This window comes from Herpetosiphon gulosus (assembly GCF_039545135.1).
Lineage (GTDB): Bacteria > Chloroflexota > Chloroflexia > Chloroflexales > Herpetosiphonaceae > Herpetosiphon > Herpetosiphon gulosus.
This window is the reverse complement of the sequence record NZ_BAABRU010000002.1, coordinates 1-57,671: the sequence shown is the minus strand read 5'-3', so window position 1 is coordinate 57,671 and position 57,671 is coordinate 1. Positions and strand designations below refer to the sequence as shown.

Below are 57,671 nucleotides of genomic sequence, written 5' to 3'. Positions count from 1 at the left end.
TGGGCGTAAACGAACTTGCTGCTAGTTGGAAACGGATTATTCAAATGATCATTCCAAGTTTGGCGCAGTAAGCATGCCCAGCCACCAATCCTGCTTCCTCTGCGGCGTTTAGTGGTGCAACTACGGTGGGCGCTGGCTGATATGCTTGGCATACGACCTTGGTTGGGATACGGATCTGAAGTAGCTCTATCCAGACACCAACCTGAGGTCGTTGGGTGAACCCTGTTTGGGCATCCCTGGCCTCACGCTTGAAAGGCCTGGGTTGAGGGAAGGCCAAAATAGCAAAACTATTAAAATCCATAGGCAAAGTGGGCTTGCTCGTGATAGCATATAGCCAAGTGGTTTTGTTGCTACGAGTAACCCTATGCTGCAATCGCAAGCCCAACGTTGGTCTGAACGCAAAGTTAGCCTCGTGCAAACCTATCTCCCGCTGATTACGCCAAGCCTCTCGCCACACCAACTCTTGGTGATTTTTGATGGCGAGGCTGGATCTGTGCGCTATGGCAGTGGGCGTTGGGCTACGGCTGGCGCAGCCATCCATTATCAACGACTTGCCAACCAAACTAAAGCAGCAATTCAAATCATCTTACGTACCACCAGCCCCGAACAACAGGCGGCATGGCAACAAGCCAGCGAGCAACAGTTCAAATTTTGGCCCCATGATCAGCTTAATTTCACCCAATTAACCAGCGAATTAGCCGCCAACCCAAGCCTAATTATCCTAGATGGTGCGTTTGGTTTAATTCCAATCAGCAATGGTTTGGATCAATTGGCACGCCGTTTGGCTCGCACTGATCTGATCTTACGCTTTGATCGCGCAGGTTTGACCAATTTGCTAGCGCAGCGTGAACAACAACCAACCCAAACCGAGCGTCAACTTGATCAGCTGTTTGCTAGCCGCAATTGGCGAACAATTGTGAACGAATCACCTAGCGAAACCATGCTAACAGCCTTGCAAACCTTCTATCTTCAGCAACTAACTGAGCTGGGCGGCTCGCGTTGGCGCTGGGCAGCAGCCTGTACAATCCATACCACATGGGGCCAAAAAGCCTACGATTTGCTGATCGCGACCAGCGATCGCTCGTTGGTTTTGCCGTTCAATCAGTGTTTGTATCAATTTGAAGGGGCATTGTTGGAAAACCCGGAAGCCCAGGCCTTGTTGCAAAATGCGGGCAATCCCCAGCAAATTGGCTTATTCGATCCTGCCTTGCCGAGCAAAAACCAACTGCGTCGCCAGCAGCATGCCCAGATTGTGGCCGCAATAACCGCTATCGCCAGCCAGCAACCACGTTTGTGGAGCTATGGCGATTTGCTCGATACGCTGTTGCGTCAAAGTTGGTTGGGCCAACTGACCGAGGCCCAATTTCAAAAAGCTTGTAACGAATTGCTGGGCAAGAAGTTGATAACGCGCTTGGGCACGAGCAGCGAGTGGCAATCAACCACGTTGTTGCGACTTGGCTCAACCCCAGCCGAGCCAGCTTCATAATCTAGCAGTAGAATAATGTGGATTGTGTTTTTCAGTCGGAAGGAGAACCAGCGTGAGTTTTATGCAATCCCTGTTGAACCCTTATCCGTGGTTTAAAACCATGCGTGAGCAACATCCGATCTATTTTGATCAAACGATTGGCTCGTGGGTGGTCTTTCGCTATGCTGATGTCAAGCAGGTTATGACCGATTACGAACACTTCTCCTCGGCTCCGCCCGATCGTGGCGATGGCATGAATATGTTTGCCAATAGCATGTTGATGACCGATCCGCCGCGCCATCGCCAGTTGCGCTCGTTGGTCAATTTGGCTTTTACTCCACGTATGATTGAGCAATTGCACGATCGCATCGATGGTTTGGTCAATCGTTTGCTCGATGATATGCTGGCCCAAACTGAGCCAGATTTCATTCGCGATTTTGCCACGCCCCTGCCCATGACCGTGATCGCCGAAATGTTGGGCGTACCCACCGAAGATCAAGATAAATTCAAATATTGGACTGAACGAATCATCACCTCGTCGAATAATCCCAATATCAGCGAAATTGTGCCGATTTACCAAGAGTTTGGAGCTTACCTATTTGGCATGATCGAGCAACGCCGCAACGCACCGCAAGCCGATTTGATTAGCGATTTGCTCAAAGCCCAAATCGACGGCGAATCACTTACGGATATGGATTTGATAGGCTTTTGTGCGTTGTTGTTGGTCGCGGGCAACGAAACCACCACCAATTTGTTGGGCAATGCGGTACGGGTATTTAGCGAACAACCAGCGATTTATGCCGAATTACGCGCCAACCCCAGCCTGATTCCGAATGTGTTGGATGAAACCTTGCGCTACTATTCGCCAGTTAAAGCCATGCCCCGTCACGCTCATACTGAGCAACAAATTGGCGATGTGACCATTCCAGCAGGCCAGCGGGTGATGGCGGTGATTGGCTCGGCCAACCGTGACGAAAGCCAATTCCCCGATGCTGATACATTTGATATTCATCGCAAAGGCAACCAGCATATTGCTTTTGGCCATGGCATTCACTACTGTTTGGGAGCGCCATTGGCACGGCTCGAAGGCAAATTGGCCTTAGAAGCCATGCTCAAACGCATCGAAACGATTACGATCAAACCTGACGCACAACTTGAGCCAATTCCTACCCCCATTACCTTTGGTGTGAAAAACCTGCCAGTGCTGATCACCACCAGCGAATAAAGGTTAAATAGTCGCATAATCGCCTAATAAATTAAAAATATTAATCAACAAGTTTAAATCATAGCCCAAATGATTTAAACTTGTTGAGATCAATACCAAAATCCTGCTATTTTTTTTGGCGTGCTCATCCTATAATTAGCTATATCCTAAAGCTCTAGATCATTTGATAACCGATTTGGGGTTCGTTCTTTTGCAAGGATGAGGCTATGGCTGTGTGTAGTCGAAACATTCTCGTTTTGCGTGCTCAGTTAACGGACTACTGGTGGCTCGCTGACCTGCAAATGATCGCAGGTGACCTATGATTATCAACTTAGAACTAGCCTTGTTGGTCAGTGGCGGCATTGTGCTTGAAGTTCCGCTGCCGCCACCACAGGCCGCTTGGAATTTCGATGCGCTGTTGGATTATCATGGGGATGGTCGGTTTTTATGTTGGTGGTGGCATACCCAATACAATCATCTGATTGCGCTAGCCAATGATGGTTGGCTGCGAGCAGAGGCTGGCTTATGGCACATGAATTTTGTGCAAGATTTACGTGATGCCTGTTTGTTGAACCCTCAATTGGCCTTTGGCAATGTGTTTGGCGAGCAACCAACTCATGCCTTATTGTATGATCGCGAGCAACATTGTTTGTTGGCGGTAGCCCTAAGCGCTGTTTTAGAGCTGCTTGATCATTCAATCCATGAATTAGAACCACAACTGATTAAACAAACTGATCTCAAACGCATGCTGCTGGCTCTAACAGCCACGCCAGATCTGCTTAGCTATGCCGTGAACCAGCTCCACATTTATGAGGCAAAAACTGGTGCTGGCGCATTTAATTTGCTATGCGAGCCGTGTAACGATTGGCGCATGTGTCAATTTAGCGCTTGGCTCAACGCTGCGATTCGCAACCAGATTGAGTCGAATTAAGCCGATCATGGTGTTGATCATGATCGGCTGGCAAATTAGGCGCGACTATCCCAAATGACATCGGGAATATTGCGCACAAAATTTTCATAGCGGGCCATTACAAACAAGGCATCGGAAAGCCGATTGAGATATTTGATCACAAAGCTGCCGATGGTTTCTTCGCGACTAAGTGCGACCACATCGCGCTCAGCGCGGCGGCAAACTGTGCGAGCAACGTGCAAATGGGCCGAGGTTTGCGAGCCACCAGGCAGAATAAAATTCTCCAGTGGGCCAACCGTATCCATTAATTCGTCCATGAGCTGCTCAAGTGCGTCGATATGCCGCGCCTCAATTTGAGGAATTGGCCATTTTTGTTTATCTTCTTCGAGCATACACAGGTCGGAGCCAAGGTGAAATAGCTCGTTTTGGATGGCTTGGAGCGGTGCTTGTAAGCGTTCGCTTACACCAACCGCCAAGGCTACGCCCAAGTTGGAATTAAGCTCATCGACTGTGCCAAATGCAGTAACCCGCAGCGATTCTTTGGGCACACGCTGGCCACCGCCAAGCGCGGTTGTCCCATTATCGCCAGTTCGCGTATAGACTTTGGTTATTCGGGGCATGCTCGTTCCTCACCATGTTTCAGGATTCAACATTGAAATATGCAATTCATGCTGGCCAAGAATTGGCTGGCTGATCAACGGGCTGCTGGCCCGTGGGTTATGAAAGATTGTAAGTGCGGGTTGGCCTGTGCGCAAACTAGCCAGTTCAATCCGAATCACGGCACTCAAGCGATGATGTGCACCCATGCGCAGCATATCGCCCAAGGGCGCAAGCCAAGCTGCAAGTGGCGGCGCGGGCTGCGCATGATCAACCACGATGATCACCGCTGGCTCACCTGCAGGCAATTGGGTATAGCCGCCGCGAATTGCCCGCCATAAACGGTCGCACCAAGCCCGATGCGCCCGCCGCGCCAAGCCTGGGTATTCCTCTTGATACAGCTCAATCTCTAAATGTTCGGCTTCGAGCAAGGGTTGGCAGGCAATAGGCCGCAGATAAATGCCCGAGCTATGGGTATAGGCGGCGGGGTGCGTCCAGCCACTCAGCATTTGCTCGGCGGCAACATGCAGATAGCGCCGCACCTCACGATGGCTAATGCCGCTATTGGGATGATGGGTGATTTCCAGCGTCAAACGGGCAGCCAGAGGAATCGTGCTCGCTAAATCGCGCAGACGAGCCAAGGTGGTTTGGGCTAAAACCACTGCCTCAGCTGGAAGCAACGACTTTACTTCGATGAACGAGCGCAGATCGCCACGCTCGATCAATAATTCACCAACGTGGCGGCCATCGCCAGGTGGATTGAACTGCAAACTATAGTTAGCGCGATCCAAAGCTTGGGCAATCAGCAATTCGTCGAGAATCGAAAGCACCACCGCATCGTCGCCAGCGCGTAAACGGCCAAAAACTTCAGGCGTGAGCCAACCACGGCTGCCTGCTTCACGCAGCGCCGCATCGAGAATTAGGCGATGTTGCTGATTTTCGGGAGTGGTATCGGTCAGTAAAGCATAAACAATGCTGCCAAACCGCAAGCGCCGTAAATCAGGATAAAGCTCACTCAACGTCTGAATCATCATAGCTGCCATCATATCATGGCCTAACAATTCGCAAGTTTAGCTTTGGTTAAGTGCGAAGGGTCAGGAATCAGATTTTAGGGATCAGAAGTTTTTGATCCACGAAGGGCCCGAATGTTAAGTTTTAGCCACAGATGAGCACAGATTTGTTTGATTATCTTCTGATGCTAATTGCCTGATCCCTAGCCCCTGACCGCTGGCCCCTACTCCTGATCCTCAACCCCTAACAACCGATCCCCATTTCTTACGTTCTTTGCTCTATATTCTTCAAGGTATACAATATTCCAAGGCGCTTGCAAGCATCGAGGATACTATGACAATTGTTGAGGGATTAATCAATCTTGGGGTGTTTTTGATCGGGCTGGTAATTGTGGCATTCACGTTGTTTAGCGCAATTCGCATGGTCGTACTGCCACGCGGCGATAATGTTTGGCTGACGCGAACCACCTTTCGGCTGGTCTATGGCTGTTTTTTGGTGCGTTTGCGTCGGATCAACAACTACGAACAAGCTGATCGGGTGCTGGCATTTTATGCTCCAGTGGCCTTGCTGATTATTCCAGTGGTTTGGATGGTGTTAGCGATTGCGGGTTTTACTTGCATGTTTTGGGCAGTTGGCGAGCATCCTTGGAGTAAAGCGTTTTTGCTGAGTGGCTCGTCGATGTTGACACTGGGATTTGCAGCAGTTGATTCAACGGTTGAAACAATTTTGGCCTTTTTGGCGGCAACGGTTGGCTTAGGCATTGTAGCTTTATTAATTGCTTATCTGCCAACGATGTACGGGGCGTTTTCCAAGCGCGAAGAAGCCGTGACCTTGCTGGAAGTGCGGGCGGGCACGCCGCCATCGGCAATTACCATGATCCAGCGCTATCAGCGAATTCATAATTTGGAGCGCATGCCTGAGCAGTGGGCAATTTGGGAGCAATGGTTTGCCGAATTAGAGGAGAGCCATACAACCTTTGCGGCCTTGGCATTTTTTCGTTCGCCCCAACCCTATCGCTCGTGGATCACCGCTTCGGCGGCAGTATTGGATGCCGCAGCGTTGGCAGTTTCGACCCTTGATATCCCGCGCCAACCAGATGCCGATTTGTGCATTCGGGCGGGCTATTTGGCGCTACGCCGCATCGCCGATTTGTATATGATTCCCTATAATGCCACGCCGCATGCCGATGATTCAATTAGCATTACACGAGCTGATTTTGATCAAGCTTGTGCTGAATTGATTGATAGTGGCGTGCCGCTAAAGCCAGATCGCGACCAAGCTTGGCGCGATTTTGCTGGCTGGCGGGTCAATTACGATCAAGTGTTGATTGAATTGGCCAAATTAGTAACCGCCCCGCCAGCCCCTTGGACAGGCGAACGTCCACTGCCATTGTGTTTCAATATGCCTCGCTTTGGCCACAAACGCCGCCAACTAGCTAAAGAACCAACTGGCTCGATTTAGTTCCCTCACCCCCTAGCCCGCTCTCCCGCACGCGAGGCGAGGGGACGCATTACGGGTAGAACCACGTATTCAAAGCCCCTCTCCCGCGCCACGGGAGAGGGGTTGGGGTGAGGGCATGCATTGATTAGCGCGTATATTTACCATTGCGATAATTATTTTGTCGCGCCGTCGGCCATGGCATACGATCCAAACGATAGCGGGCTGGCGTATCCCAAACATATAAAATGCCGCCCTTGCTATGGGCCAAGATCTCAGTATCGCCATCGCGATCAAGATCGGCCAAGGTTGGGCCAGCTGAAATACCTTTAAAATTGGTGCTATTTGGTTCGTAGGTGAATTTTAGTGGATAGGGAGCTTGGTTTACACCACTGGTGTTGAGTGCATACAAGCGCACATAAGTATTGGCGGTCGTATCAAAACTATAGGTTCCAAAGACAATATCAACTTTGCCATCGCCAGTTACATCGCCAATTGCCACCTCGCTGGCATACAATTTTTTGCCACTGGTGTAGTTGTACGACCATAACTGTGTGCCATCGTGTTTGTAGGCGCGAATCGTACCATCGTCGTAGGTCACAACAATTTCCAATTTGCCATCATTGTCGAAATCGGCCAAGGCCACCGGGTTGTTGGGCGTGAAATAATTGGCTTTGAGCGGTTTGCCAACCGTTTTGCCAACCGACCAGCCAGCTTTGCGTTTACCATCGGCTCCAACCACCAACAAGGCGCTGGTAGTTTGTTGGTGGCTACTCAACGGATCACGTACTTTGCCCGCAAACACAATCTCCTGTTTGCCATCGTTATCTAAATCGCCGATCGCTGGTGCAACCCGCGTATATTCAATATATTTATCTTTGCCCCAAGTGCGTTTGCTTTCATCAAGATAGGTTTGCAAGGGCCAGCCACTGAGCAATTGGCCTTTGCCATTGTAGGCATAAAAATATAATTCATCGCGGCCCATCAAAATTTCGGCATAGCCATCGTTATCAATATCGGCGGCGCTGACTTGACCAAATGCACCAGAGCCTTTGTGCGATGAAGTTGGAAAACCGCTCACAGTTGCACCATTGTGCGACCATGCATAGACATTCGGCGCATAATTAGTATCGCTGCCTGCCTCGTTGGTGGTAATCCCAATCACTTCCATGCGCGAATCGCCGATAATATTGGCGATCGTCACGCTCATAAATTCTGGCTCGTTGCCGTTGGTGATATTGGCCCAAGCCATTTCACGGGGCCAACCGCTACGCACCCGACCCTGATTATCAAACACAAAGACCTTGCCACGTTTGCCAGAGGTTGCAGCGCTGCCACGGGTTCCGGCCACAACTTCAAGTTTGCCATCATTATCAATATCGCCAATCGCTAATGAGCTATTGATGCGTGGATCATCATCGCAGACTGTGCCTGTTTTCCAAGGAAAGCCCGCCAATTCCTTGCCATCTTGATCCCAGCCCCAAATACAGCCAGTGCTATCGGCGGTTAATACTTCTAATTTGCCATCATTATTAAGATCAACCACGCTGGGCGAGGCAAAAAAACTGCCATATGGTTCAGAATCAGGAAAACCTGCTTGGTAGGGCACTGTCGATTGAGCCTGCACAGGCTGAATCAATAAACCAATTAACAACACACAAAACAACATCCCTAATCGTCGATACAACAACACTCCTTACCTCCTAATGCTGAGATGATGCAGGAACAATGGGAAACAACACTGTCTCTTCTAAATTGAGTTGCTGGATGTACTATGGAGTGTAGCATAAAACAAAGCCAAACTTGTGAATTTTGATTAACATAAGATTGGAATTTTTAATAATTAATGGCCAAAATCGCGGCATTGCTTCTGCTATAACGACGATTGAGCACAATCAAGGAGGCTTTATGCACTGCCCAAAATGCACAAACGATATGACGACCTCGGCTTTAGTTACGCCTGATGGAGTAGAAATTATGGTGCTGGGAACCATGGCGACCGGCCATCGACCGCTTTCAGCCCAAGTTTGTAGCGCTTGTGGCTTTACTGAGCTTTATGCCGCCCAATGGACGGAAGAAATTCAACATGCCCGTGAAACCGCAGTCTTGGAAGCCGAGCCAATTGCTGTAGCCAGCGCCGAACCAGCGCTTTAGATCGCCAGCGCCTGCTGGGGTTAGCAGAGCCGCCAAGAACTAGGCAGTTTTAGGATTAAATGGCTAGCCCGAAAGATTAATTGAGATTTGACATTCGCTGCTAACCTACGTATAATTGCAGGCGCGTAAAAACCATTAAATTTCGTTGATCGTAGCCTTACGTCTCTGTGAGTCGTGGTTGTGCTGATAGCCAGCGAAGGAGAACACAGCGTTTCGTGTTTCCCCAAAATCACCGTCAAACAAAGATGCATTTCGCGCAAAGCACGATCACGTGATGCGCTTTTTTAACGCCATTTTTTTAGCTGAACAGTCAGCGGGCGACCTCGCTGTTTGGCGTTGACTATAGATGCAACTTTGGAGCGGTAGCACGTAAATCCCCACTTCTACGCAGCGCCTCCCGAATGAAGCTCTCCGAATATTTAAATTGGTCGCATTGGCCTAACCCTGCGGGCTCGCTCGCAGACCCATCAACACTATTGGAGACCCGATGACAGTGGACACCGAAAGCATGGATGCCGTTCAAGATTGGACGACACTGCTTGCTGAGTACGATTATCAACGCCCAGAACGCGGTCAATTGCGTGAAGGTATCGTCATGCGCGTCGAAGACAGCCAAATCTTGGTTGACATTGGCGCAAAACACGAGGGCGTTATCCCTAACCAAGATCTGCGCCGTTTGCCGCCAGAATTGGTCAGTGGGATCAAAAACGGTGACACACTGCAAGTGTACGTGATGGAGCCAGAATCAAAAGAAGGCGAACTGGTTCTTTCATTGAACATGGTGCAGGTCGAGCGCGATTGGCAAGAAGCCCAAACGATGCTCGAAAATGGTCAAATCATCGAAGCTGGCGTGGTCGGCTACAACAAGGGCGGTTTGTTGGTTCAAGTTGGGCGTGTGCGCGGTTTCGTACCAGCCTCACAAGTGGTCAACTTGCACAGCCGCACCGGCACTGAAGGCCAACAAAGCGCCATGACCAAGATGGTCGGCCAAAATATTCCTTTGAAAGTTATCGAAGTCGATCGCGATCGCAATCGTTTGGTGCTTTCAGAGCGTGCCGCTATGCAACGCTGGCGACAATCGCAAAAGGAACGCTTGCTCGAAACTCTTGAGCCAGGCGCAATTGTCACTGGTCGGGTCAACCAACTTACCCCATTCGGTGCTTTCATCGATTTGGGCGGTGCTGATGGTTTGGCTCACATCTCAGAGCTTTCATGGCAACGCGTCAACCACCCACGCGAAGTCTTGCAACCAGGCCAAGAAGTCCAAGTTTATGTCTTGGAAGTCGATCGCGATCGCGAACGAATTGGCTTGAGCTTGCGCCGTTTGCAGCCAGATCCATGGGCAACCATCGATCAACGCTACGACCTCGGCCAATTGATCGTTGGTGAAGTAACCAACATCGCTCCTTTCGGCGTGTTTGTGCGCGTTGAAGAAGGCGTTGAAGGTTTGATCCACGCTTCAGAATTGACCGAAAACGGCCAATCGCCCGATTCGTTGCAACAAGGCCAACAAGTGCAAGTGAAGGTGATCAGCCTTGATCGCCAACGCCAACGCCTTGGCTTGAGCTTGCGCCGCGTCGATGGCGAAGGTGAAGCCGCCGAAGCACCAGCAGCTCCTGTAGCTGAAGTGGTCGCTGAAGCCGCTACCGAAGCCACCACCGAAGAAGAAGTTGGCGCATAAGATCGTCTGACGATTTTTGGCAACGAGCTGTGTCGTTTCGGCACGGCTCGTTGTTTTTTAGTGGTCAGGGGCTAGAGATCAGGGGTCAGGAACACCTAGAACATCATAATCAGGTAAATTTGTGAAAATCTGTGGCTAAAAACAACTTCGTGCTCTTTGTGTTCTTCGTGGTTTAAACCTGACCCCTAGCCCCTGACCCCTAACCCCTACTCAAAACCTATGCTAAAAACACTCTACATTACCTATGATGGTTTACTCGATCCGCTGGGTCAAACCCAGATTTTACCCTATTTAGAGGGCTTGGCTGCTCAGCACGGCCATCAATTTGTGATTCTTTCGTTTGAAAAGGCTACACGTTGGGCCGATGTCGCGCGGCGGCAAGCCTTGATTGAGAGTTTACAAGGCTATGGCTTGGTTTGGTTGCCATTGCGTTATCATCAACGCCCAACCCTACCCGCAACTTTGTATGATCTGGCACTTGGGTTGTGGACGGCCAGCGTGGCAGTCCAGCGCTATCGAATTCAAGCTTTGCACATTCGCTCGACTGTGCCAATGACGATTGCCTTGTTGCTCAAACGCTGGTTCAAACTCCCCTTGCTGTTCGATCTGCGCGGTTTTTGGGCTGATGAACGCGCCGATTTGGGCATGCCGCGCACAGGCTTGGTGTATCGTTTGCTCAAAAAACTTGAGCGTGCCAGCCTACAACACGCCGAGCAGATTGTGACCCTAACCCAGCAAAGTTTGCCCTATTTGGCCGAACATAGCCAAACACCGCACATCGCCAATAAAACCACAATTATTCCATGCTCGGCCAATTTGCAAGTTTGGCAGCGCGATTTAGCCGCTCGAACCCAAATTCGCCAAGCACTCGGTTGGCACACCAACCCAATTTTGGTGTATAGTGGCTCGTTGGGTGGTGGTTATCGGAGCGGCGACATGGCCGAATGTTTTGCTACATGGCTGCACGCTGAGCCACATTTGCGCTGGCTTGTGCTCTCCAACCAAGATCCGCAACCCTTGATCACGGCCTTGCAGCATTTGAATGTCCCCGCAGAATCTTATACAATCCGTGGTGTGGCCAGTAATGAGGTGGCTCAATGGCTCAGCGTGGCCGATGCAGCACTTTCCTTGATCACGCCCAGCTATGCCAAAATTGCCTCATCGCCAACCAAATTTGGCGAATATTTGGCCTGTGGCCTGCCAATTTTTAGCAACGCAGGTATTGGCGATAGCGATCAATTATTTGCCCAAGGGGTGGCAATCAAGATTGATGATTTTACCGTAACAGCCTATCAAGCGGCGTGGCAAGCCTATCAAGCCTTGCGCGAACAGCCCGACTTGGCGCAACGCTGTCGGGATTTGGCCGAACGTGAGTTTGATTTGCAGCTGGCGATTGAACGCTACGCCGCCTGTTATCGTGAGCTAGAAGCATGAACCAACCGCGCACTGTGCTGTGTTTGACAGCCTATCAACCAATGCTAACAGCCAGTGTGCGCTATCGAATTATGCCCTATGCTCCGGCTTTGGCCGCAGCGGGGATTCAACTGCGTTATTTGCCCTTTGCTACGCCGCAACTTCAGCGTTTGCTCTACCAACCCAAACGTTACCCGCAAAAAATTGTGGCGATGCTGGGCGCTTTGACCCAATGGTTGGTTAAGTTGCCGCGTCAGCCAGCCGCCGTGATTGTGCAACGCGAGGCGGCGTTAATTGGTGCACCAGTGATCGAGCGTTGGTTTAGTCGGCGCGTACCAGTGATTTTCGATTTTGATGATGCGATTTTCCTGCCAACCGATCCCAAGCGCAGTATCAATGGTTGGCTGAGCCGTTTGGCCCGACCTGCCAATAAAACCGATCAATTATTGAGTTTGAGCAGCATGGTTTGGGCTGGCAATGCCTATTTGGCGGATTATGCACAACGCTTCAATGCCAATGTGCAGATTATTCCGACCGTGGTTGATTGTGAACAGTGCCAGCCGCGATCTGTGCCAAGCACTCACATTTGTACGCTCGGCTGGGTTGGCAGCCATTCGACCGCCCGCTATTTGGAGCAACTTGTGCCTGTGTTGCGCCAATTGGCGCAGCGCTATCGCTTTCGCTTATTGGTGGTTGGTGCAGCCAAGCCGCTTGAAATTGAGGGGATTGAATGTATCAATCACGATTGGCAGCAAGCCCGCGAATGGCATGATTTTCAGCAGATCGACATTGGTTTATACCCAATTGAAGCCGATTTATGGGCCGAAGGCAAATGTGGCCTCAAGGCAATTCAATATGGTGCAGCAGCAATTCCTAGCGTCTGTAGCGCTGTCGGAGTCAATCAACAAATTATCGGGCATGGTCAAACTGGATTTCTGGCCAATGATTCGACCGAATGGCTTGAATATTTGGCACGTTTGCTCGAAGATGGGCAATTGCGGCAAACGATCGGCCAAGCCGCCCGCCAAAAAATCGAGGCCGAATACAGCGTGCAACGCTATCAAACCAACATCGTAGCAGCACTCAAGGATTATGTATGTGTGGAATCTGCGGAATCGTCAGTACAAGCTTAATCGAGCCAAACGCCGTTCACGCCATGAACCACCAATTGATTCATCGCGGGCCTGATGGTGCTGGCATATGGCAAACTGCCCATGCCCAATTAGGCCATCGGCGTTTGGCGATTATCGATTTAGTTACTGGCGATCAGCCATTCAGCAGCCCCGATGGCGCGTGGCAATTAGTCTTTAATGGCGAGATCTACAATTTTCAGGCCTTGCGTCAGCAATTGCATGGGCTTGGGCATCAATTTCACACCAACAGCGATACCGAGGTGCTGCTGGCCGCCTTGATTGAATGGGGCGAGCACGCTTTTTCGCACTTAGCAGGTATGTTTGCCTTTGCAGCTTGGCATCAACCAAGCCAAAGTTTATGGTTGGTGCGTGATCGCTTGGGCAAAAAGCCGCTCTACTACAGCCAAACCAAGCATGGATTAATCTTTGGCTCGGAGATCAAAGCGCTGTTGCAATACCCTGAGCTTGATCGTAGTCTAAATCCACAAGCCCTGAGCGCCTATTTGACCTATGGCTATGTGCCAAATCCGGCTACCTGGTATGCCAACATTCAGCAACTTGCGCCAGGCCATGCTTTGGTTTGGCAAGCGGGTAGCATTCGCGCATGGCAATGGTGGCAAGCACGCCAGATTGCCCAACAACCACGGCTCAACATCTCGGAAAAAGCCGCCATCGAACAAACTCGTCAATTGGTGCGAGCCGGAGTTGAGCGGCGCTTGATCAGTGATGTGCCATTGGGGGCGTTTCTGAGTGGTGGCTTGGATTCAAGCATTGTGGTGGCTGAAGCCCAAGCCTTGTTGGGTCAGCAACTGCACACGTTTAGTATTGGCTTTGAGGGCGGCGGCTGGTACGATGAAAGTTCCTACGCCGAGTTGGTTGCCAAACAGCTTGGCACCAAACACCAGTGTTTTATGGTTGAGCCTGATGCGATTGCCAAATTACCACAGTTGCTAGCCCACTACGATGAACCGTTTCTTGATTCGTCGGCTTTGCCCATGGCCTTGCTCAGCCAAATGACCCGCGAACATTGCACTGTGGCCTTATCGGGCGATGGTGGCGACGAGGTGTTTGCTGGCTACGAGCGCTTTGGCGCAGGCTTATGGACGCAGCGTTATCAGCAATTGCCGCGCTTGCTCCGCCAAATGATCGAGCAAACCATCGCGATGTTGCCGCAAACCAACGCCAATAGTCGCTTGGCACGGCTTAAACGGGTGCTAGCAAAAATCCAATTGCCGCTTGAGCAGGGCTTTCCACGTTGGCTTATGGCCTTCACACCCGAAGAATTGGCCGATTGGGGCTTGCCTGCGCTGCAACCAAGCGCCGCCGAGCGCTTTCGCCAAGCAACTCAGGGCATTGCCGATCCGCTAGCTCAATTAATCTGTTATAACCTTGCTAGTTATTTGCCCGATGATCTGTTGGTAAAGGCCGATCGTATGAGCATGGCCTATGGTTTAGAAGTCCGTTCGCCATTTTTGGATCAACACTTGGTTGAGTGGGCTTTGCAATTGCCAGCCAATTTGCACTGGCGTGGTGGGCGTGGCAAGTGGCTTTTACGCCAAGCGTATGCCGAACGCTTACCCAAAACAATTATCGAACGCCCCAAACATGGCTTTGGTGTGCCGCTGGATCAATGGTTTCGCCAACAACTCAAGCCCATGCTGCACGATTATTTGCTCTCACCTACCAGCCACATTCAGCAATGGCTGACCAAAGCCAAACTTGAGCAGCTTTGCCAAGCGCATTGGGCTGGTACAATCAACGCTGGACATCAACTTTGGACATTGCTCACCTTAGAATTATGGCTACAAACTCATCACCAAATGAGGCCATATGCGCACAATTATGTGGATTAAGAATCATCGTTGGCTCAGTTCATTGTTGGTAGGCTTGGTTTGCCTTGGTTTAGGTGGGCTAGCGGGCTTGATGCCGCTGCGCTATTTGGCAGGCGTGGCATTTTGCCTTGGCCTAACGATAATCGCCTATGCTTGGGTTTGGCTGATTAGTAAGCCCGATGAATTACGGGGCATGTTGTTGCTGTGTTTGGCAGCAATGGGACTGCGTTGGGGAGCCAGCTTTGCACTCGAATTTCTCTGGCCAAGCTTCGAAAATCTCAGCGATGGTGCAGCTTATGGCCCACATGCCATGACGATTGCCCAAGCTTGGAATGCTAATTATTTTGCCAGCTACGAGGCGGTGGTTGCAACTCCGGTTGGTGCGCCAGGCTATGTTTATTTCTCGGCGGTGATTTTTTGGCTGTTTGGGCCGAATACCTTGCTCGTAAAATTGGCTAATGGCTTGTTTGCCGGTATGGCAGCGGTGTACACCGCCAAGTTAGGCAATCATTTTTTTGATCAACGGGTTGGGCGGTTTGCCGCGCTGTGGATGCTAATTATGCCATCGCTGATTTTGTGGACTTCGCAAAATCTCAAAGATAGCGCGGTGGTGTTGCTCTCAGTCTGGATTTTGTATGTTGCCAGCCAAGGTTTACGCTCATCATTATGGCAAATTCCATTGTTGGTACTGCTGATTGGGGCGTTGATGAGCGTGCGACGCGAAACCTCAATTGGCATTGCCTTGATGATTGCCCTGACGATTGGCTTTCAGCAAACTCGCCATTGGCTAACCCGTTTGAGTCTGAGCACCATCACGATTGTGGCTTTGGGCTTGGTGCTTTCGAGCAGTGGCTATGGTTTTTTGGGCAGCAATTATCTGCAAGAGCGGCTTTCGCTCAGCGCAATTAGCGAAAAACGCGAGGCTAACTCAACTGGCACAGGCACAATTGAAAATACAATTGATACGACCACCCCGCTGGGTTTTGCCCGCTATTTGCCAATTGCCTTGATTAATTTCTGGTTGCGACCATGGCCGTGGGAAGCCACCAAAAGCACCGCCCAATTGCTGACAATTCCCGAAGCGGCGCTGTTATGGTATCCGCTCTGGGTTTTGGCAATGCTTGGTATGTTGTTGGCATGGCGTAGTCGTTGGCGCGAAACCATGCTGCTATGGCTTTATTTGCTCGCTGGCAGCGCGGCGGCGGCTCCACAATATGGCAATTTTGGTACAGCCTATCGCCATCGGGTACAGCTCTGGCCAATTTTCTTCTTGTTTGCAGGCTATTGTTGGTATCGTTGGCGCGATGCGCGTGCTCAGCAACGCCAAGCTATGTTGACCCGCTATGTCCAGAGCATCGAGCAGCAGGCTGCCTCATTACAATAAAGGGATAGCGATCGATGATCAAAACAGCTGATTTTAACAGCGCTAGGGCTGGGGTTAGCCCTAGTATCATTTAAATGGTATTATTGCCAGAGGATTGGCGGCAGTGCATTGGGCATTGTGCAGCCTCGAATTCATGACAAGTTAGGGTGCTTTATATGTTTCGACGACTCTTCGGTGGTGAAGAACGCTCCGAACAAGAAATTAAACAAGAAGAAAAAAAGATTGAACAAAGTGTTCAAAAAACCCGTAGTGGCTTTTTTGGCCGAATTACGGCCATGTTTCGTAGCGAAGATCCCATCACCAATGAGCTTTGGGATGAGCTAGAGGAATTGTTGATTGCTGGCGATGTTGGGGCCGAAAATGCCCTGAAAATTGTCGAGCGGGTGCGCGAAAAGTGCGAGAAGAAGGGCTTTAAGTTTGCCAGTGAAGCCCGTTCGTTGCTCAAAAGCGAGCTCGTCAACCGCCTCGATGTGGACACGCCGCAATACTCTGAACGCTCAACCAAGCCGTATGTGATTTTGGTGGTGGGGGTCAATGGGGTTGGCAAAACCACCTTGATCGCCAAATTGGCCAATCGTTACAAAGCCATGGGCAAAAATGTAATCCTCGCTGCCGCTGATACCTTCCGTGCAGCGGCGATTGATCAGTTGCAACACTGGGCTGAGCGGGTTGGCGTGCCGATGATTAGCCAACAACCTGGCTCTGATCCTGGCGCGGTGGCTTATGATGCAACCCAAGCAACCTACAATCAACAAGCCGACGTGCTGATTATCGACACGGCTGGGCGCTTGCAAAGCAAGCACAACTTGATGAAGGAGCTTGAAAAAATTTCCAATGTGGTCAAGAAGCGCTGGCAATATGCTCCCCACGAGGTGTTGTTGGTGCTCGATGCCACGACTGGCCAAAATGGCTTAATTCAAGCGCGAGCCTTTACCCAAGCTGCCCAAGTGACCCACTTGGCCTTGACCAAACTTGATGGCACAGCCAAAGGTGGCATTGCCTTCGCGATTGTCCAAGAAATCGAGCGCCCGATTAAATATATCGGCACTGGCGAAACGATCAACGATTTAGCCTTGTTCGATGGTGAATCTTTCGTTAATGCGCTCTTCGAGGAGGAATAACATGGCAAAATTGCTTTGCCCAGCATGTAAAAAAGCCCTCAAACTCAGCCCTGTGATGCGGGTTGGGGCGCAAGTTGGCTGTGTCAACTGCGATAATGTGCTTAAGATCGTCAGCCGTGATCCCGATAAGGTTGAGGTGGTTTCCGAAACCGAAACCCTCAATTCTGATAGCAAACCAGAATCATATGCCTAATTGGTCGTTGACACAACTGCGTCAATTGTTGCTGATCGGCCTGTTAGCGCCATTGCTAACAGGCTGTTTGCTGATGGCTGGGCGCAACGAGCAAGCCACGATTACAGCCGATCTTGGTTCGCAGAATGTTGAGTTTGTCAGCAGCGATACCAACGGCGAGGCCGTGTTGCAAGCGCTGGATATTGGCACGTTGCCGATGTTGCTCGATGTAACCTTTAATGCCCAAGTTGCCAGCGGCGAATTGGTGATCGAGGTCTTGAGTGGTGAACAAGCCAACGTGGCGTTTACGGTGGTGGCTTCGGCCGAGGGTAGCAGCCAACGTGGCATCGTGATGAGCAATGATGTCGGTGATTTACAATACCGCGTGCGTTCAACCAACGCTCGCAATGGCATTTATCGCATCAGTTATCAGCCGCCGCCCACCCCAACCCCATCGCCATCGCCATCGCCAACTTGGACGCTTACGCCGAGCACAACCCCAACCGTTGAGCCACCAGCGGAGGTTACCGCCACGCCATGATGACAAACGCTCGGATTCGATTGATTGGGTTGGTTGGGTTGGGAGCATTGCTCGGGGCGATTGGGGCGTTTATGGCCTACCAATCACGGGCAATTGCACCTAGCCCTGAGCAACTCAAGCCCTATGTTTGGGCGGTTGTTGCCGTGCCATTGGGCAGTTTCATTGGCAGCTTGCTGGGCCAATGGCGCTTGTATCGGCCATTTGCTGGTTGGTTAGGCTTGACCTACTTGCTCAGTTTGTTTGCAGCGGCTCGTTTAGAGCGGATTTTTGTTGGTCAAGAGGCTGCTGTAGCCAATGGCCATGCCAGTTATTTAATTTTAGCGATTATCTTGCAAAGTTTTGGCGCATTGCTGGTAGCATGGCGATTAAGCGCAACTGCCACGCCAACTACCTAGCGCCCAAGGAGACGACACAGCTCATGAAAGGTTTAGTTCTGAGTGGTGGTAAAGGCACACGCCTGCGCCCAATTACCTATACCAGCGCCAAGCAATTAGTGCCTGTCGCCAACAAGCCAGTGCTTTTTCGGGTGATCGAAGCCCTGCGCGATGCCGATATCGATGAAATTGGGATTGTAATTGGCGATACTGGGGCCGAAGTGCGCAACGCCGTAGGCAATGGCTCACGCTGGGGCGTAAAGATCGAATATATCCCCCAAGAAGCGCCGCTTGGCTTGGCTCACGCGGTCAAAATTAGTCGCCCGTTTATTGGCGACGATAAATTTGCGCTCTTTTTGGGCGATAACTGCATTGAGGGTGGAGTTAGCTCGTTGGTGTCGGGCTTTGCTACATCCGATCACAATGCCCAAATTGTGCTCAAGCAAGTTGCCAACCCCCAGCAATATGGTGTAGCTGAATTGCGCCACGATGGCTCGATTGAACGTCTAACTGAAAAACCACGCCAACCCCGCTCAGACTTGGCTTTGGTCGGCATTTATATGTTCGATCAGCATATTTGGGAAGCGGTTGAGGCGATCAAGCCTTCTTGGCGGGGCGAGTTGGAAATTACCGATGCCATTCAATGGTTGATCGAGCACGATTACCATGTTCATGCCCATATTCACCAAGGCTGGTGGATTGATACTGGCAAACGCGCCGATATGCTCGATGCCAATCGTTTGGTGCTCGAAGAAATCACGCCGCACGTCTCAGGCTTTGTTGATCGCGATTCGCAATTGGTTGGCAAAGTCACGATCGAAAAAGGCGCTCAAGTGATCAATAGCGTGATTCGTGGACCAGCGATCATCGGCGAAGAAACCCGGATCGTTAACTCATACGTTGGACCGTTTACCTCAATCTATCATCATTGTACGATTGAAGAAAGCGAAATTGAGCACTCGATTGTGCTGGAAAATAGCGAAATTATTCGCCTACCCAACCGGATCGAAGATAGCTTGATTGGCCGCAATGTCAAATTGCATACCTCGCCGATGAAACCCAAAGCCTACCGCCTGATGCTCGGCGATAACTCCGACGTGGGGCTGTTGTAAAGGCAAAAGTCAAAGGGCAGAAGGCTGAATAAAGGCAAAAGTCAAAGGGCAGAAGGCAAAATACGCACAAATTTAAGTTTTCTGCCCTGGGCTGATTGTAGTTCGATTGAATAAACTAGCTTTTAACTTTAACTCTGGTAACTTTGACTTTTGATGTTCAACTGGTGATTTTGACTTTTGACTTCTTACTTTTGATGTTCAATTGGTAATTTTGACTTTTGACTTCTTACTTTTGACTTTAACTATGGCTGATAAATTCCGACAAGCAGAATTACATTATCGACGTGGATTATCACTTGAACATGCTGGGCGAATTGCTGAAGCTGTAGAAGAGTATCGGCAGGCATTACAAGAAAATCCGCAGCTTCGGGCTGCTCATGTGGCCTTGGCTAAATATTATTTACGCAACGGGCTATTGGCCAAAGCGGCTGATGCGTGGCATGCAGTCGTGGCGATCGAACCAGATTACGAAGCATTGACCAATTATGCCACCGTGTTGATCGAGTTAAAGCATTATCACGAAGCTCGCCAGATTTTGCGTTTATGTGTCGAGCTTTTTCCTTTAGATACCTTTGTAACCTATGAACTGGCCTATATTGATTTTGCTGAGGGCTTATATCAACAAGCACTCGATCAATTGCTCGATGTACGGCCAATTTATAATGATGAATGGGAATTTCACGAGCTAATCGGGCAATGTCAAATTAAGCTACAACTGTATGATGCTGCTTTAGCCAGTTTTGGCCGCGCGATTCTGTTGGTCGATGATGATGAGCAAATTGAGCAACTGCAAGATCTCGGCAGTATCGCCCGCCGTTACCAAGAATTTAGCCTCGTTAGCAACGAAAAAGATGCTTGGTATGCGACCCATGGCCTGATTTGCCTTGGCAGCAACCTTGACGATGGCCTGAATCTCAAGCCGCACGCTGAGTTTGCCTGGTCGTTTGAGGCGATTGCGACAACTTTGCAACGGGCTGCTGCCTTGGCTGAAGTTCATGTGTGGTGCTGCGACCAAGTTTTAGCCTTCGATACCCAGAGCAAGCCCCTCGCCCAAGCGCTTGCCCAGTTATTGCAGCGCCCCTACATCCAAAAAATTGGCGACCCTGAAAAAATAACCTTAGTGGTGATGGCTGAGTTTGAGCAAAGCGCTATGCTCGAAGCCATTGCCGAGCAGTTGGATGGGCTGCATTGCATTTTTGCCCTAAGTATGCGCAGCAGTCCCGATGTGCTCGATGATATTCCCGATTTGATTGGCCTGCCAATTCAAAAACCAAGTTTGCCTTGGACAAGCCAATCGATCGCGACTGCCACTAAGACGTTGCTGGCAACGCTGGCGCAACTCACGCCAGAGCCAAATCGTGAGCAACAGCTTGATTATTACCGCGAACAGCATCGTTTAATTAGACTAAACGACTAAAATAGTTCATCAGGTTGGCATCCAACTTCGTCCCCTCACCCCCAACCCCTCTCCCACTGCGGCGGGAGAGGGAAGCTTCAAACTTCATGATCGAGGGATTCCCCCTCGCCTCGCCTGCGGGAGAGGGGGCTAGGGGTGAGGGCATGAACATCGATGGGTATTCCACCCAACTATTGTTAAAAACCTACCTTGAAAGGGCGAGGGGTAAGGGAATGCCAACGGTTGTTAATGCTATGAACCATTACGACTAACCGTTAGCAAGGTAATATCATCGGCCTGTTCAGCTTCTCCAACAAAGCTCTCGATGGCCTGCCACACGCTGTCGAGCAATGATTGGGCATCATGGAAATCGCCATTCTTGAGCACATTGGTCAAGGCTGCATCATCAAACACCTCGCCTGCCAGATTAAAGGCCTCGGTCGCACCATCGGTAAAGCCTAAGAAATATTCATCGGCGGCGAGGATGGTGCTCTTGGCCTTGTATGGCAGATCTTCCATAATCCCCAAGGGCAAGCCCGTACCTTCTAAATAGCGCAAAGTGCGGCTGGTGCGATTGATGATAATCGGCGGGTTATGGCCAGCATTGACATAGGCCAACTCGCCAGTTTGTGGATCAAACGCGGCAAAAAACAGGGTCGTGAACATATTGCTTGCGCCATGTTCACGTGAAATGTAGTTATTGGTCATGGTAATTGCTGCGGTCAGCAGTGCCAACGGATCGGTCGCAATTTCAGGCCGCGCTGCCAGCGATTGCGCATTAGAATGCAACAATGAGCGCGTCAGGGCCACAAACAAGGCGGCTGGCACACCTTTGCCACAGGCATCGGCCACTACCAAGCCAATTTTGTCGCCACCAAGCTTAATCACATCGTAAAAGTCGCCGCCAACTTCTAACGCGCCTTGGTTGAAGGCCACAATTTGCCAGCCCTCAGGTTGAGGAATGCTCGGCGGCAAAAAGAAGCGCTGAATATCGCGGGCAATCGCCAATTCACGCTCAATCCGCTCAAGCCGCAACAGTTCTTGCTGCGCCGATTTGAGTTCTTCATAAGCACTGGCTAGCTCAAGATTTTTCTTTTCGAGGCCACCCAACATTTGGGCATTCGATTGGCGCAGGCGAGTTGTGCCGCCACGCAACAAAGCCATGGCAGTGGTTGGGTTGGCATGCATCAAGGTCACAAATTCGGCCTCAGTGATGCGCAACAGAGTGGCGGCGGTTCGCGCTCGCACGCTGGCCGCCCGAGGGCTGTTATCGATCAAGGCCATTTCGCCCAAAATTGCCCCAGGCCGACAGCGCTCCAGCAAAATTGTTTCGGTCGCCAGCGCTTTAATTACATCGACATCGCCAGCCATCACAATATAGCAATCGTCGCCGCTATCGCCTTCGCTGAATAAGGTTTCGCCTGGCGCGAGCCGCACATGCTCAGCACTTTGTACCAGATTTTGAATCGTCGCCTGATCAACTTCATGGAACAATGGCAATTGCTCTAAAAACTCGACCAATGGGGCAATGCTGGCCTCAGTCGAAGCCTTTTTGGTCACGATCAAGGTATTCCAGCCACTAGCAGCATCATGTTGGTAGGTGATCGAATCGGCCATTTCGCGCACCAAAAACACCCCCAAACCGCCAACTTGACGATCGTGGATGCTGGCGAAGAGATCGGGTGGATCAGCATCGTCGGGGTTGAATGGCTGGCCGCGATCGCGAATCCGAATTGCTAGCTCGCCATTTTCAAGCGTGCTGTGCAATTGCAGTGGGCCACCTTGCTCGGCATAGCTATATTTAATGATATTGGTGACAATTTCTTCGATCACTAAGCCCAGCACAAACGCTTGTTCGCTAGTTAGGGCAAAATCAGTTTCGATCTCGGTGGTGTAATCGGTGAGGGCGGCGAGGTTTTCCCAACGGGCATCAATCTCAATGCTGCGACCTTCAGATATAGCCATAGACGCACCTTGGATAGCTATCAGCAATAGGCTATCGGCTAAAAAACAGGCCCATACCTGCCGAGCAATATCAGCAGGTATGGCGATTATCGCCCGATGCTGGGCTTTTAGCAAGCAGTATTTTATCGCTGTCTATCTATCGGGTATTTGTAATGGTTCATTAAGTTGACAACCAGTTCTCGTTCCCTCACCCCCTCACCCCCTCTCCCGCACTGCGAGGCGAGGGGAACCATCCGATCATGAGCATTGGCATGCCCCTCGCCCGCCGCAGTGGGAGAGGGGTTGGGGGTGAGGGGTCTTAAAACCTACTCTTGTAAGTATGGGGCTAGTGGAGTGAGGGTATGGTATGTATTGACAACCTTATGAGCCGTTACAAGTATGCCTAAGGCGCTAAAATCAAACGTGGGTTGTGCGGCTGACTGCTCAAGGCTTGGCCGATTGGTTGCAATTGGCTGCTGCCCCGTTGCGCCTTGAACAATTGCCAGCCATTTGCTTGCGGCGCGAAAAAATATAACACTTGTTCGTTCCAGCCCGCCATCACGGCTTGTTGCGGCAAAATTTGGCTCTGGCCTTCAGGGTTGATGATCAAGCCATTGGATTGTTCAGTCCCGTTAATCGCCAACCAATCATCAGTTGCCCACACGCTCGGCTCGCAACTATTGGCTGACAGGGCACTTAATAGCCCATTGCGAACATAGCTCGGCTGATTGTCGTTGCATAGCAGCATGGCTTGACTGCTGGGGCTTAGCGAAACAGCACTTCCATGCAAATTTTCAAGCAACGCTACCTCGCCACTACCATCCCAGCGATAAATCGTGGGAATTCCATCGCGCGGCTGATTCACATAGATCAAGCTATTAGCCTTAATTTCAGCTTCGAAGGCCATGGCTTGAGCCAACGGTGTAATCGCGCCGGTGTTGGCATCAAACACGATAAAGCTAGCACGGCCATCGGGTTGGCTATTAAATTGGGTGATCAGTTGGTGATCAAGCCAACCAACCACCCGAGATCCCATTGCCAGCGGATCAGCAGTAATTGGCGTGAAACTGGCATCAGCAAAGCGATAAATTTGCACCATTGGATTGCCTGCACCGCCACCAGTGCCAAAACTGCTGGCCGAAGCAAAGGCTAAATGGCTGCCATCAGCAGATAATTCCAAATTTACTTCAAGATCTGGCGTGTTGGTCAAACGCTGGGCTGTGCCAGTTGCTACATCAACTGCATACAAATCAACTTGTTGTTCGTGGGCTGAGGCCAAGATAATGGTTTTGCCATCGTGCGACCACACTGGAGCTTGGTCAATTAAGGCACTTTTACGGCCTAAAGCAGGTGCTTGATCGGAAGCAGTTGCTGGCAGCAGATTGAGCAAGCGGCGTGGATTCTGCTCATCAACATCGACAACCCATAACTCAGCCAAATCGATTTGCTCGATTTTAGGATGATTATCGTTGAATACCACAATTGCCAGTTGCTTGCCATCGGGCGATGCCGACCACGGTAAGTAGGCATTTGGCTGAGTTTCATTGGCCAATTGATAGTGTTGGCCCGCTAAACTAATGGCGCGAATACTGCCATCAGCAGGAACAGCAAAAATAACTGAGCCAGTGTTAATTGTAGGCTCGGCGCTATAATCGGCCAAGGTTGCGGTTGGGCGCTCGGGCAATGAGCTAGCAGGTAGGGCTGGGCTGGGCTGGGCAGTGGGCTGGGTCGCAGGTTGGGTGGCACAAGCAGCCAAAAATAGCCCCAACCCGACGATTTGGGCAATCCGTCGCATGGTTCGTTCCTCCTCAATTGGTTGGGTGATACTGCTCATTGTAGCGAAGGTGGCCGAAATTACCCTGATGATCGATTGAAAATTAGCTGATACTTGGCCTACAATAGCAACAGGTGTTATCTAACGAGCAAGGAGTGTTTATGGCTTCACATCTGGTCAACGGCGTTCGTTACTACTACGAGGAGCGAGGAAGTGGCGATCAGGTGATTTTCTTCGGCCATGGTTTGATGTATCATTGGCGGATTTTCGAGCCACAAATGGAATATTTCGCTGCCAAAGGCTTTCGTTGTATTGCCATTGATTGGCGTGGTCAGGGCCAAACTGAGGGCGGCGGTACACTCGACGATTATTCAATGTATCGGCTTGGCGCAGATGCCTATCAATTATTGAGCGATCTGGGGATCAAGCAAGTGCACTGGGTTGGGGTTTCGATGGGTGGCATGATTGGCCTGCGGCTCTACCCCAAACACCCCGAACTGTTCCTCTCGTTCACCTTAATCGATTCGTCGGCAGGCGATGCCCCCGAATTGCTCGATGGCTATCGTCAAATGGCCGAGGGCTACTTGGCTTATGGTTTGATTCAGCCGTTGCAAGAAGGCTTGGATGCAGTTTTTTACACGCCCAAAATGGCCGAGCGCTACCCCCAAGTGCTGGCGTATTGGCATGCCTACTGGACTAACGCCGACCGCGAATCACTCTACAAAGCGATCATTCCGGTGATTGATCGCGACGATGTGACCGACACGATCAGCCAAATTAGCGTGCCAACCCTGATTGTGGTTGGGGTTGAAGATATGTCTACGCCGCCAGCCAAGAGCGAGGCGATGCAACAACTGATTGCCAACGCCCAATTGCACTATATCGCTGATGCCAGCCATATGTCGATTTTAGAACAACCTGAGGCGATCACCGCCGCAATGGCCGAATTTATTGGCTAAATTAGCTATAGGCCACAAGCTATTATAGTTTGTGGCCTATAGCTAATTTAGCTAGCGAGAATTGCCTGCATCCAAGGCAAGTGCTCGGCATAATGTTCAAAGGTATCACCAACAATCCAGCCAATAATTGGCGCATCGTTGGTTGAGCCAGCTTGGAACTCACGATGGGGGCGCAACAAATCCTGATCGCTAAACTGAACAATTCGAGCGACTAGGGCTTCATGGGTGGCTTCGAGAGTAGCATAAACGTCGTCAAGGGGTAGATCGTGGTAGCGTTGTTGTAGAATGCGGTTAACTGCCTCGAAGCCTTGTTGCCAAACTGCTTCGTCAATATCGATACTGGCCCAGCGCGATTCTGAATTCAATAAAGCCAGCATGGTTTTTTCCCATAGAGACAAGTGAATCACATGATCTTTGATCGTCCAGCCTGCGGCATCGCTTGGGCCAGTGAGTTGGGCGTGGCTCAAGCCTTGCAAAAACGTTTGTAGTTCTTGCCAACCAGCAGCAATCCGCGCTTGTAAATCGAGCGCAGTCATCGGAGTTTGAAGGTCAGATTGGCTCACAGTTCATTCCTTCTAAATAAAGTATAGCTGTGGTATGGCTAGCTTAGCTAGCGAGAATTGCCTGCATCCATGGTAAATGCTCAGCATAATGTTCGAAGCTGTTGCCAACAATCCAGCCAATAATCGGCTCATCGTTGGTTGAGCCAGCTTGAAACTCGCGATGAGGCCGCATTAAATCGCTATCGCTCAGTTGGCTAATATGCGCTAGCAGGGCTTGGTGGTTGGTTTCGAGGGTGGTAAACACTTGATCAAGGGGTAGATCGTGATAGCGTTGTTGTAGAATGCGGTTAACTTCCTCGTAGCCTTGTTGCCAAACTGCCTCATCAAGCCCAAAACTTGCAGCCCGTGATTCAGCCTTGAGCAACGCCAGCAAGCTGTTTTCCCACAGCGCCAAGTGAATCGCATGATCTTTGATCGTCCAGCCGGCGGCATCGGTTGGGTCAGTTAATTGTTCGTGGCTCAAGCCTTGCAAAAACGTTTGTAGTTCTTGCCAACCAGCAGCAATCCGTGCTTGTAAATTGACGACGGTGATAGCCTCTTGATCATCAAATTGGCTCACAGTTCATTCCTTCCAATAAATCACCACTCTATGGTCTTGCTAGCATAGCAGAATTTGGCCAAAATACCTCGTTCTTTAGCACGAATAGGCTAGATTGAGGGCTTAGCACTCATTTTAGCGAGCTATGTTCTCTGTGAACTGGTGCATATGCTTGAGCCCCATCATCAACAGCCATTTTGGGAGCGCCTAGGTCGTGCGATGGCCGATTATTTGGCACGTAAACAATGGTTGCAGATCTATGATGGTGGGCTGTAGGGGTTTTCAAGCAACAAAAAAACACCCCATTGCAATGGAGTGTTTTCGTAATGGAGCGGGAAACGGGGTTCGAACCCGCAACCTTCTGTTTGGGAAACAGATGCGCTGCCAATTGCGCCATTCCCGCATCGTTAAGCTCCCTGAGTATACTCAAAAGCCTTGTTGCTGTCAACTTGGCTAATTCTTAAAAATGGTTGCCTCACACCTGATGCTAGCGCAGCGAGCTAAATAAATATGGTAAACTAGCGCCATTAGCTTATTTTTGTTGAGAGTGCCTTCATGAAAATTCCCAAGGGAGTGATTCTTAACCAAAATTATGAAATCAAGCAGCAGGTTGGTGGTGGTGGCGGCGGTAACGTCTACGAAGCGTTTGACCAGAATTTGCAGAAACGAGTCGCAATTAAACACCTCTTACTTGATGGTTTGACCGCAATCAAGGCCTTCAAACGCGAAGCCCAACTGCTTGCCAACCTTGATCACCCTTGTTTGCCCCGGGTGCTCGACCATTTCGAACACGATCTCGGCCAGTTTTTGGTGATGGATTATATCGACGGTGACGATCTGAGCCAGCGTTTAGAGGCTCAAAACGGGCCACTTGACGTACAACAGGTCTTGGCTTGGGCTGATCAACTTTTAGATTTACTTGACTATCTGCAAACTGCCCATGCTACACCGATTATTCATCGCGACATTAAACCAGCCAATATTAAAATTACCCCCCGTGGTCAGCTCAAATTGATCGACTTTGGCTTAGCCAAAAGTGCGATGTCCACTCAAGTCAACAGTGTGCTCAAAAGTATTCATGGCTATACCCAAACCTACGCCCCGCCCGAGCAAATTTACCAAACTGGCACCGACGAACGCAGCGATCTCTTTGCTTTGGGCGCAACCCTCTATCATTTATTAACAGGCCGCCCGCCTAGCGATGGCAACAATAAAACCATCGATGCGCTGATCCGCGATGCGGCGGTGATTCAGAGCAAGCCCGACCCAATGGTTGCGCCAATGCTGCTCAATCCAGCAATTCCTGAGCCAATTAGTCAGGCAATTATGCGGGCAATGGCGCTTAAAAAAGAAGAACGCTTTGCCAGTGCCGCCGAATTTCGCCAAGCGCTCAAACAACCTAGCCAAAGCTCAACCAGCGGCTCGCTGAAAAGCTTGCTTGGTACGATGAGCAAAGCGATTACCACCCCAATTAAAGCGGTTACCACCAACCACGCTAATAGCCAGAGTGTCGGCATCAGTACAGCCGCGATCAGCCAACCCTTGGGATTGACCAAGCCAGCCCAAGCCACTCCTGCAACGACCCTCCTCAAACGCTGGAGTTCGCTGATGCTTGTGTTGTTAATTGGTTTAGTTGGTGGTAGCTGGTGGTGGGTTAAAGTCCAGCCCAATAGTGCTCAAGCAGATGATCCTCAAGCTAATTCCCAACCTGCTCTTATTGTTAATTCAGAATCTGCTGAACAGCCTAGTGCGACTGCTGGCCAGAGTGCCAACCAACCAACCATTACCCTCGGCCAAGCTACTCCGACCTTGGTCGAACCAAGTGTCACGCCAACTGCTGTGGTCGCGCAGCCAACGGAACGGCCTGCTACTGCGCGACCAGTGGCCCAACCGACCCAACGGCCAGCGGCTCAGCCGACCAATCCTCCTCCTCCCGACCGTGATGGCGATGGCGTGGCTGATGCCAATGATCCCTGTCCTGATGTGGCAGGGTCGAATAATGGCTGCCCTGCGCCTACCGCAGTGCCCGATCGCGATGGCGATGGCGTGGTTGATCCCAATGATCCCTGTCCTGATGTGGCAGGGTCGAATAATGGCTGCCCAGTGGTCGAGCCAACCGCACCACCAGTCATTGCCGATAGTGATGGCGATACAATTCCTGATGATCGTGATGCTTGCCCGAATGAGTCTGGTGACCCTTCGCGCAATGGCTGCCCGAAACCAGTTGCTTCACCAACTGAGCGACCAACCAATACGCCACAGCCAACAGCACAACCGACTGTAAAGCCTAATGATGAAGTGCCAACCAATACACCGCGTCCAATCACAGATCGATTTACGCCAACACCGAAGATCGACAAATAATTTAAACTCAATAGCAAGGCCCATTGCGCTAAGTCCATAGTAGCTAGGCTGTAATGGTTTATCGCGTTAACAACGGCCAACATGCCCTCACCCCCGGCCCCCCTCGCCCGCACGCGAGGCGAGGGGGAACTGCTCTAGGCGTGCTCCCCTCGCCCGCCGCCGTGGGAGAGGGGCTGGGGGTGAGGGAACGAGCACTGGTTGCCAACCCAATGAACCATTACAGCTAAGCAAATAGAGTATAATCGGGCGCGTAGTATCTAAATAGCTTCAACCAGATCAATGCTACCGCCTGAGCAACCATCATAACGATTGAATCCGACGAGGAAGGCTATGTTTCCAAATGGTATGATTCTCCATGATACCTATGAAATTCGTGAGCGGATTGGTCATGGTGGCGGGGGAGCCGTCTATGCTGCTTACGATATTAAGTTGCGCAAAATGGTGGCGCTCAAACATTTGCACCTTGAGGGCGAGCATGCGATTAAAGCCTTTGGGCATGAAGCCAGTCTTTTGGCAAACTTGCACCATCCAAGTTTGCCAAAAGTTTATTTGCATTTTACAACCAATGATAGCCAATTTTTGGTGATGGATTTGATCGATGGCTCGGATTTGAGCACCATCCTCGAACGGCAGGGTGGCCCGCTACCAGTTGAGCATGTGCTCGCTTGGGCTGATCAACTATTAAGTGTCTTGACCTACCTGCATACCTTCTATCGTCAGCCGATCATCCATCGTGATATTAAGCCTGCGAACATCAAAATTACCTCACGCGGTGAATTAAAGCTGCTGGATTTTGGCTTAGCCAAGGCTGAAATTTTTACCAATATGCGCAGTGCTATGCATAGTGTTCATGGCTATACCTTGACCTATGCGCCGCCTGAACAAATTAATCAAGCAGGCACTGATCCGCGCAGCGATTTATATTCGTTGGGCGCAACCTTATATCATTTATTAACTGGGCGCACCCCAGCTGATGGTGATGGCAAAACCGCTGATGCGTTGGCGCGAACGTTGGCGATGGCAAAACGCAAGCCCGACCCAATTATTGCCCCCCAAAGTTTCAACCCATCAATTCCTGATCATGTCAATCAGGCGATTATGCGTTCGTTGGAGATTGATGCCGACGAGCGGTTTGCTTCGGCTGAAGAATTTCGGCTCGCCTTAGCTCAACCCTATGCGCCAGTCAATAATGCCCAAACCAAGATTTTGCCAGCGACGATTAGTTCAAGGGCGATTACTGGGCCAGCGAAACAGCCAACCAGTCGCGAAGTTAGTCAACCCAGCCCAAGTATAATCAAGCCAAATAGCAGCTATCCAGCTCAAGCAAGCGCTGAGGCAATGCCCAAATCGCAGCCAATGCCCAACTATAAACGCTTTTGGCCGCTTTTGCTGATCGTGCTGCTTGGTGGTGCGGGTGGTGGTTGGTGGCTTAACCGCGATGGGCAATTGACTATCGCTTCAGATCGCATCACTGCCACGCTGATGGCTCAGCCTAGCCAAAGCGCCCCAACCAATACGGCGCTGGCGGTGGTGGCCGAGCCAACTTTCACCTTGAGCGCGGCAACGAGCGAGCCAACAACAGTTGCTGATGATCAAGCTACCGCGACCAGCGAACCAACCCTAGCAAGCACCGCAACCAGCGGCTCAGCTCAGCCAACCAATGCTAATCTACCAGCAACGGCTCGGCCAGCAGCGACCAATCGCCCAGCAACCGCCCGTCCAGCGGCGACTAATCGCCCTGTGCCGACCAATCCACCAGAAGTCCAACCAACTAATCCGCCTGTGGCGCAGCCAACCAATCCGCCTGTGGCGCAGCCAACCAATCCGCCTGTGGACCAACCAACTAATCCATCTGTCGTTGTTGATACTGATGGCGATACGATTCCCGACGATCGTGATGCTTGCCCACGTGAGCCAGGTGACCCATCACGCAATGGCTGCCCTAAGCCCAAAGAACAACCAACCAATTTACCACAACCAACTACTCCTCCGCCACCGTTACCAAGCAATACACCAGTGCCACCACCAAGCAATACACCAGTGCCACTACCAACCGATACACCAGTGCCACTACCAACAGCACCGCCAGTACCTAGACCATAATTAACGCTAAGCCCAGTGGTTGCGCTGGGCTTTTGAATCTCTTCAATCGACAGAATCAAGTATAATCGCTGCTATTTGCTCAACCATGTAGCCCGAGCGTTGCGAAGGAAGTGTTATGCAGTTGATTCTTGGTTTGCTTTTAGCCCCAGTATTGCTTTATGGGCCTGGCCTCGTTTGGGGGCGTTTTGGTCATCGCAGCAGCGATTGGCTTGATCGTCAGTTTGAGCGCATGACGGTGAGTGCGCTTTGGACAGGCTGGTGGGGCTTGGTGTTAGCAAGCCTTGGCTGGTTTAGTTTGCTGCATTTGATGCTTGGCACTGCGCTTTTTTGTGGCCTAGGCTGGTGGCTGGGCCACAAATTTGGCTTGGCTCCACTCGAAACAACCGAAGCTCGCCCAGCTTGGGAGCGTTGGCTGTTTATCATTGGCTTGGTCATTTTTGCGGCAATCGTAGCTCGTCCGTTCGAAACCGTCTTGGGCGGGCGTGATGCTGGGGTGTATACGATCACTGGTTTTGCGATTGAGCGCACTGGCAGCATTGTGCAGGATGAAGTTTTGGTTGCCGAGATTGTGCGAGCAATGAACGACAGCGACCGCAATCTCTCCGAGCCAGCCAAACAAGCCTATAGTAATCTGCTTGGCAAACAAGATCCTGAGCGTTTTTTGAGCACCCGTTTTCATCAGCCTAGCTTTTTTATGACCGAGGAATCGGCGGCTGCGGGCAATTCCTACCCCAATAACTTTCACCTCTATCCGACCTGGATCGCGATCTGGACGAGTTTATTTGGTTTGTATGGCGGCTTGCTGGCGACGGGCTATTTGGGCTGGCTGGGGGCTTGGAGTGTGGCCATGGTTGGGCGGCGAGTCGTGCAGGGCAAGGCCAGCGCTTGGATGGGGGTGTTGGCCTTGGCCCTAATCAGTCTCAACAGCTTGCAAATTTGGTTTAGCCGCTACTCGACTGCTGAAGCTGGAGCGCAGTGGACAGTTTGGGGTGGCTTGGCCATGTGGGCAGCCTACAGCCAAATCGCGCCAGCGCAGCGCAGCACCCGCCGTAGTGTATGGTATGGCGCGTTATGTGGCTTGGCAATTGGTCAACTGGCGCTGATGCGGCTCGAATTTTACTTTGGGGTTTTTCCAATTGTCTTGTATTTGGTAGCCGCCCTGATTCGCCGTCGCTGGCGCATGGGCGAAACCGCCATGGTGCTCGGCTTTGGCACGATGATGATTCATGCTGCCATTCATATCAGCACGATTGGCTGGCTCTATTTCATGAACAATACTTGGGGGAAGTTCCAAGATTTTGCAATTATCTCGCGTTTGGTGCACCCCTTCTACCCACCATTGTTGCAAGACATTCGCGGCAACAACTCTAAAGCTTGGATTTTAGAGAGCAACAGTCGTTTAGTGCTTGAATTGGGCATCGTTCTGCTTGGTTTATTAGCGCTTTGGGCTTTATGGCGCTTTCCGCGTTTGCTGAATTGGGTTGAAGCGCAAACCCAACGTTGGCAACACTGGTTGCTTGGTAGTGTGGCCGTGGGCTTGGTATTGCTGGCGGGCTACGCCTATTTTATTCGGCCACAGCATCTTTCAAGTGCGGCACTCCTGCATCCGATTGAGAATGCCAGCACTTGGAATAGCTATATCGGTGGGATTTTGCCGATTCCCGAAATCAAGCCGCGCCAAACGGCAATCGCCTATGGCAACATGGTGCGGCTGGGTTGGTATTTTTCGCCCTTGGGCATTGGCTTGGGGATCGTGGGCTTGGCGCTTTGGATTTGGCGCGACATGAATCGCAGTTCGTGGCTGATTTTGCTTTTGGGCATTTTGTATGGCGCGTTTAGCGTCAATGATTCGTATGGCACTGCTGATCAAACCTACATTTATATTGCGCGGCGCTTTATTCCAGGTGCAGTGCCAATGCTCACATTGGGGATGGCGTGGCTCTTATCCAAGGGTTTGATTCAATCGCGCTGGCTTTGGCGGGCGACAAGTGGCTTGGCGGCAACTGCGATGCTGCTATTTTTCGCGGCAACTGGCTGGCGCACGATTGCCCATGTTGAATATAAAGGTGCGTTAGCTGCGCTGACCGAGCTTGCCAACCAAACTGAGCCAAATGCAATTGTGCTCATGCGTGGCGGCGACCGTGATTCCTCGACCAATATTGCTACGCCAATGCACTATTTATTCGATCGTGATTATTTGGTGGCCTACAGCGATGATCCCACGCCCTATCGTGATTTGTTAGCCCAACAAGTGCGTAATTGGCAAGCCCAAGGTCGCCCAGTCTATTTGATGCTTGGCTCACGCGGTGGCATGCTCAACTTGCCAGGCTTTCGCTACGAGAATGTTGAGCTATTTGATTTACCATTAAAAGAATGGCAACAGCTGCAACTCCAAAAACCTTTTACTGCGGGTGATATCCGTTTCACCTATCGGATCTATCGGCTTGTGGCTGATAGTACGCCAATGACTGGCCAGCAAATCATTGCGATTGACGATTATCGTTGGCAGCATAGCGGAATCAACCCAGTCGAAACCAACCTCAAAACTGGTCAACGCTATGCATGGACGGCTGGTAATGCCAATTGGAGTATGCCTGCGGTTGCTACTAGCTCAAACTTAAGCTTTAGTGTAGGATTAGGGTTAGTACCACCATCACTCGTAAACCAATCAGTTGAGCTTTGTTTAAGTGCCAGCTATCTGATCAAGCAGCCAATCAGCCAACCATTAGGTTGCCAACACCTGAGCAGTAGCGAACCAACCGTCTTAACTTGGCAAATCCCCGCCTTGCCCGAGCACGATTGGTTGCTACAACTGAGCCTCAGTCGAACGTGGTCACCTAACGATTATGCCGCCGAATATCCCAGCCCGCCCAACGATGCCCGCAGCCTTGGCATTCAATGGAGTGGCATAGTCTGGCAGATTGATCAATAATAGCGTAGGCTAATTCTTAAACAAAAATTGGTACTATCGCACTATAGGCTAATCGACATTGACGTGTGTATACTGACCATAAGCTCCAAACGTGGAACGTATGCGCATAACCAACACGGGAGGTACGTATGAAACGAAAATCGCGAGGGCAAGCCCTTGTTGAGTTTGCCTTGGTTTTTCCCCTTATTATGACGTTCTTATTCGCATCAATTGAAATGGGCTTTTTTGTTTATTCCTGGTCGCAGGCCAACTATGCTGCCCGCCGTGGAGCTGAACAGGCTTCATCAGGGCCACCAGTGCGGGCACTTTCTGAAATTGGCTATGATACAGCAGACGACGATTGTGTACGCTTGATTCGGGCAGCCGCCTTACGCACCACTATTGGTATCCAACCATCTGATGTTAAGATGGGATATAAGCGTACAGCCAATGATACTGCCGAAGTTGTTGATTCGGCTAACCCAACAATCTATCGTAAAGCTGGCAATATTATGCAGGTGCAGGTTGAGTATGAATATCAACCACTTACCCCGGTTGGCGATTTGTTCCTAACTGGGCGGATCATTGACGCAACCTCGCGCCGCACGATTGTCCGCTACGATTTTTCGAGTATTGACCCACTCTCGGTTTGCCGCTAATCAATGAGGTATCTGACCATGCTCAAGCTTAAACACAAGCGCAAAAAGGCAGGCCAAGCCTTGGTTGAGTTTGCGCTAACCGTAACAGTTTTATTCTTTTTTCTTTCAGCAATTATTGATCTTGGTTTAGCCTTTTTTGCCCATCAGGGCTTGAAGGGTGCAGCTTACGAGGCCGTTTCGTATGGGGCATTGTTCCCACTGAGAAGTGATGGAACTATCAATACCCAAGAAATTCGCGACCGCCTCCGCTACGAAAGTGGTGCGCCATCGGATGGTACAGGCGCACGCTTTGTCAACCTATTTGATCTTGATAACAATGGGGCAGCCGATCCAGCCAGTGTTCAAGCAGATCGAATTACAATTGCCTTTGTCAAAAGTCCAGTTCCAAATAGTGTTCCGGTTGATTGTGCTAACCCCGCAACGATGATGCGCCAATTTTGCGATATTCGCGTTAGCGTTCGCTATCGCTATAAACCATTCTTCTCATTTGCATCGTTATTGGGTGCCCAATGGATTGAACTAACCGCAGTTCAACAACATACCTTACCCTAGTTAATATCTATCACGATGGTGGTATTGAGCTTTATTTTTACGGAGGATTGGCTATGAACTTAAGTCGCATGATGCGACGTGTAGCCCAACCAGTCGCAGGACAATCATTAGTATTCTCTGCTATTTTGTTCTTCGTCTTGATTGGTTTCGCTGCACTAGCCATTGATACAGGTGAGGCGTTTAGTCGCCAACGCCAACAACAAGCAGCTTCAACTGCTGCTACCATCAGTGGTTTGGAAACATTGGGTGTCGATGGCAACGATAACGCCGTTGTGGCTGCAATTGAGGCAGCTTTGGCTGCGAATGGTATCACCAATGCCCAACCAATCGTTGGTGATTGGCCAAACCTCGACCCAACCGTAAATTACTATCGAGCCTTCTATACCCAACGTGGCTCACGGGTTGAATATCCAGTTGGAACGTTCAGCGGTAGTGTTCCCAGTGAATTCAATGGGATTCGGGTGGAAGTTCGCTCGGCTCGCAACACAATTTTTGCCCAAGCTTTAGGCGTGGATACCCTCGAAGTTTCAGCCGATAATAAAGCAACTTGGTGTCAATGTGCGACCTATGTCTTCCCAATCGCGGTCTCAACCGATAAGATGCTGGGGACGTTGCCAGGTGAAAGCGTTACCCTGACTTGGACAAAAAACAAAATCACCAATGCTATCGATGAAAAGAACTACTTCGTTTGGGCTGAATGGACAGCTGGTAGCAATGCCGATAATCGCTTGAAGGAATCCTTGGGCGGTAGCGGTGATTTGATCAAAGGTTTGACCGAAACCACTCCTCCAGCTGGCTATAGCAATACCAGCAATAATGGAATCATCAACAATGAGGACTGGATCAAAGTTTCGGATAGTGTACTAACGCCAGGTTCGGCAACCTTAAGCTCGTTGATGACTGCGCTGAAGAGTGGTAAGCCAATTTTGTTGCCAACCTTTAGCAAACTTAGCTATACAGGTACAACCCCTAAATATGCTAGCTTCCGATCAGGTGGCTTTGTGCGGGTTATCTTGACACATGTCAGTGGAACGACCATTCAATTTCGCTATGTTGACTCGAATTCTAACTGTCCATGTGTTGACGTACCCCTACCACCAACACCACCTGAAGTTAAGGTAACCCTTGATCAAAAGTTGATTTGGTATCTGCCAAGTATTACCACAACTAGCTATGATATTTCGTTGGTGGTTGACGTTTCTGGTTCGATGCGCTGGTGCTGGAACAACCAGAACACTTGTGGCACCAATGCAAACGCTCGCTGGTATCTGGTCAAAGAGTTCTTGCGCAAGTTCTCGTATAAGATGCTCGATGTTTGGAATGCCCCAGAAGGCACACCCATGAACAATGCAGCCTTATTCCCTGGCGAAGAACTGTTTGGTAAAGGTGGCGATAACCGGATTGCAGTTGTGCGGTTCAGTGGCGGTGCTCGAACTGATAGCCCTTCATTTGGTTTTGTCAATTCACCATCTGGCAGTGATATAGGCAGTATCGGCACTCGTACTACAGCGATGAAAACCAAAATGACTACCTTTATCAACTGGATCAGCTCTGGCAACATGGATGGTAGTACGGCTGGCGCGGCTGGCTTGAATGAAGGTATTCGCTACTTCGACAATGTGGGTGCGGATTCACGTAAAGATCGTTTTGGTCGCCCAATCAAGCTGGTTATGATGATGTTGACCGACGGTTTGACCAACGTGTTGTACGAAGGCCCACAAATTGGTCAACAAAATAGCCAAACCAGAAAACATACGACGATTAGTGGCAGTTCGTATAAATATTGTAAAGCACCGAACGACCCAAGCCGAAATAACCCATTGACCCCTGGCGGAAGTGGTTACCCAATCACCGACTTGCCTGATGTGCAGGCCAACTGTCCATGGAATGGCGAAGGCAGCGGGAGTGGCTATGCCAAGGCACCAATTGCCTCGTTGATCGAAGTCTCTGATCGCGCACGTAATCGGGTTTCACCGAAGCGGCCAATTAGCATCGTGGCAATCTTAGTGGGCGACCAACAAACCTATGGTCTTTCAGACTTACGGATTGATCGGATTGCTTCATCTGGTGGCGCATTCTATGCCAAAGACCCAAATTCGCTCAACTATGCGCTTACCGCGATTCTTGAGAGTTTGGCCCAACCATGTTATGAGCGTGATGCACTGATTCCAGCAGCCTCGGCCAAGATTACTGTTCGCGATAGCACTGGCGCAGTCGTCGCTGGGATGGGCAATATGCAGGCTTCAACTACTGGTAGCTTAATCTTTAGAGTACCAGAGCCAGGCAACTATAGCTTTATTGCTGAGCGCAGGGTAACGGCTTGGAGTGAATTCCCCTTGGGTGCAGGCGAAACGCTTGATCCAAACATGTATAACTCTACCCGTGACCCACGCTTAGCAGGCACAACCTACTTGCCACAATTGTACAATCGCTTGCAAGCACCAGAGGATATTGTGTACCGCAATGCGATTCCATTCAGTATTCCTGAAGATGCTGAAGGCATGATTGACTTGGGCAAATATACCTTGATCATCGCTGAGAACGAAGCGTTCAAGGGACTCTGCCCAGAATAAGCTAAGTTCTAGTACAATTATCGAGAGGTCATGGAATACGCACAGCCAATGGCTGTGCGTATTCAATAGTAAGGAGTTTACTATGGTTCGCAATAGGCAGCGCAAACGAGTACTATCCTCATTTCTCATTATTGTTACCCTTGTGGTTACTTTAGTTTCTTCGGTTTCGGCAATCTCACTGAATGCCACCATTTCGCTGAATGCTGGTGATTTTGCGAGCGGCTATTTTGGCTTGACCGGTCTAACCCAACAGGATCAAGTAATTGGTGGGGTTTCCTATGGTGGGGTTCAGCTGATTCCCCAAGGCGCATTGGCACAATGGACTGATGCCAATAATACAATCTGCCGCCGCTTGGCTGATATGGGAACTGCCAGCTTTAAAAATCATCTCTATACCATTGGTGGCATTGCTTCTTCGGCAGGGGTGCTTGCCCCAGTTTCAGATGTTTGCCAAACATCGGTTTTGAGCCTTGGCGGTGAAACAACCCCTTGGACACAAAGCTCCCAAACCTTGCCGCTGGCTCTAGCCCGGATGAGTACCGTGGCCATCACCCACACCAGCGACCCAAATCGAGGGATTATTTATACCTTCGGTGGTCAAAACGCATCGGATCTGGATAGCCAATATGTTGATACGATTTACTCAAGCGTGATTGATGCTAACGGTAATTTAGGCGCATGGCAAACCCAAGCCCTGACCGTTGGCGAAAAATTGATTAATACAACAGCAACTGCCTATACCACTGATACTGGTCAGACCTATATTTACCTGATTGGTGGCCGAACCCGCGATACCTCAATTTTATTTGCTCCAGTTTTTGCTCGTCGCACGGTTCGCCGGACCTTGGTGGGGCCAAATGGGGTGCTTGGGCCATGGCAATCGATGCCCGACCTACCAATTACGCCCGATATGTTTACCCCTACCAGTGGCTGTGATGATAAAGTTGGCTTGCATACCATGGATGCCACCAACTTTGATGCAGTTACAACTGAAAGTATCACCCAAACCAATACTAGCACCTATCGCGCCTTGTTGGTTGTTGGTGGAACCTTCGAATTGGGCAGCGGTGACCAAGCCAACGGCTGTTCGATTACTCGTGAAGGCTCGGCCCAAGCATTCCTTGGTCGGCTCGATCGCAACACAGGTATGCTTACTTGGGAATCGCAGCGCTATGTTTTGCCCGAGCCGCTTTCAGGCCCACGGGTCATTGGGGTTAACCAAAAAATCTATGTGGTTGGCGGTCGCCAAGGCACGATTGGTAATCCAACCAATCGGATCTATACGTCCTACATTAATGTGAATGGCTTTAGCTTACCAGTCTTTGGTCAGAGCAATTTCCGAGTTTCGGAAAATGCCCTTGAAGCCGATGAAGCCAGAGCTTCGCATGGGCTTGAGTTGATTCGGATTGAAAATCGCCCAGTCGCCTATATGTATGGGGGCATTCGGCTTGGAACAACCTATCAGAATGACGTAATTTTTGGTAAGGTTGGGACTGCCGACGACTTCGATTTTAATTCTGGTGGCTATCCTTCGCCTGGGATCTACCGCTCACCGCCGGTTCAATTACGGGCACCTGCAATTATTGAGCAACTGATCTGGGATGCAACGATTGAATCAGTGCCGCCCGAAGACCCAATTAATACCGATATTCAAATGCAATATCGGCTGGCCACAACCCGCGCAGGTTTAGAGTCGGCCCAATGGCAAACTGCCGATGGTTCACCCAGTACTGATAAATACTCAGTTAATGGCCAAAATACGGCAGCTGGTTCCCCGGTCATTCAAGGCCAATGGTTCCAATATCAGGCGTTGATGACGACCCAAGACCCTTCTTTGCCAAAAGCCACCCCGATTTTGCGCCATGTGCGAATCAAATATAAAGTCGATGGTCACCCAAATTTGTATGTTGATAACGCTACAATGTCTACGGTTACCCCTGCAGGCATTAGTGCATTTAGCACAACCTTGAAAAATGGAATTAAGCCCGGCTCAGGTGATACCGAGAATGTGCTCGATGCTGATCTTGAGATGTCTGGTACTTTTTATGTGGATATGTACCTCTTGCCGCCTGGCTCGGCTGATGTGCCACCAAGCCGCAACGCTGAGGGGATTTATCCATACGGCGTGGTCTTCACTGAGGTTAATCGGGCAAACTTGCCACAGGACGGAACTTTTACGCTCGATGGCTTTGCTGATAATACGCTTTGGCGCAGAACCTGCCCTGCCGCAACCGTCGATTGTCCATTAGTCGTGTGGCAATCGCTGTTCAATCAAACTGGTACTTGGAAAGTCTACTTGGTGGTTGATTCTGGCAATAATGTAACCGAAGCTGAAACTCCTGCTGGAACCCGCGAGTTTGATAATATCTATTCCTTCAACGTTACCTCAACCGTTGCTGGCAGCACAATTCGCATGCCTGTGGTTGGGATTAACTTCTTGGCTACGCCGCAACCATAAGCGATCAACTGATTAACCAAAAAAGCAGGGCTTGGATTTATTGTCCAAGCCCTGCTTTTTTGTCGGTAACGATTAATGATTAGGCTTATTTTGTCCAGCGCACGCTATCAAACCAAATAGCTTTCATGCGGTCGTCGGCCAAATCACTGAGGCTAACTGAGCCAGTACCATCAAAGCGATAGCGGCCTAGCTCGACCCAATTGCCAGCATGTTCCGCTTGATTGACCACAACTTGGGTTTCGCCATCGGCATGCTGCACAACATAACGCGCCGAAGTTGTATCGCTCTTACCGTTGGGGCAGTAGGGCACAAACACCGTTACGCTATATTCGCCCGCTTCGAGCGGAGTCGTCCAACGAGCATTATTGACTGCTTCTTCAGGCTTGTTGGTCGAGAAAGTCCAGAACGAATGGCGATTTTTGCCACACGAGAATTCATACCACACCACATCTGAGCGGCTGAATTGCTCGCCTTGATTATCGACCTGAATCGTGCCCGCAGGCAATTCTTCAATCGGGGCTGGCTCAGGCGTAACACTGCCAACAGGCATTGGGTCGGGGTTATCGCCAGGGTCGCGGCCTAGCCACAAGAAGGTAATATCGAGTTCTTCTTGTTCATCGTTAAATGGAATGCCCAAGGCAACCCATGCGCCGTCGCCGACATCAGCAGCGGTGGGGAATCGCACTCGGCCTTTTTCGGCCCAGCCACCATTGTAGCCATCGAAATAGGCCGCATGATCTTGAGGCCAGCCGACAGGCAAATCGCCAAATTTCTCGCGCTCAACATTCCAATAATCATCGTGAATATTCCATGGCCCAACTTCCCAAACTGGCACAACAATCGATTTGCCACGATATGAAAGCCGTGCCATGTATTCGCCGCCGCCGCGCGATGAGAGTGAGCGAAACGATGGCAATGAAACAAACCAATCGTTTGGCTGAATGATATGGCCGTTGGCCGTGCGATCACCAACCAAGCCCATGCGGGTTGCTCGAATGTGGTAGGTTGGGGCAATCGGCTCATCTTCCATAATGCGAATGGCAGCGCTTTCAGCAAGCGTGTTGGGCGCAAGTTGCACAAAATCAACGACTGGCGCAGCCTCATTCGCCAATAATACCAAACGATATTGAATTTGGCGGGCAATCGTGGTAAAAGCTACAGTTTGGCCCGATTGCACATCGAGCGTCCAATCGCTCCAGCGTTGGCCATTGAAGCCACGCACATCGACCCGCACGCTGGCAGCAGCAGGCACAGTTGCGCCCCATGTGACAGTTACTTGATTGGCGGGAGCGATGCTTTGCGGAGCACTATCGAACATTCCAAAACGGGCGTATGAGCCATAAACCGCAGCCGCTTGGGCCGCATTTGGGGCGAGGGTCAGTTGACCAGAAGCAAGAACGAGGGTGTCAGTTGATGCAGCAGCAGCCCACAAGGTTGGGTTCGCCTGCGCTCGGATGGGGGTCATGCTCACGGCGAGCAGACAACCAAGCGCCAAGAAACGGGCAATGTGTCGCAACAGAAACCTCCGGAGGTACGCGGTGGATGCAAAACTGGGCATCTGGGAATGCAACTTGGTGGTAGCAACGCTGCTACGATTCAGGGAGAGATGCCACAACGGCGGCATCGGCATTCCACACCGACTCTCTTGATACAACCCGCCTTCGTGGCGTGAGGACTGTGCTAAAAGCTGATTTTCCAGCATTTAACACAGCGTGGGGATTATATCATAGCTTTTTCAGTTGTAAATCAGCAATTTATCAGGTTGGTATCAGCTTGGGCTTTCGGCTGAAAACCCCAACCGCAGATGGAGTGCTTTGTGGATTAGTGTGGTGTAAAGTGAAGGTCTGAACGTGTAAATTGGAATTTCAAGGAGCAGATGATGGGAATGGCTTATGAATATGATCCATGGTTTTTAGCTGAAACGAGCGAAGAAGGTGACAACATTCTACTTTGGCAGGTTGGACTTAATGCTGGTCAACTTTTCTTTGCGCAAATTCAAGCCTTTGAAAAAATGTTTCGTCAGCCCAGTGGCTTTTATACATATTCAGCAGGTGATGTTATTCTCAATCAACCAGCCCAATTAAAAGCCTTGATTGAGGCAATGCTCGGTTATTACAACTCAACCAACCACCCATTACGCCCACTCTTATTTGATACATCAATCCAGATTTTATTGGTGTTGTATCGACGGGCTATAGGCGAGTGGCTGCTAGCGCCAGCCGAGCTTATGGCTACTATTGAGCAAATTGAGATCGCGATGGGTCGGGGTTGTCTCAAGCGTGATGGTTAGAGGGAGGAAGCTGGATGGGCCAAGAACTTAAATGGGATGTGATTGATCTGATCGATGGTTTAGAAGTCTTGCCTGAGGAAGACGATTATCAAACCCACTATCGTTTTACCTTTAATCGCTTGGGCCTGACGGGAATACTCGATCTTTGGCCTTGGGAAGCAACAGCGTTGATCGAAGTGCAACAAACCGATTCGGCCAACCAAATTATTATGTTTGGCCTGTATATTCGCCAATCAATTCAATTAATTCGTCAAGGTAAAAACTCCTTGCTTTGCTTCCATGATTGCATTATTACCACTAGACGTTTTTGGATGTATGATAATGCTGGAGGTCTTTCAACCGCTAAATTATGGGAAGATCCGCTGAATTGTTATTTACAAGCGAAGCCAACGATTCATTGTTGGTTTGGCTTTGAACTATAAATCAACCTAGGGAGCAGATTGGTGATATCACAATGATAAATATTTGCTTAATTCCTCCAAGATATAATAAAAATACATTTATTGATGTGATTAAGAATATCTTTATTCATATGGAGAACATATCAATTGTATCATCGATATTAGATATATCAGTAGAGGAAACTAGTTCAACAGCAACACTTACGTCGATTATGGACTGTGATCGTTATGGGTGTGAAACAGGTCTAAGACAAGATACATTTGGCAAGATGTATTTCTATGATGACTGGGCATTTAATCATAAACAAGATCAATATGCATGCTATTATATTTCAAATGCGATTTGGAAGACAGAAGAACCATATTTAGATGAAATAATTGTAAGGCGGTTACAGATTTTATTTGAACTTATTAGGGCTAGAAATTATCAGGAAAATCTTGGTATTAATCGGATTATCATTCATATGGGAGTATTGTGTTTTTGGGATAGATATTCTGATGAAGAACAAATACATGGATTTCGTATTATACGTGATTTTCTGAAGGAAGCAAAGTTATCTCTATGAATATTGATGAATATATTACCGATAAGCTCGAAGAACATGGATTTTTATGGGTAAAGTCAGTAGCATTCGAAGAAAGAAAATACAGATATTCCTTTATGCGTAAACTTACTGCTGATGAAGAATCAAAAATTCTGTGTCCACCTAAATGGGGGATTAGAGGACAAAACTTTTCTATAACTACGGATCTCGAAATTGATCAAGAAGATGGGATATGGTTTATTACTAGAGCTTACAATATTCCATATTTTGGCCCAAATGATTTTCGTAGATCATTTGATTCACTGGATGAGGCGCTGCAATTTGGGATGGATTACCTGCAACGCTGGTTAGAATGGACATCTTTACAAAAAGTATGAGCCATTAAGCATAAACACTGTTTGGTTATGCTTCTGTGTTCAATATTAATCCACGAAGGATACGAAGGACACTAATGTGGCTATAGGCTATTGGCTTTTGGATTGCTCAATTGTGAAATTTCAATAATTGTTCCGCTAGCCTATAGCCATCAGCCTCTCTCTGCGCCTCTGAGTTAACATCAACCCCCGCTAGCCTACTTTTATTTTTTTGCCTTCTGCCTTTTGATTTTCATCCTAGCCCCTAATACCAATTGTTGGCGTTTGGTAATCCACCATGGCAGATATTGCGCTGCAAGCGTAGTACAATAGAGCAATTCATGGCTAGTAGTGAGGTAGGGCAATGGCAATTTTGGGCATTGATATTGGTGGTTCAGGCATCAAAGGGGCGCTGGTCGATGTCGTGCAAGGCACGATGATTGGCGAGCGCCTGCGAATTAGCACGCCCCAACCAGCAACCCCCGAGGCAGTTGCACAAACTGTTCAGCAATTAGTGCAGCAATTAAATTGGCATGGCCCAATTGGCTGTACCTTTCCGGCAATCGTCAAAAATGGCTATACCCTCAGCGCCGCCAATGTCGATCAAACCTGGATTGGCGCAAATGCTGATCAATTGTTTGAGCAAGCGACTGGCTGCCCGTTTCATATGCTCAACGATGCCGATGCGGCGGGCTTGGCCGAAATGAAATATGGCGCGGGCAAGGAACATAACGGTGTGGTGATGATGCTGACCTTTGGCACTGGCATTGGCAGCGCCTTATTCGTCCAAGGCTTGTTGGTGCCAAATACCGAGCTGGGCCACTTGGAAATTCGCGGCAAAGATGCTGAACATCGCGCTTCGGATCGGGTGCGCGAGGAAAAAGGCTGGGATTGGCCGAAATGGGCCGAGAAGGTCAACGAGGTTTTAGCTCGCATCGAAGCGCTCTTTTCGCCCGATTTGTTGATTATGGGCGGTGGTGTTAGCAAGCGCTTTGATAAATTTGGCCAGTATTTGCAAACCAAAGCACCCTTGGTTCCAGCCACACTGCAAAATAATGCTGGAATTATCGGCGCTGCCTTGGCCGCCAGCGAACTATTCGAGCAGGGTCACCAAATTCCGCACGCCCACTAAAATCTGAGTCAGATTACAGCCTTGAGGATTCTATGTCAACGCTTGCTTTATTTAGTAGCCTAGCCCAAACCTTGCTTGCAACCACACCTTTTGAACAGCGCATGCAGCATTGTTTTGGGCTGTTGGCGGATAGCTATCCTCAGCTTGATTTACGCTTAACCTTATTAAACGAGCCTGATGCTCGTCCGCAAGTGGTTTTGCCGTTGCATCGCACCAGCGCCGTTTGGGATAACACCCGTATGATGCAGGTGGTGCGGCGGCGACAACCAGTCGTGATCGATCAACACACTGCTCCAGCCTTGCCGCCAAGCCCATTTACTACCAGCGCGATTGTTGCCAGCGAATGGCAAGCCGATATACAGTGCTATTTGGGGTTGCCGATTCAGTGGGAAGGCCGCTTGTGGGGCGTGTTGGAAGCCCGTCGCAACGGCACATTTAGCGCTAGCGAACGCACCTTATTGAGCAATTTGTTGCCCTTGCTGGCCACCGCGATCGGCGAAGCCCACTGGGGGCGACCGATTCATCATACCAGCAGCGAGCAGCAGCTTGATGTACGGGCATTAACCCACGATTTAGAAATTGCCCCCGATGTTACAACGTTGTTGACCACGCTCTTGCAGCGGGCCATCCACAGCGTCAAAGCCAGTGCTGGAGCGATTAATTTGGTTGATCGTGAGCATGGCGAATATCGCTTGATTGCCTCGCAGGGCTATCCGCCAACCGCTGGAATTAGCGAACGAACGTCGTGGCCTTGGAATGTTGGGGTGGTGGGGCGGGTGGCGCGAACTGGCAAGGCTGCTTTGTTAACCGATATTGCTCATGATAGCGAATGGCAACTTTCTACGCCCGATGTGCGGGCCGAAATCGTTGTGCCGGTGCGGGTCGAGGGCGAGGCATGGGCGGTGCTGGTGCTTTCGACCAATCGTGAGCCAATCTTTAGCACTCGCGATCTTTATTTTATTCAGGCCTTGGCTGATGTGGCGGCGCGGCCATTGCAACGGGCAACCAGTTATAGCGAATTGCTCGAAGCCCGCATGCAATTGCAACAAACCTTGGCTAGCTTACCACTGGGCTTGGCCTTGACCGATGGCGAAGGCCGGATTTTGCGCACCAATCCAGCATGGTATCAGCTTTGGCAAATTGAGCAGCCTGCCGATGAAACTGCGCTGTATTTGCCATGGGATATTTTGCCCTTGCTACTCAAACGGCTGTCGCATCCCTTGGAATTGACCGATTTTTTTGCTGAATGCCAAGCCCAACCCGATGAAACCCTCGAATTAGCCCTGCGTTTGAGCGAACCATTGCAAGATCTAAAGTTGCGTTCAACCCCAGTTAAAGATGCCCAGCACCAAATTACTGGGCGCTTGGTGGTGATTGAAGATGTGACCCGCGAACGTGAAATCGACAAGATGAAGAATGAGTTTGTGTCGGTGGTATCGCATGAATTGCGCACCCCGCTAACCTCGATTTTGGGCTATACCGAGTTGCTGTTAGCGCGTGAATTCAAGCCGATTGAACGTCAAGAGTTTGTGCAAACCGTCTATGATCAAGCCAACCAACTCTCGAAGATGGTCGATGATCTGTTGAATCTTTCGCGTTTGGATGCAGGCCAGATCAAGCTGAATCGTTGGGTGGTGTCGCTGCACCAAATTATTCGTGAAATTACCAAGCAACTCAACGAAATGCTGTCTGAAAAGCATCGTTTGTTAATTGACATTCCCGAGGGCATTCCGCCAATCTTTGCTGATAAAGATAAAGTGCGTCAGATTTTGACCAACTTGCTCTCGAACGCGATCAAATATTCGCCCAATGGTGGCCAAGTGGCATTAATTGTGCGTGAATTGCGCAAAGTGCCGCCTGGTGCACCGCCCTTGCCCAACGAGCGCTCAGTGATTATTGCAGTGCGCGACCAAGGCATGGGCATTTCCGAAGAAGATTTGCCTAAGCTGTTCACGCGCTTTTTCCGTGTCGATAACTCAACCACCCGCAAAATTGGCGGTACAGGCTTAGGCTTGTCGATCACCAAAGCCTTAATCGAATTGCATGGCGGGCGAATTTGGGCCACTAGCACGCTTGGTCGTGGCACAACCTTTTGGGTAACCTTGCCAATTGCCACCGAGCTAGCCCGCCGAGGGTAACCATAGAACATAGGGCAAAGAGCATAGATATAATGGTTCATTGGATTGACAACCAGTGCTCGTTCCCTCACCCCCAGCCCCTCGCCCACTGCGGCGGGCGAGGGGAGCACTCCTGGAGCGGTTCCCCCTCGCCTCGCGTGCGGGAGAGGGGGCTAGGGGGTGAGGGCATGCTGGCCGTTGCTAACCCAATAAACCATTACACATAGAGCATAGAGCATAAGGAGTAGGCTATTGGCTTTGAGCTATCGGAGATTGGTTGGAAAGTCAATAGTCAATAGCCTACTCCCTTTGTGGTTCTTTGTGTCCTTCGTGGATCACGATAAAAAGTGCTTACGAAGCCACAACTACCTGTGGCTCAGCATGAGCTTCGATCATGTGGGCAGATTGGGGATCGCGCACGGCAAAACGTAGAATCAGCCACGTTAGCAAACCGCCAGCTGCCGCTAGCGCAAACGTGTAATTGTAGCCCGCTGAATCAGCCAACCAACCGCCAATCAACGGTGCGACTAAAGTTGCTGGAGCAGTCAAGGTGTTGGCTAAACCAATGTAGCTTGGCCGCTCAGCAAGGCTGCCGAACTCTAAAGTCATAGCCATGGCCATCGTCCAAAAGGCAACGTTGGCCACCCCAGCAATCGCAAAAATTAAATAAAACCAACCCAAAGCTGGTGCTAACCACGCACCCATGCCTGCAACTAAGGCTAACAATGCTCCAACTTCCATTACCCGCCGATAGCCAATCCGATCGCCAAGCCAGCCCATGATTGGGTTGGCAACCGTTTGGATGATTAAATAGAGCGCGGTCATAATGCCAGCAGTCTGATCATCAAGCCCGAAGCGTTGCACTGCATATACTGTGAAAAATGCCGTCGCCATCAAGCCAAGCTGCGAGATAATCCGCGAGGCCAAAAACCAGCGAAAATTACGATCGCGCTTGAGAATATTGGCGATGCTGGCCCAAAAATCACGTTGGCTGCCATGGGTATGTTCTGGCTCGCGGCTTGGTTCTTTAGTCCAAGCCAAAAACGACCACGAAATAAACATCGCCACACCTGAAACCCCAAAACAGACCACGAAATCAAGCGGCGAGGGTAATTTATCCAAAATAACCCCAGCAGCGACCGCCCCAACGCTGGCGAGCAAATTGGCAGCGGCTGATTGCACCCCAAAGAACGTACCACGCCAGCGATGCGGCATAATTTTGCCGATCATGGTTTGCCAAGCGGTCGCGGTTACGCCACCGCCCAAGCCCTGCCAAATCAACAAAATATAGGCCAGCCACAAGGCTAATTCGCGGCCTAAATCAGCAGCAAACCAGGCAATCAAGGCTAAACCAAAAAAGGGCAAGCGCTCGTTGATCGTCATGAGCAGCACCATGGGTTTGTAACGCCGCAACGAAGCAACGCGCCGAGCAGTTAATAATTGGGGTAACTGCCAACCAACCGAGTGAATTGCCGAAACCAAGCCAATCAAGGTGGCCGAATCGGTCAAGGTATGCATAAATAGCGGAATAACCGTCACAAACGAGGCGATGCCCGTGGCCGCCCCAAAAAATGCCCCATCGGCCACATTCACGACCACATTATGCCGCACGTTGGCGTTGATGTCCTGCTGCTCCATAACCTGCCTAGCTTTGCTTGCAAAAACCATGATATGCCAATATGCGCATTATAATCGTTCCGAGAACGTTTCCATCAGCCCAATGAATGATGCTTTCTTAGGGCATAGGCCAACGTTAACGCCTGTCTAGATTATGATGATCACCACCCCTCCGCCCCGCCTCAAGGCGGGGAACGCAGGGTGTTTTCATCCCCCTGCACCCCCTAAAGGACGATTTTGGGTAAGCAGCCATATGCGAGAGCTTTTGCGAATTCCATTTTAAGCAGAGCCTGAAAAATAAACTAATTGCGCACATCTGTTCACAAAATACAACGATTAAGCTATGATGCTAAGCAATTGATTTTAGGTTGAGGTGGGTGATGCAAGCATTGACGGTTATCAAAGGCTTATTGGCTTACAACGCCGATTTTGATCAACGGATTTGGAGTAGTATTGAGGGCTTGAGTGACGAACAATTTTGCGCTGATTACCCCTATTCGCAGGGTTCGTTGCGCAATCATTTGGTGCATATCGCCAGCGTCGAACGAGCATGGCTTACAGGTTTGCAAACAGGTGAGCGGCCAAAACATCTTGATCCGCTGGAATATCCAACGATTGCCAGCGTGCGCGACGTGTTTAATCAGATGCGCAGCCAAGTAACCACCTATGTCGATCAATTGAGCGATGAGCAATTGGCCGACGTATTGCCAGGCATGAATTTGGCCCACTGGCAGGTTTTAGTCCAACTTGCCAATCATGCAACCGATCATCGGGCACAAATCTTGCGAATATTGCATGATTATGGCCAAAAAACCTTCGATCAAGATATTGTGTTGCATTTTTGGGGACGTTAATTCGTGGTATGCTAACCAACGTTCTCAGCCTATAAACCCATAGAGGAGGCCACGTTGGGCACGCGAATTGCAAGCGCTTTGGTATTAGCTCCAGTCGTATTGATCATTGTGTGGTTGGGCGGTTGGTGGACAACGGGCCTAATTGCCGTCGCAGTCGTGATCGGCATCTATGAAATTCAGCGGATTTTGCGAGTTGGTGGCTATCATCCACGTTTGCCATTAGCGATTGGCCTTGGTTTGGCCTTTGTGGCTGCGGCAGTAGCTCAACCACAAACCAACGTTAATTTAACCGGAGCCGTCGTGACCTTGGGCGCGATGGCTAGTTTGATCTATGAAATTAGTCGGCGGGAACGCACAGGCGCTCTTGATGCTTGGGCAGCCAGTTTGGGCAGCGCAATTTATGCTGGCGCAATGCTTAGCCATTTTGTTTTGCTGCGTGCTGCAACCAGCCCAACCCTCAGTGGCGGCCCGCTCAGCTCGCTCAATATTGAAACGGGTGCTGCTTGGATCTATGCCACCTTCGCCGTGACTTGGGCCTCAGATACTGGAGCCTATTTTGCAGGCCGCACCTTTGGTAAACATAAGCTGGCTCCAGTGCTTAGCCCCAAAAAAACTTGGGAAGGCTTTGTGGGCGGTACAATCGCCTCAATTGCTGCCGGAATTGGGATTGTGGCACTCTTAGGTATGCCATTAACCCTCGTTCAAGCAATTATTCTGGGGGTGATTGGGGCGGGTGGTGGCACGCTCGGCGATTTGGCTGAATCGTTGTTAAAACGCCAAGCAGGAGTCAAAGATTCTGGCAATCTGATTCCTGGCCATGGCGGCTTGCTTGATCGGGTTGATTCGCTGCTGTTCACTGCGCCGTTGGTCTACTATGTGTTGGTGGCTTGGCTCTAAATCGTTGGCTGAGCAACTGCTACGTTAACCCTGCTGCTTTTTGGGAGTAGGGTTTTTAAATTCGCTTTACTGGCCCATGATCAATCGTGCCGTTTCAATGGAACAAACTGTCAATGAGTTGCAACCTTCGATCAAGTGCTGAAAGTATTGGTTGCCGATCATTCTTTTTATATCTTGATGGGCTGTTCGAGCGCTTCGATAAGGTTACGACTGGTACGTTAGCGCGTTGGGATGCTACAACCTTGGTGCGACTCTTCGTTGGGTGTGGCAGCACTTAGCTTTGTCCCGCCCGAAACTACAACATATTTGTTCTATTTGCCGCAGGTTGCGCGCTAAATAAGACGTTGATTAATCGCTGTTGAGGCTACCCAAGTGGGTTTGATTGATGTCACTTGATCAAACCCACTTGGGGTTTAACCTACTAGCTGCGATTATGCAGAAACCTCGACATAATGTTTTACACCTTTAATCCACAGCTTATTCACGTAGTTATCCACAAACAGCTATGGTATAATACAAAGACTAAGCGGGAGCCAGCAAAACGGGCTTTTTTACCTCAAATTCTGAGTACACTACACGCTCCCTTGACACACCAAGCTGAGAATAAGCGTTTTCTCTACCATAGCGATGGCCTAAAAACCACCTTTTGCACTCAATTTGTGTAAAGCATTTTTTGCTCTTTTGCCGCCAGTTTGTGGGCGGCTTTCGCTATGGGCAACTCTAGCCATAGAAGAGGTTTGTTATGAAAGATTTTGTCCATCTTCACGTTCACTCGGAGTATAGCTTGCTTGATGGCTATGCCACAACCAAGGCCATTGCCGAACGTGCGGCTGAACTTCAGATGGACAGCATCGCCATAACCGACCACGGTGTGATGTATGGCGCGATGGAGTTTTATGCCAACGCCAAAAAAGCCAATGTCAAGCCGATTATTGGTATGGAAGCCTATATCGCCCCCAACTCGATTAAAGATCCCATGGTCAAGGGCGGCAAAAATTATTATCACTTGCTGTTGATCGCTCAAAATGAGGTTGGGTATCGCAATTTGGTGAAATTGACCTCGCGCTCACATCTCGATGGTATGGGCAAAGGCATTTTTGCGCGGCCACGGATCGATCGCCAGTTGCTTGAGCAGTATCACGAAGGCTTGATCGTCACATCGTCGTGTATCGCGGGCGAAGTGATTCAGCAAGTTCAAGCTAAACAACGCCAAAAAGCCATCGAAACGGTGGCATGGTTCCGCGATTTATTCGGGCCTGAGAATTATTTCATCGAATTGCAACTGCACAACAATACCCCCGAACTGGTCGAAATTAACGAAGAGTTGGTGCGAATCGCCAATGAAATGCATGTGCCTTTGGTGGCGACCAACGATACTCACTTTGTGCGCCGTGAAGATCTCGATACCCATTCGCGGGTGATGGCGATGGGCTTCAACTTGACGCTGCAAGAGTTGTGCTCGAAAAATTATCAAATGGACGAAACCTACCACATTATGTCGGGCGATGAAATGTGGGATCGCTACAAGATCTATGGCACGGCTCCGATGGAAAATACCCGCCGGATCGCCGATATGTGTAACCTGAAACTCGATTTCGGGCGGGTCGAATTGCCCGAATTTGATATTCCTGAAGGCCACGATGCTGCTTCGTACTTGCGGCTGATTTGCGAAGAAGGCTTGATCAAGCGCTGTAATGGCAATCCCACTGAGGAATATGTGCAGCGCCTGAGTTATGAACTTGACGTAATCAATCAAACTGGCTTTCCGGATTATATGTTGATCGTTTGGGATTACGTTAAATTTGCCCGCTCAAATGGGATTCCATGTCTGCCCCGGGGTTCGGCAGGTGCTTCGTTGGTGCTTTACTGCTTAGGCATTACCGATGTTGATCCGGTGCAGAACAAGCTGCTGTTCGAACGCTTTCTCTCGCCCGAACGCTTGGAAATGCCCGATATCGACACCGACTTTGCCGATGCGCGGCGTGGCGAAATTCTCGATTATATTGCAACTAAATATGGCCGTGAAAATGTGGCCCAAATTATCACCTATGGCACGCTAGGCGCAAAAGCAGCCTTGCGCGATATGGGCCGCGTGCTTGATATTCCGCTCAGTGAGGTTGATCGAGTTGCCAAATTAATTCCTACCTTGCCTGTGGGCATGACGATCGCCAAATCGCTGGATAAAGTACCCGAACTGAAGCAAATTTATGATACCGACCCCAAATTGCGCGAATTGATGGATTGGGCACGTAAAGTTGAAGGGCGCATGAAGAGCGTCGGAACTCATGCCTGTGGGGTCGTCGTTAGTCGCCATCCGCTCGAAAACATGGTGCCATTGCAACGCACCACCAAAGATGAACATGGGGTAATGGCCGCTTTTGAAGGACCGACGCTGGCCAAAATGGGCTTGCTCAAAATGGATATTTTGGGCTTGACCAACCTGTCGGTGGCCGCCGAAGCCTTGCAACTAATCGAGCAAACCACCGGCCAAACCATGTGGCTCTCGGATATTCCGCTTGATGATAAGAAAACCTTTGAAGCGCTTGGTCGCGGTGAGACCGTCGATGTCTTCCAGCTTGAATCGGCGGGCATGACTCGTTACCTCGTGCAACTCAAGCCCACCCGGGTCGATGATTTGTACGGTATGGTGGCGCTCTATCGGCCAGGCCCGCTGGAACAAATTCCAGTCTACATTCACAACAAAAATAATCCTCACGCGATCAAATATATTCACCCGATTCTCAAGCCAATTCTTGAAGATACCTACGGGGTTATCGTTTATCAAGAACAAATTATGCAATTGCTCCAAGCAGTTGCCGAATATACGCTTGGTGAAGCCTATATCGTGATTAAGGCTATCAGCAAGAAAAACAAAGAACTGATGGCGGAAAACTCGGTGCGGTTTAAAGAAGGGTGTTTACGCAAAGGCCTAACCCAAGCCCAAGCCGATGAACTGTGGGAACTGATTCTGCCATTTGCTGGCTATTCATTCAACCGTCCGCACTCGACACTTTACGGTTTGCTCTCATATCAAACGGCTTGGCTCAAAAATAATTATCCCACCGAATATATGACTGCAACGCTCTCAGCCGCTTCGGGCGAGATCGACGAAGTTGCCAAGAGCGTGGCCGAAGCCTCGCGCTTGGGCGTGGCCGTCTCGCCGCCCGATGTCAATGGTAGCAAAGAAGGCTTTACGATTGTTGATATTGCTGGCGAACTGCCCGAAGGCATCAAATACAATCGTGGAATTCGCTTTGGCCTGAGTGCAATTCGCAACGTTGGGATTGGCCCGATTCAGGCCATTTTGAAAGTTCGCGACGAAAGCGGCCCATTCAGCAGCATCGAAGACTTTTGTGCGCGGGTTGATCGCGGGGTGCTCAACAAGCGCGTGATGGAAAGTTTGGTCAAGTGTGGTGCGATGGATTCGTTGCCTGGCACACGTCACCAGAAACTTGCGATTCTTGATCGGGCGATTAGTGCTGGCCATGAAACCCAAAAAGCCCGTGAAGCAGGCCAAAATAGCCTGTTTGATATGCTGGGCGGCGGCGAACAAACCAGCACTCCGACGATCGCACCAATTCCCTTCCCTCCAGCCACAACTGGCCTCGAAATGCAGCGCGAATTGCTGAACTGGGAAAAAGAGCTATTGGGAATGTATATCTCTGCGCATCCCATGGCTCAAGCCTTAGCCAATGCCCCGCACGATCCTGGCCGGATCAGCCTTGGCATGATCGATAAAAAGCATATTGGTACAACCATCCGCTTGATTGGCATGATTAACAATACCAAGCGCATCCAAACCAAAAAAGGCGATTCGATGATGGTGGGCAAGGTCGAGGATCTTGAGGGCGAAATTGAATTTGTGGCCTTTCCGCGAACCTTGGAGCAATATGCCGAGCTGTTGGTTGATGATGCGATTGTGCAAATTACGGCCAAGGTTGATAATCGCCGCGACGAAATGCAGTTGATGCTTGAATCGGTTACGGCTTTCAAGGTTGAACAAACGAATAATAAGGCTGTGCCTACGGCTACGGTGGCGGTACGGCGTTCGGTTGGCGCAGTTGAGGCTATGCCCGAGTATCTTGATGATGGCGCACCAATGCCAGAGGAACCATTCAATGAAGATGTGTATGTTGAGGTACGTCCAGCTATGAGCACACCCAGCGTTAATTCAGCCCCAGCGAATGGCAATGGCTATGCTGCAAGTAATGGCAATGGCAACGGGCATTATCCCAATGGCAACGGCCACGGCGAAGCCACCCCAGCCGCAGTTACCATTGTGCCACGGCCACGACGTAAAGTCAGTGTTGCGCCAACTGCAGCGCCTGAAGATAGCAGCAACGTAGCGATTGCAAGTGGGCCGCGTTATCATCTGCACATTTATTTGCCACGCTCAGGCAACACCGAAACTGATATTCGGCGCATGCAAGAGATTGATCGGGTGTTACGCGGCTACGAAGGCGATCAACCAATTACGATCTATTTGCCGAATCCGATGGGTCAAGTGATGTTAGAGCCAAGCTATCGCATCAATCCCCAAGAGGGCTTATTGAGTAACCTCTATTCAATGCTCGGCCAAGAGAGCGCCGTGCTCGAACAACTCTAAAAACCAACCAATGACCATATTTGGAGGGTCGAATGGGTGTTTACCATTTTATGGGTGTAGGACGTTCGGTTGGAGCAGTAACTTGCGCAGTTGATTATATTGAAAAAGCTCTGCAAATGAGTGCCAAACCCAATCCACCAGAATCGATTCAACGTTTGTTTAAAAATAGTGGCGGGATTAATCATTCGGAAAAAAACGCAGGCTACATTGAAGCATTAGTTTTATTCTCTAGTCCTGAAGTTGTTGAACGAAAATTGAATGCATTTGACTATATAGGTAACGCTTCACCAGGTGATGTTCGTACTGAAATAGAGCGAGTATTATTGACAAAATGGAAAAATTTTGACCCTAAGAAAAAACGCAAGCTTTATTGGTGTAAGTTAAATATAAATAATTTCCAAGAATGCCTTAAAAGAGTGATAAGAGTTACCTATCATTTTTCAGCTCCTAATCGGCAAGGAAAAGAAATTTGGTGTAATCTTACCGGAGGGGCAAATGTAATAAATTTGGCATTAATGTCAATGGCTCAACTTACGAATAAATCAAATAAACAATATATTATTACTCAAGGTAAAGAACATGAAAAGTTTATTAGCGTTCCAGATGTTATAGATATAAATCCAAATACTGATAATTACTTTAATGTACTGCCGTTTATACAAACATCTATAGATAAAATTAATATATATAAAATATTAGAACTATTAAAAGCGAATCCATTGACAACAAATGATTTATATTCCAGATATAAAAACTTCAATGATAATCTTGACTTAAGATCATTTATACAAACACATATGACTAAAATATATGGGCAAGGATATACAAATCGAGATCGTCAAACAGATATTAATAGCATCACACGAGAAGGGTTAGATTTTTTAGAGCAAATGGATAATCTTATTATTGACTGTCATATGCCTAGTCTTTATGATGATCCTACTTTTGATGAAGATTCTAAAGCTTGGCTTGAGCAATCGACGATATAGTCAAAGATTGCAGCACGGGCGATCAAGAATTCGATCGCCCGTGCTGTGTTGTAGCCTATGGATAGGGATGCTGAGTTGGTTCGGGGCGGGGCGTGCGGGTTGGCTGTGGCTGCGGATAGGGGTTGGCCGTCGGTTCAGGGCGGGGCGTGCGGGTTGGCTGTGGCTGCGGATAGGGGTTGGCCGTCGGTTGCGGCTGTGGTGTACGGGTTGGCTGTGGCTGTGGATAGGGATTGGCAGTTGGCTCTGGCCGTGGCGTGCGGGTTGGCTCCGATTGTTCGGTTGGTTCTGGTTGCTCGGTCGGTTCTGACTGTGGTGTCTGAGTTGATTCTGGTTGCGTTCCAGTTGTTGGTTGAACGCCAGCTGTTGGCTGAATTACAAGCGTTGGCTGTGTACCAACGGTTGGCTGGGGATAAGGATTGACTGGTGGGATGCTGGTTGCAGTTGGCGCTAGCCGTGGCGTTAATGTTGGTTCAGGCCGTGGCGTGCGGGTTGCAACCACGGTTTGGCTTGGAGTTGCTGGCACAGGTGAGGCGATTTTAGTTGGTTGAGGCCGTGGTGTGCTGGTCGCAACAACAACCATAGTTTTAGTGGGCTGAGGGTAGGCATCTGGACGGGTGGGACTTGCCACTGCGGTAGCAGTTTTGGTTTTCGTTGGCTCTAGTCGGGGTGTGCGGGTGGCTGAAGCGATCAAAGCAGTTGCCGTAGCTTGTGGTGCAGGATAATTGCTGGAATTCTGAGTTTGTTGGATTGTTTGGCTACAACCTGCGATTAACAATAATCCCACACTGTTTGCAAATAGAGTTAATTGCTTGCTTGAGATCGATCGAAAGCTGAACATTGAATACTCCTTCACCAAAATAGGATTGCTATTGAGAGAAACGAAGTATTCGATTAATCGATATGTCAATTGAGTGGTTCTTTAATCCTATATTGACGATATTTAATTATTACCACTCGTACAAAAATCGAAAATGCTTATTTAATCTTGAGTACTATTTTTATAGCTAGAGCAGCGAGATCAATATGCAATCTGGCTGCTCTAGAATTTAACTAAAGCGTTGGAGTTGGCGTTTTTGTTGCTTCAGGCGTGCGCGTTGCTAGTGGAGTACGAGTAGCAAGTGGGGTAGGCCAAGGTGTCCGAGTAGCTTCAGGCGTGCGTGTCATCGGCACACGAGTGGCTTCGGGTGTCCGCGTTGCTAGTGGAGTACGAGTAGCAAGTGGGGTAGACCAAGGTGTGCGGGTAGCTTCGGGTGTACGTGTTGCTAATGGCGTGCGGGTTGCAAGTGGGGTCGGCCAAGGCGTGCGGGTAACTTCGGGCGTGCGGGTGATCGGCACGCGGGTTGGTTTAGGTGTGCGAGTAATTGGCACATGAGTTGGGCGGGGTGTGCGAGTTACAAACGGCACGCGAGAGACTGTACAATAGCGTGTGTATTTGGTTCCCAACCCAAAGACGAGCATTTCCAGAATAGGCTTGTAAGGGGATACCATGCCACGAGCAAAACACAAACCCGCACCAACGACCGCCGACCAACCCG

At 49.9% G+C, this 57,671-nt stretch carries 47 protein-coding genes, 1 tRNA gene and 1 pseudogene (1 of these 49 running past the window's edge); 37 read left to right on the top strand and 12 right to left on the bottom strand.

Annotation, left to right across the window (positions count from 1 at the left end; all coding sequences use genetic code 11):
• The 4 genes from ABEB26_RS02300 to ABEB26_RS02285 all read left to right on the top strand — a co-directional run.
• Nucleotides 1–71 carry the 3' portion of an MOSC domain-containing protein gene (locus tag ABEB26_RS02300; RefSeq protein WP_345720328.1) on the top strand. The gene continues 589 nt to the left of window position 1, outside the view, so the window shows 71 of its 660 coding nt (coding positions 590–660); the start codon falls outside the window, past its left edge; the stop codon is at nucleotides 69–71.
• A gap of 293 nt (nucleotides 72–364) precedes the next feature.
• A complete protein-coding gene (locus ABEB26_RS02295) occupies nucleotides 365–1,486 on the top strand; it encodes a hypothetical protein (RefSeq protein ID WP_345720327.1) in 1,122 nt (373 codons plus the stop codon).
• Nucleotides 1,487–1,547: 61 nt separating this feature from the next.
• The gene (locus ABEB26_RS02290) at nucleotides 1,548–2,690 is read left to right on the top strand and encodes a cytochrome P450 (RefSeq protein ID WP_345720657.1); all 1,143 of its coding nucleotides are present in this window, start codon (nucleotides 1,548–1,550) and stop codon (nucleotides 2,688–2,690) included.
• Nucleotides 2,691–2,988: 298 nt separating this feature from the next.
• Nucleotides 2,989–3,600, top strand: coding sequence for a hypothetical protein (locus ABEB26_RS02285; protein WP_345720326.1), 612 nt, complete (start codon nucleotides 2,989–2,991; stop codon nucleotides 3,598–3,600).
• A gap of 35 nt (nucleotides 3,601–3,635) precedes the next feature.
• Here ABEB26_RS02285 and ABEB26_RS02280 read toward each other — a convergent pair whose 3' ends face one another.
• Together ABEB26_RS02280 and ABEB26_RS02275 are read right to left on the bottom strand one after the other, a co-directional pair.
• Nucleotides 3,636–4,199: a cob(I)yrinic acid a,c-diamide adenosyltransferase gene (locus ABEB26_RS02280; protein WP_345720325.1), complete on the bottom strand. Its 564-nt coding sequence runs from the start codon at nucleotides 4,197–4,199 to the stop codon at nucleotides 3,636–3,638.
• A gap of 9 nt (nucleotides 4,200–4,208) precedes the next feature.
• Nucleotides 4,209–5,210 (bottom strand): hypothetical protein, encoded by a 1,002-nt coding sequence (locus ABEB26_RS02275; protein WP_345720324.1) that lies wholly within the window; start codon nucleotides 5,208–5,210, stop codon nucleotides 4,209–4,211.
• A gap of 310 nt (nucleotides 5,211–5,520) precedes the next feature.
• Here ABEB26_RS02275 and ABEB26_RS02270 point away from each other — a divergent pair, with 310 nt between their 5' ends.
• Entirely contained in the window at nucleotides 5,521–6,648 is a 1,128-nt protein-coding gene (locus ABEB26_RS02270) for a hypothetical protein (protein WP_345720322.1), read from the top strand.
• A gap of 124 nt (nucleotides 6,649–6,772) precedes the next feature.
• Here ABEB26_RS02270 and ABEB26_RS02265 read toward each other — a convergent pair whose 3' ends face one another.
• Nucleotides 6,773–8,317: an FG-GAP-like repeat-containing protein gene (locus ABEB26_RS02265; RefSeq protein ID WP_345720321.1), complete on the bottom strand. Its 1,545-nt coding sequence runs from the start codon at nucleotides 8,315–8,317 to the stop codon at nucleotides 6,773–6,775.
• 215 nt (nucleotides 8,318–8,532) lie between these two features.
• Here ABEB26_RS02265 and ABEB26_RS02260 point away from each other — a divergent pair, with 215 nt between their 5' ends.
• The 12 genes from ABEB26_RS02260 (at nucleotide 8,533) to ABEB26_RS02205 (ending at nucleotide 20,958) form a co-directional block, all read left to right on the top strand.
• Complete coding sequence (locus ABEB26_RS02260; RefSeq protein ID WP_345720320.1) at nucleotides 8,533–8,778, top strand: hypothetical protein; 246 nt, start codon at nucleotides 8,533–8,535, stop codon at nucleotides 8,776–8,778.
• Nucleotides 8,779–9,265: 487 nt separating this feature from the next.
• On the top strand, nucleotides 9,266–10,459 hold the full coding sequence (locus ABEB26_RS02255; RefSeq protein WP_345720319.1) for a 30S ribosomal protein S1: 1,194 nt from the start codon (nucleotides 9,266–9,268) through the stop codon (nucleotides 10,457–10,459).
• A gap of 219 nt (nucleotides 10,460–10,678) precedes the next feature.
• Nucleotides 10,679–11,893 (top strand): glycosyltransferase, encoded by a 1,215-nt coding sequence (locus ABEB26_RS02250; RefSeq protein WP_345720318.1) that lies wholly within the window; start codon nucleotides 10,679–10,681, stop codon nucleotides 11,891–11,893.
• Nucleotides 11,890–13,005: a glycosyltransferase family 4 protein gene (locus ABEB26_RS02245; RefSeq protein WP_345720317.1), complete on the top strand. Its 1,116-nt coding sequence runs from the start codon at nucleotides 11,890–11,892 to the stop codon at nucleotides 13,003–13,005. The genes ABEB26_RS02250 and ABEB26_RS02245 overlap by 4 nt, the downstream gene beginning before the upstream one ends.
• Nucleotides 12,969–14,858 (top strand): asparagine synthase (glutamine-hydrolyzing), encoded by a 1,890-nt coding sequence (gene asnB, locus ABEB26_RS02240; protein ID WP_345720316.1) that lies wholly within the window; start codon nucleotides 12,969–12,971, stop codon nucleotides 14,856–14,858. The genes ABEB26_RS02245 and asnB overlap by 37 nt, the downstream gene beginning before the upstream one ends.
• Nucleotides 14,836–16,221 carry a glycosyltransferase family 39 protein gene (locus ABEB26_RS02235; RefSeq protein ID WP_345720315.1) on the top strand — a complete coding sequence of 462 codons (1,386 nt, stop codon included), beginning with the start codon at nucleotides 14,836–14,838 and terminating at the stop codon, nucleotides 16,219–16,221. The genes asnB and ABEB26_RS02235 overlap by 23 nt, the downstream gene beginning before the upstream one ends.
• Before the next feature lie 155 nt (nucleotides 16,222–16,376).
• Complete coding sequence (gene ftsY, locus ABEB26_RS02230; protein WP_345720314.1) at nucleotides 16,377–17,342, top strand: signal recognition particle-docking protein FtsY; 966 nt, start codon at nucleotides 16,377–16,379, stop codon at nucleotides 17,340–17,342.
• Between the two features lies 1 nt (nucleotide 17,343).
• Nucleotides 17,344–17,535, top strand: coding sequence for a hypothetical protein (locus ABEB26_RS02225; RefSeq protein ID WP_345720313.1), 192 nt, complete (start codon nucleotides 17,344–17,346; stop codon nucleotides 17,533–17,535).
• The gene (locus ABEB26_RS02220) at nucleotides 17,528–18,055 is read left to right on the top strand and encodes a hypothetical protein (RefSeq protein ID WP_345720312.1); all 528 of its coding nucleotides are present in this window, start codon (nucleotides 17,528–17,530) and stop codon (nucleotides 18,053–18,055) included. Before ABEB26_RS02225 ends, ABEB26_RS02220 begins: the two co-directional genes overlap by 8 nt.
• Nucleotides 18,052–18,450, top strand: coding sequence for a hypothetical protein (locus ABEB26_RS02215; protein WP_345720311.1), 399 nt, complete (start codon nucleotides 18,052–18,054; stop codon nucleotides 18,448–18,450). The genes ABEB26_RS02220 and ABEB26_RS02215 overlap by 4 nt, the downstream gene beginning before the upstream one ends.
• Before the next feature lie 23 nt (nucleotides 18,451–18,473).
• Nucleotides 18,474–19,541: a glucose-1-phosphate thymidylyltransferase gene (locus ABEB26_RS02210; RefSeq protein ID WP_345720310.1), complete on the top strand. Its 1,068-nt coding sequence runs from the start codon at nucleotides 18,474–18,476 to the stop codon at nucleotides 19,539–19,541.
• A gap of 244 nt (nucleotides 19,542–19,785) precedes the next feature.
• Nucleotides 19,786–20,958 (top strand): tetratricopeptide repeat protein, encoded by a 1,173-nt coding sequence (locus ABEB26_RS02205; protein WP_345720309.1) that lies wholly within the window; start codon nucleotides 19,786–19,788, stop codon nucleotides 20,956–20,958.
• 231 nt (nucleotides 20,959–21,189) lie between these two features.
• On the opposite strand, the gene ABEB26_RS02200 is transcribed toward ABEB26_RS02205, so the two are convergent.
• Together ABEB26_RS02200 and ABEB26_RS02195 are read right to left on the bottom strand one after the other, a co-directional pair.
• The gene (locus ABEB26_RS02200; RefSeq protein ID WP_345720308.1) at nucleotides 21,190–22,902 is read right to left on the bottom strand and encodes a SpoIIE family protein phosphatase; all 1,713 of its coding nucleotides are present in this window, start codon (nucleotides 22,900–22,902) and stop codon (nucleotides 21,190–21,192) included.
• Between the two features lie 382 nt (nucleotides 22,903–23,284).
• Complete coding sequence (locus tag ABEB26_RS02195; protein WP_345720307.1) at nucleotides 23,285–24,676, bottom strand: TolB family protein; 1,392 nt, start codon at nucleotides 24,674–24,676, stop codon at nucleotides 23,285–23,287.
• A gap of 140 nt (nucleotides 24,677–24,816) precedes the next feature.
• Here ABEB26_RS02195 and ABEB26_RS02190 point away from each other — a divergent pair, with 140 nt between their 5' ends.
• Nucleotides 24,817–25,614, top strand: coding sequence for an alpha/beta fold hydrolase (locus ABEB26_RS02190; protein WP_345720306.1), 798 nt, complete (start codon nucleotides 24,817–24,819; stop codon nucleotides 25,612–25,614).
• A 47-nt stretch (nucleotides 25,615–25,661) separates the two neighbouring features.
• Here the strand turns inward: ABEB26_RS02190 and ABEB26_RS02185 are convergent, their stop codons facing one another.
• Together ABEB26_RS02185 and ABEB26_RS02180 are read right to left on the bottom strand one after the other, a co-directional pair.
• Nucleotides 25,662–26,177 (bottom strand): ClbS/DfsB family four-helix bundle protein, encoded by a 516-nt coding sequence (locus tag ABEB26_RS02185; RefSeq protein ID WP_345720304.1) that lies wholly within the window; start codon nucleotides 26,175–26,177, stop codon nucleotides 25,662–25,664.
• 43 nt (nucleotides 26,178–26,220) lie between these two features.
• Nucleotides 26,221–26,736 (bottom strand): ClbS/DfsB family four-helix bundle protein, encoded by a 516-nt coding sequence (locus ABEB26_RS02180; protein ID WP_345720303.1) that lies wholly within the window; start codon nucleotides 26,734–26,736, stop codon nucleotides 26,221–26,223.
• Nucleotides 26,737–26,829: 93 nt separating this feature from the next.
• Between ABEB26_RS02180 and ABEB26_RS02175 the strand changes: the two genes are divergently transcribed.
• Entirely contained in the window at nucleotides 26,830–26,991 is a 162-nt protein-coding gene (locus tag ABEB26_RS02175; protein WP_345720656.1) for a YgjP-like metallopeptidase domain-containing protein, read from the top strand.
• Nucleotides 26,992–27,042: 51 nt separating this feature from the next.
• Here the strand turns inward: ABEB26_RS02175 and ABEB26_RS02170 are convergent.
• Nucleotides 27,043–27,118 (bottom strand) — tRNA-Gly (locus ABEB26_RS02170).
• Between the two features lie 152 nt (nucleotides 27,119–27,270).
• Here ABEB26_RS02170 and ABEB26_RS02165 point away from each other — a divergent pair.
• The 7 genes from ABEB26_RS02165 (at nucleotide 27,271) to ABEB26_RS02135 (ending at nucleotide 40,335) form a co-directional block, all read left to right on the top strand.
• Nucleotides 27,271–29,079: a protein kinase domain-containing protein gene (locus ABEB26_RS02165; RefSeq protein ID WP_345720302.1), complete on the top strand. Its 1,809-nt coding sequence runs from the start codon at nucleotides 27,271–27,273 to the stop codon at nucleotides 29,077–29,079.
• Nucleotides 29,080–29,409: 330 nt separating this feature from the next.
• Entirely contained in the window at nucleotides 29,410–31,182 is a 1,773-nt protein-coding gene (locus ABEB26_RS02160) for a serine/threonine protein kinase (protein ID WP_345720301.1), read from the top strand.
• A gap of 115 nt (nucleotides 31,183–31,297) precedes the next feature.
• Nucleotides 31,298–34,114: a hypothetical protein gene (locus ABEB26_RS02155; RefSeq protein ID WP_345720300.1), complete on the top strand. Its 2,817-nt coding sequence runs from the start codon at nucleotides 31,298–31,300 to the stop codon at nucleotides 34,112–34,114.
• 128 nt (nucleotides 34,115–34,242) lie between these two features.
• The gene (locus ABEB26_RS02150) at nucleotides 34,243–34,752 is read left to right on the top strand and encodes a TadE/TadG family type IV pilus assembly protein (protein ID WP_345720299.1); all 510 of its coding nucleotides are present in this window, start codon (nucleotides 34,243–34,245) and stop codon (nucleotides 34,750–34,752) included.
• An 18-nt stretch (nucleotides 34,753–34,770) separates the two neighbouring features.
• The gene (locus ABEB26_RS02145) at nucleotides 34,771–35,304 is read left to right on the top strand and encodes a TadE family protein (RefSeq protein WP_345720298.1); all 534 of its coding nucleotides are present in this window, start codon (nucleotides 34,771–34,773) and stop codon (nucleotides 35,302–35,304) included.
• 53 nt (nucleotides 35,305–35,357) lie between these two features.
• Nucleotides 35,358–37,877, top strand: a complete 2,520-nt coding sequence (locus ABEB26_RS02140; protein ID WP_345720297.1) for a TadE/TadG family type IV pilus assembly protein — start codon at nucleotides 35,358–35,360, stop codon at nucleotides 37,875–37,877.
• Between the two features lie 82 nt (nucleotides 37,878–37,959).
• Entirely contained in the window at nucleotides 37,960–40,335 is a 2,376-nt protein-coding gene (locus ABEB26_RS02135; protein ID WP_345720296.1) for a Kelch repeat-containing protein, read from the top strand.
• A gap of 85 nt (nucleotides 40,336–40,420) precedes the next feature.
• Here ABEB26_RS02135 and ABEB26_RS02130 read toward each other — a convergent pair whose 3' ends face one another.
• On the bottom strand, nucleotides 40,421–41,851 hold the full coding sequence (locus tag ABEB26_RS02130; protein WP_345720295.1) for a golvesin C-terminal-like domain-containing protein: 1,431 nt from the start codon (nucleotides 41,849–41,851) through the stop codon (nucleotides 40,421–40,423).
• Between the two features lie 360 nt (nucleotides 41,852–42,211).
• Between ABEB26_RS02130 and ABEB26_RS02125 the strand changes: the two genes are divergently transcribed.
• The 6 genes from ABEB26_RS02125 (at nucleotide 42,212) to ABEB26_RS02100 (ending at nucleotide 47,194) form a co-directional block, all read left to right on the top strand.
• Entirely contained in the window at nucleotides 42,212–42,625 is a 414-nt protein-coding gene (locus ABEB26_RS02125; protein WP_345720294.1) for a DUF6086 family protein, read from the top strand.
• Nucleotides 42,626–42,639: 14 nt separating this feature from the next.
• Complete coding sequence (locus tag ABEB26_RS02120) at nucleotides 42,640–43,047, top strand: hypothetical protein (RefSeq protein ID WP_345720293.1); 408 nt, start codon at nucleotides 42,640–42,642, stop codon at nucleotides 43,045–43,047.
• A gap of 32 nt (nucleotides 43,048–43,079) precedes the next feature.
• Nucleotides 43,080–43,592 (top strand): hypothetical protein, encoded by a 513-nt coding sequence (locus ABEB26_RS02115; protein ID WP_345720292.1) that lies wholly within the window; start codon nucleotides 43,080–43,082, stop codon nucleotides 43,590–43,592.
• On the top strand, nucleotides 43,589–43,948 hold the full coding sequence (locus tag ABEB26_RS02110; RefSeq protein ID WP_345720291.1) for a hypothetical protein: 360 nt from the start codon (nucleotides 43,589–43,591) through the stop codon (nucleotides 43,946–43,948). Before ABEB26_RS02115 ends, ABEB26_RS02110 begins: the two co-directional genes overlap by 4 nt.
• A 340-nt stretch (nucleotides 43,949–44,288) precedes the next feature.
• Nucleotides 44,289–45,056: a polyphosphate--glucose phosphotransferase gene (gene ppgK, locus ABEB26_RS02105; protein ID WP_345720290.1), complete on the top strand. Its 768-nt coding sequence runs from the start codon at nucleotides 44,289–44,291 to the stop codon at nucleotides 45,054–45,056.
• 32 nt (nucleotides 45,057–45,088) lie between these two features.
• The gene (locus ABEB26_RS02100; RefSeq protein WP_345720289.1) at nucleotides 45,089–47,194 is read left to right on the top strand and encodes an ATP-binding protein; all 2,106 of its coding nucleotides are present in this window, start codon (nucleotides 45,089–45,091) and stop codon (nucleotides 47,192–47,194) included.
• A gap of 330 nt (nucleotides 47,195–47,524) precedes the next feature.
• On the opposite strand, the gene ABEB26_RS02095 is transcribed toward ABEB26_RS02100, so the two are convergent.
• Nucleotides 47,525–48,811 carry an MFS transporter gene (locus tag ABEB26_RS02095; protein WP_345720288.1) on the bottom strand — a complete coding sequence of 429 codons (1,287 nt, stop codon included), beginning with the start codon at nucleotides 48,809–48,811 and terminating at the stop codon, nucleotides 47,525–47,527.
• 359 nt (nucleotides 48,812–49,170) lie between these two features.
• Between ABEB26_RS02095 and ABEB26_RS02090 the strand changes: the two genes are divergently transcribed.
• From ABEB26_RS02090 to ABEB26_RS02070, 5 genes are all read left to right on the top strand, one after another.
• Nucleotides 49,171–49,644, top strand: a complete 474-nt coding sequence (locus ABEB26_RS02090) for a DinB family protein (protein ID WP_345720287.1) — start codon at nucleotides 49,171–49,173, stop codon at nucleotides 49,642–49,644.
• 54 nt (nucleotides 49,645–49,698) lie between these two features.
• Nucleotides 49,699–50,541 (top strand): phosphatidate cytidylyltransferase, encoded by an 843-nt coding sequence (locus tag ABEB26_RS02085; RefSeq protein WP_345720286.1) that lies wholly within the window; start codon nucleotides 49,699–49,701, stop codon nucleotides 50,539–50,541.
• A gap of 113 nt (nucleotides 50,542–50,654) precedes the next feature.
• Nucleotides 50,655–50,819 carry a hypothetical protein gene (locus ABEB26_RS02080; RefSeq protein ID WP_345720285.1) on the top strand — a complete coding sequence of 55 codons (165 nt, stop codon included), beginning with the start codon at nucleotides 50,655–50,657 and terminating at the stop codon, nucleotides 50,817–50,819.
• A gap of 464 nt (nucleotides 50,820–51,283) precedes the next feature.
• On the top strand, nucleotides 51,284–55,147 hold the full coding sequence (gene dnaE / locus ABEB26_RS02075; protein WP_345720284.1) for a DNA polymerase III subunit alpha: 3,864 nt from the start codon (nucleotides 51,284–51,286) through the stop codon (nucleotides 55,145–55,147).
• Nucleotides 55,148–55,179: 32 nt separating this feature from the next.
• Nucleotides 55,180–56,136 carry a hypothetical protein gene (locus ABEB26_RS02070; protein WP_345720283.1) on the top strand — a complete coding sequence of 319 codons (957 nt, stop codon included), beginning with the start codon at nucleotides 55,180–55,182 and terminating at the stop codon, nucleotides 56,134–56,136.
• A 55-nt stretch (nucleotides 56,137–56,191) separates the two neighbouring features.
• Here ABEB26_RS02070 and ABEB26_RS02065 read toward each other — a convergent pair whose 3' ends face one another.
• Both ABEB26_RS02065 and ABEB26_RS02060 read right to left on the bottom strand, forming a co-directional pair.
• The gene (locus tag ABEB26_RS02065; RefSeq protein WP_345720282.1) at nucleotides 56,192–56,974 is read right to left on the bottom strand and encodes a hypothetical protein; all 783 of its coding nucleotides are present in this window, start codon (nucleotides 56,972–56,974) and stop codon (nucleotides 56,192–56,194) included.
• A 212-nt stretch (nucleotides 56,975–57,186) separates the two neighbouring features.
• Nucleotides 57,187–57,671 (bottom strand): annotated as a pseudogene (locus ABEB26_RS02060) (hypothetical protein); the annotation flags it as partial.

Excerpts from the sequence above, each read along its gene's own strand:
- ABEB26_RS02295 (WP_345720327.1), top strand. The coding sequence starts at position 365 with ATGCTGCAATCGCAAGCCCAACGTTGGTCTGAACGCAAAGTTAGCCTC.
- ABEB26_RS02290 (WP_345720657.1), top strand. The coding sequence starts at position 1,548 with ATGCAATCCCTGTTGAACCCTTATCCGTGGTTTAAAACCATGCGTGAG.
- ABEB26_RS02285 (WP_345720326.1), top strand. The coding sequence starts at position 2,989 with ATGATTATCAACTTAGAACTAGCCTTGTTGGTCAGTGGCGGCATTGTG.
- ABEB26_RS02280 (WP_345720325.1), bottom strand. The coding sequence starts at position 4,199 with ATGCCCCGAATAACCAAAGTCTATACGCGAACTGGCGATAATGGGACA.
- ABEB26_RS02275 (WP_345720324.1), bottom strand. The coding sequence starts at position 5,210 with ATGATGATTCAGACGTTGAGTGAGCTTTATCCTGATTTACGGCGCTTG.
- ABEB26_RS02270 (WP_345720322.1), top strand. The coding sequence starts at position 5,521 with ATGACAATTGTTGAGGGATTAATCAATCTTGGGGTGTTTTTGATCGGG.
- ABEB26_RS02260 (WP_345720320.1), top strand. The coding sequence starts at position 8,533 with ATGCACTGCCCAAAATGCACAAACGATATGACGACCTCGGCTTTAGTT.
- ABEB26_RS02255 (WP_345720319.1), top strand. The coding sequence starts at position 9,266 with ATGACAGTGGACACCGAAAGCATGGATGCCGTTCAAGATTGGACGACA.
- ABEB26_RS02250 (WP_345720318.1), top strand. The coding sequence starts at position 10,679 with ATGCTAAAAACACTCTACATTACCTATGATGGTTTACTCGATCCGCTG.
- ABEB26_RS02245 (WP_345720317.1), top strand. The coding sequence starts at position 11,890 with ATGAACCAACCGCGCACTGTGCTGTGTTTGACAGCCTATCAACCAATG.
- asnB (WP_345720316.1), top strand. The coding sequence starts at position 12,969 with ATGTGTGGAATCTGCGGAATCGTCAGTACAAGCTTAATCGAGCCAAAC.
- ABEB26_RS02235 (WP_345720315.1), top strand. The coding sequence starts at position 14,836 with ATGCGCACAATTATGTGGATTAAGAATCATCGTTGGCTCAGTTCATTG.
- ftsY (WP_345720314.1), top strand. The coding sequence starts at position 16,377 with ATGTTTCGACGACTCTTCGGTGGTGAAGAACGCTCCGAACAAGAAATT.
- ABEB26_RS02225 (WP_345720313.1), top strand. The coding sequence starts at position 17,344 with ATGGCAAAATTGCTTTGCCCAGCATGTAAAAAAGCCCTCAAACTCAGC.
- ABEB26_RS02220 (WP_345720312.1), top strand. The coding sequence starts at position 17,528 with ATGCCTAATTGGTCGTTGACACAACTGCGTCAATTGTTGCTGATCGGC.
- ABEB26_RS02215 (WP_345720311.1), top strand. The coding sequence starts at position 18,052 with ATGATGACAAACGCTCGGATTCGATTGATTGGGTTGGTTGGGTTGGGA.
- ABEB26_RS02210 (WP_345720310.1), top strand. The coding sequence starts at position 18,474 with ATGAAAGGTTTAGTTCTGAGTGGTGGTAAAGGCACACGCCTGCGCCCA.
- ABEB26_RS02205 (WP_345720309.1), top strand. The coding sequence starts at position 19,786 with ATGGCTGATAAATTCCGACAAGCAGAATTACATTATCGACGTGGATTA.
- ABEB26_RS02200 (WP_345720308.1), bottom strand. The coding sequence starts at position 22,902 with ATGGCTATATCTGAAGGTCGCAGCATTGAGATTGATGCCCGTTGGGAA.
- ABEB26_RS02195 (WP_345720307.1), bottom strand. The coding sequence starts at position 24,676 with ATGCGACGGATTGCCCAAATCGTCGGGTTGGGGCTATTTTTGGCTGCT.
- ABEB26_RS02190 (WP_345720306.1), top strand. The coding sequence starts at position 24,817 with ATGGCTTCACATCTGGTCAACGGCGTTCGTTACTACTACGAGGAGCGA.
- ABEB26_RS02165 (WP_345720302.1), top strand. The coding sequence starts at position 27,271 with ATGAAAATTCCCAAGGGAGTGATTCTTAACCAAAATTATGAAATCAAG.
- ABEB26_RS02160 (WP_345720301.1), top strand. The coding sequence starts at position 29,410 with ATGTTTCCAAATGGTATGATTCTCCATGATACCTATGAAATTCGTGAG.
- ABEB26_RS02155 (WP_345720300.1), top strand. The coding sequence starts at position 31,298 with ATGCAGTTGATTCTTGGTTTGCTTTTAGCCCCAGTATTGCTTTATGGG.
- ABEB26_RS02150 (WP_345720299.1), top strand. The coding sequence starts at position 34,243 with ATGAAACGAAAATCGCGAGGGCAAGCCCTTGTTGAGTTTGCCTTGGTT.
- ABEB26_RS02145 (WP_345720298.1), top strand. The coding sequence starts at position 34,771 with ATGCTCAAGCTTAAACACAAGCGCAAAAAGGCAGGCCAAGCCTTGGTT.
- ABEB26_RS02140 (WP_345720297.1), top strand. The coding sequence starts at position 35,358 with ATGAACTTAAGTCGCATGATGCGACGTGTAGCCCAACCAGTCGCAGGA.
- ABEB26_RS02135 (WP_345720296.1), top strand. The coding sequence starts at position 37,960 with ATGGTTCGCAATAGGCAGCGCAAACGAGTACTATCCTCATTTCTCATT.
- ABEB26_RS02125 (WP_345720294.1), top strand. The coding sequence starts at position 42,212 with ATGATGGGAATGGCTTATGAATATGATCCATGGTTTTTAGCTGAAACG.
- ABEB26_RS02120 (WP_345720293.1), top strand. The coding sequence starts at position 42,640 with ATGGGCCAAGAACTTAAATGGGATGTGATTGATCTGATCGATGGTTTA.
- ABEB26_RS02115 (WP_345720292.1), top strand. The coding sequence starts at position 43,080 with ATGATAAATATTTGCTTAATTCCTCCAAGATATAATAAAAATACATTT.
- ABEB26_RS02110 (WP_345720291.1), top strand. The coding sequence starts at position 43,589 with ATGAATATTGATGAATATATTACCGATAAGCTCGAAGAACATGGATTT.
- ppgK (WP_345720290.1), top strand. The coding sequence starts at position 44,289 with ATGGCAATTTTGGGCATTGATATTGGTGGTTCAGGCATCAAAGGGGCG.
- ABEB26_RS02100 (WP_345720289.1), top strand. The coding sequence starts at position 45,089 with ATGTCAACGCTTGCTTTATTTAGTAGCCTAGCCCAAACCTTGCTTGCA.
- ABEB26_RS02095 (WP_345720288.1), bottom strand. The coding sequence starts at position 48,811 with ATGGAGCAGCAGGACATCAACGCCAACGTGCGGCATAATGTGGTCGTG.
- ABEB26_RS02090 (WP_345720287.1), top strand. The coding sequence starts at position 49,171 with ATGCAAGCATTGACGGTTATCAAAGGCTTATTGGCTTACAACGCCGAT.
- ABEB26_RS02080 (WP_345720285.1), top strand. The coding sequence starts at position 50,655 with ATGAGTTGCAACCTTCGATCAAGTGCTGAAAGTATTGGTTGCCGATCA.
- dnaE (WP_345720284.1), top strand. The coding sequence starts at position 51,284 with ATGAAAGATTTTGTCCATCTTCACGTTCACTCGGAGTATAGCTTGCTT.
- ABEB26_RS02070 (WP_345720283.1), top strand. The coding sequence starts at position 55,180 with ATGGGTGTTTACCATTTTATGGGTGTAGGACGTTCGGTTGGAGCAGTA.
- ABEB26_RS02065 (WP_345720282.1), bottom strand. The coding sequence starts at position 56,974 with ATGTTCAGCTTTCGATCGATCTCAAGCAAGCAATTAACTCTATTTGCA.